The 41,089-nt window shown below is 38.0% G+C and carries 45 protein-coding genes (1 of these 45 running past the window's edge); 29 read left to right on the forward strand and 16 right to left on the reverse strand.

The window, feature by feature from the left end:
- From RM541_RS16485 to RM541_RS16505, 5 genes are all read left to right on the forward strand, one after another.
- Positions 1–490, forward strand: the 3' portion of a protein-coding gene (locus tag RM541_RS16485; protein WP_311501231.1) for an SET domain-containing protein. 98 nt of this gene lie to the left of the window's left edge; only the last 490 of its 588 coding nucleotides appear in the window; the start codon falls outside the window, past its left edge; the stop codon is at positions 488–490.
- Positions 491–567: 77 nt separating this feature from the next.
- On the forward strand, positions 568–1,728 hold the full coding sequence (locus tag RM541_RS16490; RefSeq protein WP_311501232.1) for a beta-ketoacyl synthase N-terminal-like domain-containing protein: 1,161 nt from the start codon (positions 568–570) through the stop codon (positions 1,726–1,728).
- Between the two features lie 156 nt (positions 1,729–1,884).
- Positions 1,885–2,976: a biotin synthase BioB gene (gene bioB / locus RM541_RS16495; RefSeq protein ID WP_311501233.1), complete on the forward strand. Its 1,092-nt coding sequence runs from the start codon at positions 1,885–1,887 to the stop codon at positions 2,974–2,976.
- A gap of 300 nt (positions 2,977–3,276) precedes the next feature.
- A complete protein-coding gene (locus RM541_RS16500; RefSeq protein WP_311501234.1) occupies positions 3,277–4,158 on the forward strand; it encodes a cupin-like domain-containing protein in 882 nt (293 codons plus the stop codon).
- Positions 4,159–4,326: 168 nt separating this feature from the next.
- The gene (locus RM541_RS16505; RefSeq protein ID WP_311501235.1) at positions 4,327–4,740 is read left to right on the forward strand and encodes an ester cyclase; all 414 of its coding nucleotides are present in this window, start codon (positions 4,327–4,329) and stop codon (positions 4,738–4,740) included.
- An 11-nt stretch (positions 4,741–4,751) separates the two neighbouring features.
- On the opposite strand, the gene RM541_RS16510 is transcribed toward RM541_RS16505, so the two are convergent.
- From RM541_RS16510 to RM541_RS16520, 3 genes are all read right to left on the reverse strand, one after another.
- Positions 4,752–5,231, reverse strand: a complete 480-nt coding sequence (locus RM541_RS16510) for a regulatory protein RecX (protein WP_432264687.1) — start codon at positions 5,229–5,231, stop codon at positions 4,752–4,754.
- A gap of 153 nt (positions 5,232–5,384) precedes the next feature.
- Positions 5,385–6,926: an Rne/Rng family ribonuclease gene (locus RM541_RS16515; protein ID WP_311501236.1), complete on the reverse strand. Its 1,542-nt coding sequence runs from the start codon at positions 6,924–6,926 to the stop codon at positions 5,385–5,387.
- A 302-nt stretch (positions 6,927–7,228) separates the two neighbouring features.
- Entirely contained in the window at positions 7,229–7,522 is a 294-nt protein-coding gene (locus tag RM541_RS16520) for an HU family DNA-binding protein (protein WP_311495053.1), read from the reverse strand.
- Positions 7,523–7,657: 135 nt separating this feature from the next.
- Between RM541_RS16520 and mutY the strand changes: the two genes are divergently transcribed.
- The 4 genes from mutY to gldD all read left to right on the forward strand — a co-directional run bounded on the left by mutY (position 7,658) and on the right by gldD (position 11,190).
- Complete coding sequence (gene mutY, locus RM541_RS16525; protein ID WP_311501273.1) at positions 7,658–8,704, forward strand: A/G-specific adenine glycosylase; 1,047 nt, start codon at positions 7,658–7,660, stop codon at positions 8,702–8,704.
- Positions 8,705–8,815: 111 nt separating this feature from the next.
- The gene (locus tag RM541_RS16530; RefSeq protein WP_311501237.1) at positions 8,816–9,286 is read left to right on the forward strand and encodes a single-stranded DNA-binding protein; all 471 of its coding nucleotides are present in this window, start codon (positions 8,816–8,818) and stop codon (positions 9,284–9,286) included.
- A gap of 21 nt (positions 9,287–9,307) precedes the next feature.
- Positions 9,308–10,630 carry a gliding motility-associated protein GldE gene (locus tag RM541_RS16535; protein ID WP_311501238.1) on the forward strand — a complete coding sequence of 441 codons (1,323 nt, stop codon included), beginning with the start codon at positions 9,308–9,310 and terminating at the stop codon, positions 10,628–10,630.
- The gene (gene gldD / locus RM541_RS16540; protein WP_311501239.1) at positions 10,627–11,190 is read left to right on the forward strand and encodes a gliding motility lipoprotein GldD; all 564 of its coding nucleotides are present in this window, start codon (positions 10,627–10,629) and stop codon (positions 11,188–11,190) included. Before RM541_RS16535 ends, gldD begins: the two co-directional genes overlap by 4 nt.
- A 113-nt stretch (positions 11,191–11,303) precedes the next feature.
- Here gldD and RM541_RS16545 read toward each other — a convergent pair whose 3' ends face one another.
- A complete protein-coding gene (locus tag RM541_RS16545; RefSeq protein ID WP_311501240.1) occupies positions 11,304–13,364 on the reverse strand; it encodes a M16 family metallopeptidase in 2,061 nt (686 codons plus the stop codon).
- Between the two features lie 17 nt (positions 13,365–13,381).
- Positions 13,382–14,707 carry a M16 family metallopeptidase gene (locus RM541_RS16550; protein ID WP_311501241.1) on the reverse strand — a complete coding sequence of 442 codons (1,326 nt, stop codon included), beginning with the start codon at positions 14,705–14,707 and terminating at the stop codon, positions 13,382–13,384.
- Between the two features lie 178 nt (positions 14,708–14,885).
- Here RM541_RS16550 and RM541_RS16555 point away from each other — a divergent pair, with 178 nt between their 5' ends.
- From RM541_RS16555 to rpmA, 3 genes are all read left to right on the forward strand, one after another.
- The gene (locus RM541_RS16555) at positions 14,886–15,353 is read left to right on the forward strand and encodes a DUF4199 domain-containing protein (protein WP_311501242.1); all 468 of its coding nucleotides are present in this window, start codon (positions 14,886–14,888) and stop codon (positions 15,351–15,353) included.
- A gap of 108 nt (positions 15,354–15,461) precedes the next feature.
- Complete coding sequence (rplU, locus tag RM541_RS16560) at positions 15,462–15,959, forward strand: 50S ribosomal protein L21 (RefSeq protein WP_311501243.1); 498 nt, start codon at positions 15,462–15,464, stop codon at positions 15,957–15,959.
- A gap of 30 nt (positions 15,960–15,989) precedes the next feature.
- On the forward strand, positions 15,990–16,250 hold the full coding sequence (gene rpmA / locus RM541_RS16565; protein WP_311501244.1) for a 50S ribosomal protein L27: 261 nt from the start codon (positions 15,990–15,992) through the stop codon (positions 16,248–16,250).
- A 568-nt stretch (positions 16,251–16,818) separates the two neighbouring features.
- Here rpmA and ahcY read toward each other — a convergent pair.
- Positions 16,819–18,135, reverse strand: a complete 1,317-nt coding sequence (gene ahcY / locus RM541_RS16570; RefSeq protein ID WP_311501245.1) for an adenosylhomocysteinase — start codon at positions 18,133–18,135, stop codon at positions 16,819–16,821.
- A 63-nt stretch (positions 18,136–18,198) separates the two neighbouring features.
- On the opposite strand from ahcY, the gene RM541_RS16575 reads away from it, so the two are divergent.
- The 10 genes from RM541_RS16575 (at position 18,199) to RM541_RS16620 (ending at position 26,250) form a co-directional block, all read left to right on the forward strand.
- Entirely contained in the window at positions 18,199–18,852 is a 654-nt protein-coding gene (locus tag RM541_RS16575; RefSeq protein ID WP_311501246.1) for a 4'-phosphopantetheinyl transferase family protein, read from the forward strand.
- Positions 18,852–19,562 carry a phosphoglycerol geranylgeranyltransferase gene (locus tag RM541_RS16580; protein WP_311501247.1) on the forward strand — a complete coding sequence of 237 codons (711 nt, stop codon included), beginning with the start codon at positions 18,852–18,854 and terminating at the stop codon, positions 19,560–19,562. The genes RM541_RS16575 and RM541_RS16580 overlap by 1 nt, the downstream gene beginning before the upstream one ends.
- 217 nt (positions 19,563–19,779) lie before the next feature.
- Positions 19,780–20,133: a hypothetical protein gene (locus RM541_RS16585; protein ID WP_311501248.1), complete on the forward strand. Its 354-nt coding sequence runs from the start codon at positions 19,780–19,782 to the stop codon at positions 20,131–20,133.
- Positions 20,134–20,348: 215 nt separating this feature from the next.
- Positions 20,349–20,609, forward strand: coding sequence for a thiamine-binding protein (locus RM541_RS16590; protein ID WP_311501249.1), 261 nt, complete (start codon positions 20,349–20,351; stop codon positions 20,607–20,609).
- Positions 20,593–21,225: a nicotinamide riboside transporter PnuC gene (gene pnuC, locus RM541_RS16595; protein WP_311501250.1), complete on the forward strand. Its 633-nt coding sequence runs from the start codon at positions 20,593–20,595 to the stop codon at positions 21,223–21,225. Before RM541_RS16590 ends, pnuC begins: the two co-directional genes overlap by 17 nt.
- On the forward strand, positions 21,186–21,755 hold the full coding sequence (locus tag RM541_RS16600) for an AAA family ATPase (protein WP_311501251.1): 570 nt from the start codon (positions 21,186–21,188) through the stop codon (positions 21,753–21,755). Before pnuC ends, RM541_RS16600 begins: the two co-directional genes overlap by 40 nt.
- Entirely contained in the window at positions 21,752–23,305 is a 1,554-nt protein-coding gene (locus RM541_RS16605; RefSeq protein ID WP_311501252.1) for a DUF4301 family protein, read from the forward strand. The genes RM541_RS16600 and RM541_RS16605 overlap by 4 nt, the downstream gene beginning before the upstream one ends.
- A gap of 5 nt (positions 23,306–23,310) precedes the next feature.
- Positions 23,311–23,712, forward strand: coding sequence for an alternative ribosome rescue aminoacyl-tRNA hydrolase ArfB (gene arfB, locus RM541_RS16610; protein WP_311501253.1), 402 nt, complete (start codon positions 23,311–23,313; stop codon positions 23,710–23,712).
- Between the two features lie 459 nt (positions 23,713–24,171).
- A complete protein-coding gene (locus RM541_RS16615) occupies positions 24,172–24,507 on the forward strand; it encodes a hypothetical protein (RefSeq protein ID WP_311501254.1) in 336 nt (111 codons plus the stop codon).
- 384 nt (positions 24,508–24,891) lie between these two features.
- Positions 24,892–26,250, forward strand: a complete 1,359-nt coding sequence (locus tag RM541_RS16620) for a sigma-54-dependent transcriptional regulator (protein WP_311501255.1) — start codon at positions 24,892–24,894, stop codon at positions 26,248–26,250.
- On the opposite strand, the gene RM541_RS16625 is transcribed toward RM541_RS16620, so the two are convergent.
- Positions 26,240–28,657 (reverse strand): hybrid sensor histidine kinase/response regulator, encoded by a 2,418-nt coding sequence (locus RM541_RS16625; protein ID WP_311501256.1) that lies wholly within the window; start codon positions 28,655–28,657, stop codon positions 26,240–26,242. The genes RM541_RS16620 and RM541_RS16625 overlap by 11 nt on opposite strands.
- A 295-nt stretch (positions 28,658–28,952) precedes the next feature.
- On the opposite strand from RM541_RS16625, the gene RM541_RS16630 reads away from it, so the two are divergent.
- A complete protein-coding gene (locus RM541_RS16630; RefSeq protein WP_311501257.1) occupies positions 28,953–31,334 on the forward strand; it encodes a TonB-dependent receptor in 2,382 nt (793 codons plus the stop codon).
- Positions 31,335–31,546: 212 nt separating this feature from the next.
- On the opposite strand, the gene RM541_RS16635 is transcribed toward RM541_RS16630, so the two are convergent.
- A complete protein-coding gene (locus RM541_RS16635) occupies positions 31,547–31,978 on the reverse strand; it encodes a hypothetical protein (RefSeq protein WP_311501258.1) in 432 nt (143 codons plus the stop codon).
- Between the two features lie 310 nt (positions 31,979–32,288).
- Here RM541_RS16635 and greA point away from each other — a divergent pair, with 310 nt between their 5' ends.
- The 3 genes from greA (at position 32,289) to RM541_RS16650 (ending at position 33,675) form a co-directional block, all read left to right on the forward strand.
- Positions 32,289–32,765 carry a transcription elongation factor GreA gene (greA, locus tag RM541_RS16640; protein ID WP_311501259.1) on the forward strand — a complete coding sequence of 159 codons (477 nt, stop codon included), beginning with the start codon at positions 32,289–32,291 and terminating at the stop codon, positions 32,763–32,765.
- A 104-nt stretch (positions 32,766–32,869) separates the two neighbouring features.
- Positions 32,870–33,265 (forward strand): HIT family protein, encoded by a 396-nt coding sequence (locus tag RM541_RS16645; RefSeq protein ID WP_311501260.1) that lies wholly within the window; start codon positions 32,870–32,872, stop codon positions 33,263–33,265.
- Positions 33,265–33,675, forward strand: a complete 411-nt coding sequence (locus RM541_RS16650; protein WP_311501261.1) for an acyl-CoA thioesterase — start codon at positions 33,265–33,267, stop codon at positions 33,673–33,675. Before RM541_RS16645 ends, RM541_RS16650 begins: the two co-directional genes overlap by 1 nt.
- Here RM541_RS16650 and RM541_RS16655 read toward each other — a convergent pair.
- Positions 33,672–34,820: a sensor histidine kinase gene (locus RM541_RS16655; protein WP_311501262.1), complete on the reverse strand. Its 1,149-nt coding sequence runs from the start codon at positions 34,818–34,820 to the stop codon at positions 33,672–33,674. The genes RM541_RS16650 and RM541_RS16655 overlap by 4 nt on opposite strands.
- Positions 34,821–34,934: 114 nt before the next feature.
- Here RM541_RS16655 and RM541_RS16660 point away from each other — a divergent pair, with 114 nt between their 5' ends.
- The 3 genes from RM541_RS16660 (at position 34,935) to aat (ending at position 36,964) form a co-directional block, all read left to right on the forward strand.
- The gene (locus tag RM541_RS16660; RefSeq protein ID WP_311501263.1) at positions 34,935–35,840 is read left to right on the forward strand and encodes a flavin reductase family protein; all 906 of its coding nucleotides are present in this window, start codon (positions 34,935–34,937) and stop codon (positions 35,838–35,840) included.
- Complete coding sequence (locus tag RM541_RS16665; RefSeq protein WP_311495081.1) at positions 35,813–36,187, forward strand: DUF3127 domain-containing protein; 375 nt, start codon at positions 35,813–35,815, stop codon at positions 36,185–36,187. Before RM541_RS16660 ends, RM541_RS16665 begins: the two co-directional genes overlap by 28 nt.
- A gap of 138 nt (positions 36,188–36,325) precedes the next feature.
- The gene (gene aat / locus RM541_RS16670) at positions 36,326–36,964 is read left to right on the forward strand and encodes a leucyl/phenylalanyl-tRNA--protein transferase (RefSeq protein ID WP_311501264.1); all 639 of its coding nucleotides are present in this window, start codon (positions 36,326–36,328) and stop codon (positions 36,962–36,964) included.
- A gap of 52 nt (positions 36,965–37,016) precedes the next feature.
- Here aat and RM541_RS16675 read toward each other — a convergent pair whose 3' ends face one another.
- The 7 genes from RM541_RS16675 to RM541_RS16705 form a co-directional block, all read right to left on the reverse strand.
- Positions 37,017–37,592 carry a DNA-3-methyladenine glycosylase I gene (locus RM541_RS16675; RefSeq protein ID WP_311501265.1) on the reverse strand — a complete coding sequence of 192 codons (576 nt, stop codon included), beginning with the start codon at positions 37,590–37,592 and terminating at the stop codon, positions 37,017–37,019.
- A 4-nt stretch (positions 37,593–37,596) separates the two neighbouring features.
- Positions 37,597–38,316: an energy transducer TonB family protein gene (locus RM541_RS16680; protein ID WP_311501266.1), complete on the reverse strand. Its 720-nt coding sequence runs from the start codon at positions 38,314–38,316 to the stop codon at positions 37,597–37,599.
- A gap of 18 nt (positions 38,317–38,334) precedes the next feature.
- Entirely contained in the window at positions 38,335–39,057 is a 723-nt protein-coding gene (truB, locus tag RM541_RS16685) for a tRNA pseudouridine(55) synthase TruB (protein ID WP_311501267.1), read from the reverse strand.
- Positions 39,047–39,385, reverse strand: a complete 339-nt coding sequence (locus tag RM541_RS16690) for a HepT-like ribonuclease domain-containing protein (RefSeq protein ID WP_311501268.1) — start codon at positions 39,383–39,385, stop codon at positions 39,047–39,049. The genes truB and RM541_RS16690 overlap by 11 nt, the downstream gene beginning before the upstream one ends.
- Positions 39,375–39,659 carry a nucleotidyltransferase family protein gene (locus RM541_RS16695; protein WP_311501269.1) on the reverse strand — a complete coding sequence of 95 codons (285 nt, stop codon included), beginning with the start codon at positions 39,657–39,659 and terminating at the stop codon, positions 39,375–39,377. Before RM541_RS16695 ends, RM541_RS16690 begins: the two co-directional genes overlap by 11 nt.
- A gap of 94 nt (positions 39,660–39,753) precedes the next feature.
- Positions 39,754–40,548: an undecaprenyl-diphosphate phosphatase gene (locus tag RM541_RS16700; RefSeq protein ID WP_311501270.1), complete on the reverse strand. Its 795-nt coding sequence runs from the start codon at positions 40,546–40,548 to the stop codon at positions 39,754–39,756.
- A 2-nt stretch (positions 40,549–40,550) separates the two neighbouring features.
- Positions 40,551–40,817: a DUF3098 domain-containing protein gene (locus RM541_RS16705; RefSeq protein ID WP_311501271.1), complete on the reverse strand. Its 267-nt coding sequence runs from the start codon at positions 40,815–40,817 to the stop codon at positions 40,551–40,553.
- Positions 40,818–41,089: the final 272 nt, after the last annotated feature.

Raw genomic sequence — 41,089 nt, forward strand, 5'->3', positions numbered from 1 at the left:
GCAGGATGAACTGGACCATATTTACAGCCCCGAAGACGTGGAGACTATGAGCTCTTTTGCGCGGGAAATGCTCGACAAATATACTTTTAGAAATAGTAAAGGAAATTTTGTTTTATGCTGGGATATTTCCAAATATGTAAACCATAGCTTTCGATCAAACTGTCTTTCTACGGCTTACGATTTTGAAATAGCCATTCGCGACATTCAGAAAGATGAAGAGCTTACTGATGATTATGGATATCTGAATGTAACGGAAGAATTCAAGGCTAAGGATGAAGGTACTTCCCGTACAACTGTGTACCCGGATGATCTTCTTAATTTTCATGAGGACTGGGACCGGCAATTGAAAGCAGCTTTTGCACAAGTGAATAATGTTTCACAGCCTCTTAAAGTACTTATTTCTGCGGAAGTTCAGCTGGAGTTAAAGGAGGTTTTAAATGGTAAGAGGGAGATGCAGTCTATACTTAACTGTTATTATTCAGAAAAGTAAAGTTGGACAGGGAAATTTTATGCTTTAAAAGTTAGCAGAAGAGCACTGAGGTGCTATTTTTGTGGAAAATTCAGGTTTTGAAAAACACAATTTCTATTACTTCAATGGCTTCAGTTTCTCCCCTTGGAAAAACTTCAGAAGAAATTTGGAAGAATTATTTAAATCCTGAGCATCGTCTTTCAAAAGGCAATTTTAATGAGAATGAAGCTTTTGCGGGTTTTCTTCCGAATGAATTAGCAGAAGAAGTTGAAAAGTTACGTGCTGAAAATGCCAATTATCGGCATGTAGATAAGTCGGTGTTGTTTGCAATTCTTTCAGCAAGGGAAGCAACAAGAAAAGCAGGTTGGGAGAATGAGAAGAACATAGGGATCAATATTGGAAGTTCCCGTGGCGCTACCGAACTTTTTGAAAAGTACCATAAATCATATTTAGAAAACGGAAAAGCAGAAACCCTTGCTTCTCCAACCACAACTTTGGGAAATATATCTTCCTGGGTGGGACAGGACCTGGAAACCACGGGCCCGGAATTTTCCCATAGCGTCACCTGTTCTACCGGTTTGCACGCTGTGTCAAACGGCGTTGCGTGGATGCAGGCAGGATTATCTGATAAATTCCTGGTGGGAGGTAGTGAAGCTGCTTTAACGCCTTTTACCATGGCACAAATGAAGGCGATGAAGATTTATGCTTCAGAAGATCTTGAATATCCATGCCAGGCGCTAAATATGAGTAAAATCCGAAATTCTATGGTGCTTGGCGAAGGTGCAGGGATACTTTGTTTGGAAGCCGGAAATGCTGAAAATGCCATTGCAAAAATCACCGGAATGGGATATGCAACCGAAAGGTTGAAACATAGTGTTTCTATTTCAGCAAACGGGGAGTGTATGCAGAAATCGATGAAAATGGCCATGGGAGATAAAGACCCTTCAGAAATTGATGTTGTGGTGACGCATACGCCGGGAACTATAAAAGGAGATTTGGCTGAAATTAATGCAATTAAAGCAGTATTTAAACACGACCTGCCGGCCATTACCTGTAACAAATGGAAAATAGGGCATACTTTTGCGGCATCTGGAAACCTTAGCCTGGAAATGGCAATTTTGATGCTTCAGCACCAACAATTTATAACTGTTCCTTTTTCAGAATTTGATACATTTCCGGAGAAACTGGAGAATATCATGATAAATGCCGTAGGCTTTGGAGGTAATGCCGTTTCAATACTGGTAAGTAAGGTGCCTTAAAACATGTCTACAGAACATTAAATAGTACATTTTAATATTTTAGGTTTCATTTTAGGAATCTGAAATCTCACTTAGTAAGCAAATCCTGAAAATCTTTAGCAGAGGACGGCTAATAAACTTCAGTTTTAGTTATTTTTGAATACAAATTACTTTTTCATGGCTACAAAACACGATTGGACGAAGGAGGAAATCCTGGAAATATATAATAAACCTTTGATGGAGCTCCTTTATGAAGCGGCTACCATACACAGGCAACATCACGACCCCAATACGGTGCAAGTTTCGACACTATTATCTATAAAAACAGGCGGCTGCCCCGAAGATTGCGGATATTGTCCCCAGGCAGCAAGATATCATACAGATTTGGAAGGAAACGACCTGATGAGTGTAAATCAGGTGAAAGCGCAGGCGCTGAGGGCTAAAGCAGCCGGTAGTTCCCGTGTTTGTATGGGTGCAGCCTGGAGAAACGTAAAAGACGGGGATGAGTTTGACGATGTGCTGGAAATGGTGCGAACGATTAATAAACTGGAAATGGAAGTTTGCTGTACCCTGGGAATGCTTACAGAGAACCAGGCGCAGCGCCTTGCAGAAGCCGGACTTTACGCTTATAACCACAATTTAGATACTTCAGAAGATTATTATAAAGAGGTGATTTCTACCAGGGGTTTTGATGACAGGTTAAAAACGATCGATAATGTAAGAAAAACGAATGTGACTGTTTGTAGCGGCGGAATAATTGGAATGGGAGAAAGTGCAGAAGATCGTGCCGGAATGCTGGTGGCGCTTTCAACTTTAAATCCTCAGCCGGAATCTGTACCAATAAATGCATTGGTACCCGTTGAAGGAACACCAATGGAGGAGCAGGAGCCGGTTTCGATATGGGAAATGGTGCGAATGGTGGCCACCGCAAGAATTGTAATGCCAGAAACTCAGGTAAGATTATCTGCCGGAAGAACCCAAATGAGCAGAGAAGGACAGGCTATGTGCTTTTTTGCCGGGGCAAATTCAATTTTTGCAGGAGATAAGCTGTTAACCACTCCAAATCCCGATATAAATGAAGATATGGAGATGTTCAAAGCATTAGGGTTAAATCCGCAGAAGGCTTTTGAGAAAAAGGAGCAACCAAAAAGTATTGATGCTGAACATTCGCAATTCCAGAACCTGGGAGAAAAGCCGAAGTGGTCACGTCCCGGGCATAAGATTGAAAGAAACCTTCAGGCACAGGAGAAGCGAAAGACTAAAGCGTGATAATTGCCATTTTTAGGTATGCACCACATTTTTTCTGTTGTTTGACGACTAATTGAAGATATAAGTAGAAAGGGGGATTTCTTGGATTTTCCCTCTTTTTTTCTTCAAATTTTTCGGAATTTCGGCTTCTTTTTCTAACAATTAACCTCCTTTTATAAAAAAGTACAAGTTTATCCTTAAATTTGTATGCACTTTCGGAGACATATAAAACACTTCTTTTTTTGTCGTAAGAGAGCATTTAGAAGAGAGAAAAATAAATGCAACAACTATAACAAAGACGCACAAGTATAGAAATTACTGATGATGAGCGATGGCCTACAACTTGCCGAAATCCCAAGGGAAAAGCGAATTACTAAAGCTGATTTCCTTAAAAAATATGTGCGCCCTCAAAAGCCGGTGGTTATAGAACAGCTTATTGAAGACTGGCCGGCTTATGAAAAATGGAACCTGGAATACATAGATGAGGTTGCGGGAGATAAAATTGTTCCGCTCTACGATGACAGGCCAATTTCTTCAGAATACAAGTTTAATGAGCCGCACACCAGGATGAAGATGTCGGAGTACATCGAACTGTTGAAATCGGGACCTACAAATTACCGGATTTTCTTATATCATCTGCTTAAAGAAGTGCCGTCACTTCAGAAGGATTTTTCCTTTCCTGATCTTGGTCTTCGGTTTTTAAAGCAGCTTCCCACGTTATTCTTTGGCGGGGAAAATTCGAAGGTTTTTATGCATTACGACATAGATTTTGCAAATATTCTTCATTTTCATTTCCATGGTAAGAAACAATGTATTTTATTTCCTCCTTCAGAAAGTCAATACCTTTATAAAGTGCCGCATGCACTCATTTCCCGGCAGGATATAGATTTTGTAAACCCTAATTTTGAAAAGTTTCCGGCTCTTAAAAAAGCAAAAGGTTATATAACCGAATTAAATCACGGGGAAGCATTATATATGCCCGAGGGTTACTGGCACCAGATGACTTATCTTACCGCCGGATTTTCAATGAGTTTACGCGCGACACCACGGACAGTGACAAATTTCTCCAAGGCAGTCTACAATGTCTTTTTTATGCGCCATTTTGATAACTACATGCGCAAATGGAAAGGGCAAAAATGGATAGATTATAAAAACGAACAGGCTGTTAAAAAGACGCACCAGAAGAACAAAATTGAACAGTAGTACATCTTTTCTGTGGAATAAAAACCTATTCCGCTTTTCTCTGGATTATAGTAAAGATTTCGATATAAGTTAATCCTTGCTTAAGCAATGCTTAAAATAATCAAAAGTTATTTTATTATACTCTCTGTTTTCCTGAACTTCAGGGAAATTCTGAAAATTTAAAAAGTTATGAGTAAAGAGCAAAATAAACAAATTCAACAGAAATTTGGAGAAGCAATAAATTCAGGAAAACTGGAAAATCTAAGAGATCTTGTAGCAGATGATGTTAAGGAGCATGATGCGGCGCCCAATCAGGGTCCTGGAGCACAGGGTTATATAGATTTTTTTACAATGATGAGGAATGCCTTTCCCGATATGAAAGTTGAGGTGGAGCAGTTAGTGGCAGATGAAGATAATGTCGCTTTTGCCTATACCCTCACAGGAACCCATAAGGGTGATTTTATGGGAGTTGCCGGTACCGGAAAGTCTATAAAAGCGCGCGGAATGCAGATTAGCAGGTTTAAAGACGGAAAAATGGTAGAACGATGGGGAAGTAGCGATGAGCTGGGAATACTAAAACAAATAGGAGTAAATCCAGTTTAAAGCTTTTAAAGTTAACTGAAGTAGTTATCAGTAATTTCATATACAAGACTCGCCTCATAGCCTCTGCGGAGTAAATGATCGGCGAGTTTTTTCTTTTTTTTGAAGGGGTTAGATTCCTTAATGAGTTTGGATTTCTTTTCAGCTACTTCATGTAAAGTAGAGCGATAGTCATCTTCATCAATTTCAGTAAGGGCTATTTTAATTATTGGATTAGAGATATCCTTCAGCTTAAGTTCCTGCTTGATTTTTATCCTGCCCCATTTTTTTATTCTGAATTTCCCACGTACGAAGCTTCTGGCGAAGCGTTCTTCATTTAAAAAGTTCTCCTGCATTAACTGGATGATAATCTGTTCCTGGGCTGCAGGAATCATCTTCATCTCCTTCAGTTTTTCTTCTACTTCTTTGTGCGAACGATCACGATAGGCACAAAACTGCATCAGCTTAACAGTAGCTTCTTTAACGGTATAGGATTTATGCGTTGTTTTATTCAAAATTGAAATATTTGTGAAAGTTCAAAAGTAGAAAGAATAAAATCTTTTCACCACATAGAAATCGACTGTGGGGAAGAATTCTGCTAAAAAATGGGAGAGAAGAAGTTGAGAAACAAAAAAACGCCTCCCGAATTAACGAAAGGCGTTCTCTATTTATATGATTACTTTCCCGTCTTTATCGTGAAAGTGGTATTCTAAATACGTGTAAGCGTCTCTAGGTAAGATTTTCACCCAACGTTTATGGTCCATAAACCATTGCGATCGGGGAGATGGAAAGCCTTTCGTTAAAAAGGCTGCAATAAATGGATGCGCACTTAAGGTAATTTTTTTATGATTCTTCTTAAGTAACTTTTCAAAGTCGGCCTTTATCTTGTTTATTAAAATAATTGGTGCCTCAATTTCACCAGTTCCGCCATTAGGATTCACCTCACGGGTTTTAATATTCATTTCGGGCCTTACGCGTTGTCTTGTAATTTGAATCAATCCAAATTTACTTGGTGGCAAAATTTTATGTTTTGCCCTGTCATCACTCATTTCGTCGCGTAGGTGATCGAAGAGTTTCTTGCGATTTTCAGCTTTATTCATATCGATAAAGTCTACTACAATTATTCCACCCATGTCACGAAGTCGTAACTGGCGGGCTATTTCTGTAGCGCTTATCATATTCACCTCGAGTGCGGTATCTTCCTGGTTTCGGGATTTATTTGACCGGTTACCACTATTCACGTCTATAACGTGCATGGCCTCAGTATGTTCTATTACCAGATAGGCGCCTTTACTCATGGATACGGTGCGCCCAAAAGATGTTTTTATTTGTCTTTCGATACCGTGTTTTTCAAAGATTGGTACATTGGATTGGTACAATTTTACTATTGATTCTTTTTCTGGGACGATCTCGCCCACATAATCTTTAATTTGTGTATAAAGCGCTTCCTCATCTACTATAATGGAGGTGAAGCTATCGTTAAAGATATCTCTTAACAAGGAAGAAGCCCTGTTTAATTCTCCTAATACTTTTGAAGGATGATGCGGTTTATACAGCTTTTTACACATTGCTGTCCAGCGCCCCATTAAATTTTGGAGATCTCTGTCCAGTTCTGCTACTTTTTTGCCTTCGGCTACGGTTCTTACAATAACACCAAACCCTTTGGGCTTAATGCTTTTAACCAATCTTTTTAATCGTTCCTTTTCTTCTTTGCTTTCGATTTTTTGTGAAACCGAAACCCGGTTGGAAAAAGGAACCAGCACTATATAACGGCCTGGCAGGGAAAGTTCTGAGCTTAACCTTGGGCCTTTAGTGGAAATTGGTTCTTTTACTACCTGAACCAGTAGCGACTGATTTGATTTTAAGACATCGGTAATACTACCGTCTTTGTCTATGTCTTTTTCAAAAGAAAAATTCTGTAAAGAATAATCTTTCAGTTTACCTGTGCTTACACGTTTTATGAACTTAAGCAAAGAAGATACTTGAGGACCCAGATCGTGATAGTGTAAAAAACCATCTTTTTCATAACCCACATTTACAAATGCGGCATTTAGACCGGGGACAGCTTTTCTAATCTTGGCAATAAGAATATCACCAACATTAAATTTGTTGTCATCTTCTTCCTTGTTGAGTTCAATAAGTTTTCCATCTTTTGTTAAGGCAAAATCTACAGCAGAGGATTCGGACCGGATAATTAATTCTTTGTCCACTCTTTTAGATTTTAATCTATACCTGCCAAAGCAGACACAGATGGATTAAACATTATTTTCTCACAGGGTTTTCAATCCTGAAGAAACTAAAACCAAAAATGGTTTAAGTTTCGATTTCAATGAACGTTTTAAAATAAAAAAAGTAGTTTAGAACTACTTTTTCTTGTGACGGTTAGCTCTTCTTCTTTTTTTACGCTTGTGCGTGGCTACCTTATGTCTTTTTCTTTTTTTACCACTTGGCATAGTGTTGTCTTTTTAATTAATAATTCTTTGTTGGTTTCTGTTTTTTTAGGGGAAAACAGTTATTCTTTTACCTCTACATTACTCTTAACACCTTCAACAAAAATCTTTGCAGGCTTGAAAGCAGGAATGTTATGTGCGGGTATTTTAATTGTAGTGTTCTTAGAAATATTTCTTCCGGTTTTCTCTGCTCTTGTCTTAACAACAAAGCTTCCAAAGCCTCTCAAATATACATTATCTCCACTTTCCAGGGAAGTCTTAACTTCGTCCATAAAGGATTCAATAGTAGCCTGAACATCTCCTTTTTCCATTCCTAGTTTTTCTGAAATGTTTGCTACGATATCTGCTTTCGTCATTTTCGTGCTATTTTATAATTGGGGTTTGAATTTTCAAGGGGGCAAATATAAGAATTATATCTTCAATATTTCAAGCCTAATCCATTAAATAATAACAGAATAAAGATTTTATATTGCAGGCAGATGATTTTAAGTATGGTGTTTTCTAAGGTGTTGATTAACTGGTATTTGAATAACAAGCGTGAGTTGCCCTGGCGTAAAACCAGAGATCCGTATAAGATATGGCTCAGCGAAATTATGTTGCAACAGACTCGTGTGGAGCAGGGAATGCCCTATTATTTCCGGTTTAATGAAGCTTTTCCAACTGTTTTTGACCTGGCCATGGCTTCCCAGCAGGAGGTTTTAAAGCTTTGGCAGGGTTTGGGATATTATTCCCGGGCGAGAAACCTGCACGAGACAGCGAAGTATGTTTCGGATGAACTGGGAGGTGTTTTTCCGGAGAATTTTAGAGGGCTGCTTAAACTAAAAGGAGTTGGAGATTATACTGCGAGTGCAATTGCTTCGATTTGTTATAATGAGCCGGTGGCAGTGGTAGATGGAAACGTTTACCGGGTCCTGGCTAGATATTTTGGCAGTGCTACGCCAATAAATTCTTCTGAAGGCATTAAAGAATTTAAGGTCCTGGCAACAGAATTGCTGGATGAGGATAATCCTTCGGCTTTTAATCAGGCTTTAATGGAGTTTGGGGCGCTGCAGTGCAGACCTAAAAATCCTTTATGTGCCACCTGTCCATTTAACAGCAGTTGCCTTGCTTTAAAGGAAAACAGGATTTCCAAACTGCCTGTCAAATTGAAAAAGGGCAAAATTAGGCATCGGTATTTCAATTACCTTGTTTTTCATTCCGAAGAAAATACTACGCTCCTAAATCAAAGAAAGGGAAAGGGGATTTGGAATGGTTTATATGAATTCCCTTTAATAGAGACGGAGAAGCAACTTACGGCTGCAGAATTCCTTATGGAAGAGGAATTTAGGGAGAAAACAGGCAAAAATGCAATTATTAGGTTACATAATGAAAAACCTGTAGTGCATAAATTATCTCATCAGCATATCTATGCGCGTTTTTGGATAATTGAGCCGCAGAAATCACCTGAAAATGGTATTCCTGTATCGAAAATTGCCAAATATCCGGTTCCGGTTTTAATTCAGAATTTCCTTAATGAATATGAGCCTGCGGACTACTGAAAAAAATTTTCTTGAAATTTTATAACTTTCACCTTATTAAGCCGCTAAATTTTTCAGTATTTTACATTGTAATTGATGTAATTGAAGAGTTGATATCTAAAATAGAAAAAAATGACAGGAACACTTAACAAGGTAATGCTAATTGGGCACACGGGAGATGATGTAAAAATGCATTATTTTGAAGGTGGTGGTGTTATTGGACGTTTTCCCCTGGCTACAAATGAAAGTTATACTAACAGGACTACGGGAGAAAAAGTAAATAATACAGAATGGCACAACGTCGTGGTACGGAATAAGGCTGCTGAAATTTGCGAAAAATATCTCAAAAAAGGGGATAAAGTATACATTGAAGGGCGTATAAAAACCCGTAAATGGCAGGACGATCAGGGTAATGAGAGGTATTCTACTGAAGTTCAGTGTACAGAGTTTACTTTTCTTACTCCCAAAGGTGAAAGTAGTTCAGAAAACCAATCTCAAAATTCACCGATGTCTGGAACAAAAAGCCAGTCAAAAAATGATAACTTTGCAAATCAAAATCAACCGATTGGTCAAAACGAAGAGGAAGATGATTTGCCATTCTAAGTTTAACTAAAATATTTGCCTTTGGATCCGGAACCTCCCAGTTTGCTATTGCTTTGGGCCGCTTTCGACATAACCGATGTAATAAGTATCCTATTCTTATTACTGCTATTGCTATGCTCTGCACTAATCTCTGGTGCTGAAGTTGCTTTTTTTTCCCTTACACCGGCAAACTTTGTTACAGAAGACGGAAAGAGGACAAAGACGCAGGAAATTGTAATAAAACTTCTGGATAAACCCAAGAAATTATTGGCTACCATCCTGGTCGCGAATAATTTTATTAACATTGCTATAGTGCTTCTTTTTGATTCTCTTGTAACAGAGATGTTTGGAGAAACAAATATGGAAATAATGGGCATCGATTTCAGGTTAATAGTAGAAGTAGGTCTGGTCACATTTCTTATTTTGTTGTTTGGTGAAATACTTCCCAAAGTCTATGCAAGCAGGAACAATGTGAAGTTTTCTAATATCATGGCCTATCCAATAAATTTTTTGGATACTTTTTTCTCACCTCTCAATACTCCCATGCGTGCGGTTACTTTATATATTCAGGATAAGTTTGGTAGAAAAAGATCTTTTATAAGTATTGATCATCTTTCACAGGCGCTGGAGTTAACCAGTGAAGAAGATACTACAAGGGAAGAACAGAAGATTTTAAAAGGTATTGTTTCCTTTGGAAATACAGATACAAAACAGGTGATGCGTCCCAGAATGGACATTTTCGCTCTTAACGAAGCCGATGCTTACAGGGAAATTATACCTGCCATTATCGAGAATGGGTACTCCAGAATTCCGGTTTACAAGGAGAATATAGATAATGTTTCAGGGATTCTTTATGTAAAGGATTTGCTTCCGTATATAAACGAACGGGAGTATGAATGGACTAAACTTTTAAGAGAACCTTATTTTGTACCTGAAAACAAGAAGCTGGATGATTTATTAAACGATTTCCAGAGTAAAAGAAATCACCTTGCAATAGTCGTGGACGAATATGGAGGAACCAGTGGTTTAATATCTCTTGAAGATATAATAGAAGAAATTGTGGGTGATATAAGCGATGAATTTGATGATGAAGATCTGATTTTTTCTAAGCTCGACGAAAACAATTTCATTTTTGAAGGGAAAACTTCTTTAAAGGATTTTTACAAGATCATAAAACTTGAGGATCCTATTGCTTTTGAGGAACAACGGGGAGAAGCAGAGACATTAGCAGGATTTTTACTGGAAATCTCAGGCGGGTTTCCTAAGAAAAATGATGAAATTATCTTTCTTAATTATACTTTTAAAGTAGAAGTGATAGATGATAGGCGCATTAAACAAATAAAACTGAATATAGCACCGATATGAACCTAAGAAGAATGTTATTCTTAAGCCTGTCGATAGTTTTATTTGCATGTGCAGATGATCCCCAGCCCAAACCGAAAGGTTTTTTAGCGCTGGAATATCCTGAAGCTGAATATTCCCGAATGGATATTGGCTGTCCATATTCTTTTGAAAAGAACGAGCTGGCCACTATTTCTCCTGCTCTTACAAATACTCCCTGCTGGATAAATCTTGATTACGAGTTAATGAGCGGAGCTATTTATCTCACCTATCAAAAGATTAATAACAATCTTGACTCTCTACTTCGGGACGCTCAAAAATTACCGTTGCAGCATACCATTAAGGCCGATGCTATAGAAGGTGATATTTATACCAATGATATACGCAATACGTATGGTATGTTTTACGAAGTGTCGGGAAATGCAGCCTCACAGGCTCAGTTTTATTTAACAGATAGTACCAATCATTTTCTTACTGGCTCGGTTTATTTTGAAAGTCAGCCTAACTACGATTCGATTGTTCCGGCGGCAGATTATCTTAAAAAGGATATCAGGTACCTCATGGAAAGCCTGGAGTGGAAATAGGTTCTGAATTTTTCCAGATTTTTAAGGATTTTCTTTAGTAGGGCAGGTCCGTTCAAAACTAAAAGAGCCGATTTTCCTAAGAAAACCGACTCATCTAACATTAGCAAAAATTTTTATTCCTGAAAGTCAGCTTCGCTTACTCCTTCGTTTATCAGGATTTCAGTTACATCAAACTCAAAAGTCTGAGGACCTGCGGCCTGGGTTAGGTTAAAAGGAAATTTTACGCCTTCCACTTCCTGGTAGTCACTATATCCTGTTGGGATAGACATTGTTTGTCCTGCCTGGGAAACAGTTTGTACAGTTTGTATTTTTAATCCGCTGTCTACACTGTAGTATGCTTTGTTGTTTTCGGTCAGGGCAACTACATAAGCATCAACTCCTTCAACGGTTTCAATTCCTTCTAAAGTAGCATCTCCTGCTTCCAGTTCAGGAAAAGGATTGGCATCTACTTTAGCAGCTGTTATCTGCTCTTCGTTGTAAGGTATTTTTTGTCCCTGTGCCACAACAAATCCTGCTGCACCATCAAATACTTGTTTACTCATTACATTTCCACCAACAGATACTTCCTGATTTAATTTACCGTCCATAGTTCTTTTTAGAACCAGGTTTAAAGTCATTCCCTGTACAGAAGCTTCAGCCTTCATTACCACACTCTCTATTTCTTCAACAGCATCACGTCCGCCAATGGCTTCAATATAATCTTCATAAACCTTTTCTACAGTTACAGAAGCATCAACTTCTTTGGCCTGAGGTTTTTCGGTCGCTACACCAAGTTTGTTGTAATACTTTACAGGAATTGTTTTTCCTTCAAATTCAATTTTCTCAAGGTTTTCACCAATTTCTGAAGCTTTACCGGCCACTATGATTCTCATATTATCGGTTTGATAATACTTATTGGCTACACGTTGGATGTCTTCTGCAGTAACTGCATTGATGTTTTGAAGGAAATTTTCGTAAAAATCTTCTGAGAGATCATTAGTCTTTATGTCTAAGGCATAACTGGCAATGGTAGAAGGCTGCTCAAGATCCAGAACGAAGTCACCTGCAAACTTACTTTTTGCATTTTCCAGCATTTCAGCATCTACGGGCTCTGTTTTAATTCTTCTAATTTCTTTTAGAGACTCTACAATTGCGCTATCGGTTACTGCGTTCCTGACACTGGCCTGGGCAACAAATCTGGAGGCATATTTGTCGGCTCCTGTATTGGTTCTTGCTCCATAGGTGTAGCCTTTATCTTCTCTTAGGTTCATGTTGAGATAACTGCCAAAACTACCACCAAGGATTTGATTGGCAACCAGAACAGGAAAGTAATCTGCATCAGACATTTTAAGGTCTATTGTATTCTGAAGTCTTAGTTCGCTCTGTACCGCATTTGGCATATCAACCAGGTTGATCTGTGTTTCGTCAACGTTCGTAACAACAGGTAAATCATGCTCATTTGGAGCTCCGGCTTCCCAGTTGCCAAAGTTTTTTTCGGCCAGTTCTTTCACTTCAGCAGTTTCAATATCACCAACTACTACAAGGTAAGCATTGGCAGGTTTGAAGTAACTTTTATAAAAGCTTTCCACGTCTTCTAAAGAAACTTTTTCAGTATTTTCCACGGTGGCAAATTCACCATAAGGATGATTAACTCCATAGGCTAGAGCTGCACTTACACGGCTTGCAATTGAGCCTACGTCTTTATTAAAAGACTTTAAACTTTCGATTTGTTTATTTTTCTCAGCTTCAAATTCTTCCTGGGTAAATTTTGGCCTTAAAGCTCCTTCAGCCAATAGTTCCATTACCCGTGGGAAAAACTTGGAGAGAGACCGCGCATAAGCGCTTTCTGATCCAAAACCAATATCAGCTCCCAGGAAATCGATTTCTTCGTTAAAAGCGTCTTTAGACATGTTTTCTGTTCCTGTTCCCAATAGGGAAGAAACGAGGGCAGAAGTAGCCGGTTTTTCTTCTGCGTGAGGCTTATTGTCTATTATTAAAGAAGCAGAAACTCTTGGTAACTTGTGATTTTCTACAACCATAACTTTTAAACCGTTGTCTAATGTAAATTCATCAGGCTGTCCAAGATTGATCTTTGGTGCCGGTCCCGGTTCAGGTTGTTTAGACCGGTCTACCTGCGCAATTGTCGCTGTGGTCAAAAAGCAGGCTATAAATAATGTGAGTATATTAAATTTCATTCTATAAGTTTTTTAAGTTATTCCTTTTCGCTTTCCGGAAGGTAATCCAGTTCTAAGCGCTGATTCTCGTTAAGATAATCATTGGCAACCCTTTGAATATCTTCCCTGGTAATATCCCTGTAAATTTCAATTTCTTTATTAATAAGGTCCGTATCACCGTAAAGTACATTGTAAGTGGCGAGTGAAGAAGCAATACCTTGTATGCTGCTATTGGAATTTACAAAGCGATTTTCAAATTTATTCTGAAGTTTTTCATATTCCTTTTCTGAAATTAACTCGTTCTGAAGTTTTTCAATTTCTTCATCCATGGAAGTGGCAAGAGTATCTAAAGGGGTTTCCCCTAAAGCAAGAGCACCCATTACATAGGTTCCATAATCTTCCTGAGATCTGGGGAAAGCCAACACCTGAAGTGCAGTTTTTTCTTCGTCTACCATTTTTTTATACATCCTGGAGCTTCTGCCATCTGTAAGAATAGAAGAAATCATATCTAAAACATAAGCATCTTTTTCTACCATAGAAGGTGTACGGTAAACAAATAGTTTTGCAGGAATTTGAATGTTACTATCATATTCTGTCGCTGTAATAGTTTCTGTAATGGGTTCTTCCTCAATTGAAACTCGCTCGACTTCATTTCCTTCAGGGATTCCGGCGAAGTATTTATCGATCAGATCTTTAGTTTTTTCCATATCAATATCCCCGGCAACAACTAAAGTTGCGTTATTTGGTCCGTAATATTTATCAAAAAAAGCTTTGAATTCATCAAGCTCGGCTGCATCCAGATCTTCCATGGTGCCAATTACAGAGTTTTTGTAAGGATGCTTATCAAAAACGTATTTGTTGATACCGGTAGAGTAGATGATTTTACCATAAGGGGCGTTATCTATACGGGAACGTTTCTCCTCCTTTACAACTTCATTTTGAGTTTCTACACCAATTTCATTTATAACCGGGTGGAGCATTCGTTCAGATTCCATCCATAGACCAAGCTCCAGGTTGTTAGAAGGAAATGTTTCGTAATAATAAGTTCGGTCCTGCGTGGTATTCGCATTATTACTACCGCCATTGGCAGCGACAATGTCAAACCATTTTCCGCGTTCAATGTTTTCGGTGCCTTCGAATAAAAGATGCTCAAAGAAGTGAGCAAAGCCAGAACGACCTGCTTCTTCGTCTTTAGCGCCTACGTGATACATCACGCCAACCGTAGCTACAGGAGCTGTATTGTCCTGATGTAAAATTACATGTAATCCATTGTCCAGGTTATATTCGGTATACTCTACCTCCTGTCCAATTGCACAGAACCCTAATAAGAGGGCGATGGCGGTGGTTTTAATCTTGTGGATCATTTTTAAAGTGGTTTTTTTATTAATGTCTAAATATAAGTAATTGAAAAGCTTAATTTGTTACAGTAAAATTTTTTAATTGAATACCCCCTGCTTTTATTAGGCTCCAAAAGAAAATTAACAAGCCCTTAAGGCATAAAATGCCAGTTTTTCCCCAAATTTACTTGGCAAAAACTAAATAATGATGGATAAAATAAGTACACCAATAAAATTTGGACTCGGTATTGCAGCCGCTCTAATAGTTTACTTTTTGATATTGTCTATTTTTGGATTACATCAATATCCTGCCTTTAGTATACTTAACATGGTTATATTAGGAGGGGGCCTGTATTTGGCCATTTCAGGCTATAAAAAGGAAGTGGGGGCAAAATTTAAGTTTAGGAAAAGTTTTATGGTGGGTCTAACTGCCGGATTTCTTGCTACTGCTATATTTACGGCTTTTTTCCTGATCTATGCCACAGAAATAGATACTAATTTTATGGAGGAGTCTATGCCGGTGTGGGTGATCGATTGGTCTTCTACTGTAGGCTTTTTGTTAGTAGGAGTTGCGCTGGCCGGCTTTGCCAGTACCATTGTCCTTACCTTTGCGTGGACACAGTTGCACAAAGTTTCCAGAAATACAGAAGAAGGTAAAGAACATACACTTTAAATTAAATTTGTAAAAACAGGAAAGACTTTGTCAATTAATTATTTAAGAGTATATTTGCACCCGCTTGAAATAAGCACAATCTTATTTAAATAATTAATTTAATACGCTATGTACGCAATTGTAGAGATAGCAGGGCAGCAATTTAAAGTTGCAAAAGACCAAAAAGTATTTGTAAACCGTTTGGCGGGAAAAGAAGGAGACAGCATTTCTTTTGAAAATGTTCTTCTTACCGGCGATGGTGACGATGTTACTTTAGGCGCCCCGGCTATAGAAGGTGCTCTTGTTGGAGCAAAGATTACACGTCACCTTAAAGGGGACAAAGTAATCGTCTTCAAAAAGAAGAGACGTAAAGGTTACCGTGTAAAGAATGGACATCGTCAATCTTTAACAGAAATTCTGATTGAAGATATTACTTTAAAAGGTGGTAAGAAATCTTCTTCTTCTGAGAAAACCGAAAAGAAAGAAGAGACTAAAGCTAAGTCTAACGATCAATCTGGTGATTTAAACAGCAAAACTGTTGTTGAATTGAGAGAGATGGCAAAAGACAAAAACATTGAAGGATATTCTTCAATGAAGAAAGCAGAATTGGTTGCTGCATTAAGCTAATTTTAATAATATAACTAAAACTTATATAAGATGGCTCACAAAAAAGGAGTTGGTAGTTCCAAGAACGGTAGGGAATCAGAATCGAAACGCTTAGGTGTAAAGATCTTTGGAGGACAAGCTGCCGTAGCCGGAAATATCATTGTAAGACAAAGAGGTACTGCACACAATCCAGGTGAGAATGTGTACGCAGGAAAAGATCATACTTTACATGCCAGAGTAGATGGCCTTGTAAAATTTACTAAAAAGAGAGATAATAAATCTTACGTTTCTATCGAACCGTTTGAAGCATAATTAGATTTCTTTTTAAGAGATATAAAAAGCCTTCAGTGAAAACTGAAGGCTTTTTTATGCTTAAGTAACCCTTAACTAATAACTACAAGTCGATATTTGCCATTTTACAACCTTCATCCTAAACTGAAACATTAAACAGGATATAAGAATCAGGATCAACTTTTTGAAATATTTTTCTACGGAAAAATTTTAGAGAATAGTCGTGGATTTGTGGTGAAACTACAAGTCGATATTTGCTATTTTACAACCTTCATCCTAAACTGAAACATTAAACAGGATATAAGAATCAGGATCAACTTTCTGAAATATTTTTCTACGGAAAAATTTTAGAGAATAGTCGTGGATTCGTGGTGAAACTACAGGCTGATAATTGCCAATTTGGAAATGCCGCTTTGAAAATCCTACAATAAAAAAAATCCCGCTCAGAATATTCCGAACAGGATTTTTTATTTTTGTCTCACGTCTCACGTCTCACGTCTCACGTCTCACGTCTCACGTCTCACGTCTCACGTCTCACGTCTCACGTCTCACGTCTCACGTCTCACGTCTCACGTCTCACGTCTCACGTCTAGTATCTATAATATTCCGGCTTAAATGGTCCTTCTACTTCCACACCAATATAATCGGCTTGTTCTTTAGAAAGTTCAGTTAGCTCAACTCCGATTTTTTCAAGGTGAAGTGCAGCTACTTTTTCATCTAAATGCTTCGGAAGCATATAAACTTCATTTTCATACTTATCGGAATGATTCCAAAGTTCAATTTGAGCCAGAGTCTGGTTGGTGAAAGAGTTGCTCATTACAAAACTTGGATGTCCTGTGGCACAACCTAAATTTACCAGTCTACCTTCAGCAAGAAGAATAATATCTTTACCATTGATGGTATACTTATCTACCTGAGGCTTAATTTCATCCTTAGTATCGCCATAATTCTCGTTTAGCCAGGAAACCGCGATCTCATTGTCAAAATGGCCAATATTACAAACGATGGTTTTATCCTTCATCGCTTCAAAATGTTCACCTCGCACAATATCTTTATTTCCTGTAGTCGTAATTACAATATCTGCTTTTGGCAATACATTTTCGAGTTTTTTAACTTCAAAACCATCCATAGCAGCCTGTAAAGCACAAATAGGGTCAATTTCTGTAACAGTAACAATAGATCCGGCTCCTTTAAAAGACTGGGCGGTTCCTTTCCCAACATCTCCATATCCACAAACAACTACACGTTTTCCTGCAAGCATCACATCTGTAGCACGACGTATGGCATCTACCGCACTCTCTCGACAACCATATTTATTGTCGAATTTTGACTTGGTAACAGAATCGTTTACGTTAATAGCAGGCATAGGAAGTGTTCCTTTCTTCATCCGTTCGTACAAACGGTGAACACCAGTAGTGGTTTCCTCTGAAAGTCCACGAATTCCTTCAGCTAATTCAGGATATTTGTCGAATACCATATTGGTAAGATCTCCACCGTCATCCAAAATCATATTTAAAGGTTTGCGATCTTCACCAAAGAAAAGCGTTTGTTCGATACACCAGTTAAATTCTTCCTCTGTCATCCCTTTCCAAGCATAAACAGGAATACCAGCTTCAGCAATCGCAGCGGCAGCCTGATCTTGTGTAGAAAAAATGTTACAGGAACTCCAGGTAACTTCAGCTCCCAAAGAAACAAGAGTTTCAATAAGAACGGCCGTTTGAATTGTCATGTGTAAACATCCGGCAATTCTGGCCCCTTTTAATGGCTGCTCATTTTTAAATTCTTCCCTAAGTGACATCAGGCCTGGCATTTCGGCTTCAGCGAGCTCAATTTCTTTTCTTCCCCAGGCAGCCAGGGAAATATCTTTTACTTTATATGCCGTATAAGGCACCGTTTTAGTGGACATATTATTATATTTGATTATAGTAACTGTTAAGTTGCAAAAGTAAGTAATATATAAGAAAATTTCATGTCACTTTACAAAACAATAACAGTTGATGAGCGCACTAAAGTCCTCATTTGGAAGATTGAAGAATCACTGGAATGGCTTAGTAAAGGCATAGAACTTACCCCACATTGCCGGGAAAGGGTTAACGGTATGAAATCTGAAATTCACCGGCGAGGATTTATGAGCATCAGGCATCTATTGGCTGAAGCCGGGTATACAGACAATGATTTATATTACGATGACCTGGGCAAACCGCACCTCAAAGACGGAAAATATATTTCGATCACACATTCTTTTACTTTTACCGGAATTATTGTTAGCGATAAAGAAGTGGGAATCGATATTGAAAAGCAGCGCGATAAAATCCTGAAAATTGCCAATAAATTCACACCTTTAAAGGAGTATCATACATTGGCCAACGAAGATGCGCTTGTGCGAAAACTCACGATTGTTTGGGGAGCGAAGGAATCTATTTATAAGCTACAGGCAGAACCGGGATTGAGCTTTTTACACCATATAGATATTACAGATTTCGACTTTGAAGCCAACGCCACCACCGGAAAAAGCTTTTATAAAGGTTATACTGCACATTTTGATCTTGAATTTTTAGAATTTGAAGGTTTTACCTGCGTTTATGCCTCTCGTTCTACTGAAAATATGAAGTTTAACGATTAATGACTTCTATTTATTCTGAAATTTTAGCGTCAGCTTCACGAGGTGAGAAATTGCTATGCATTTTAATAGATCCTGAAAATTTTGATAATAACAAAGCTGAAGCCTTTTTAAAGCGGATGCCTCAAAATGCCAGTTATCTCCTTGTGGGAGGAAGCACCGCCACAGCACAGCAAACAGAGCAAACAGTTGAAGCTTTAAAACAGCATTCAGAGTTACCGGTAATATTATTTCCCGGGAGCCACGAACAAATTACTGAAGAAGCCGATGCTATTTTGTTTTTGAGCCTGCTGTCCGGAAGAAATCCGGAATATTTGATTGGGCAGCAAATAAAGTCGGTTCCCAGGTTGCAATTTTCGAGCCTTGAAATCCTTCCCACAGCCTATATTCTTATTGACGGCGGCAAAGAATCTGCGGTACAGCGGGTGAGCAAAACGCAGCCTATGTCCCGGTGCGAAGTAAATTTAATTTCTGAAACAGCTTTGGCAGGCGAATTTTCAGGAAAAAACCTGGTTTACCTGGAAGCCGGAAGTGGAGCAAAAATCCCTGTGGGAGCTGCAATTATTTCCGAAGTAAAAAAAACGGTTACGATTCCACTGATAGTAGGTGGTGGAATACGCAGCAAAGAACAACTTCAGGAAGCTTATGATGCGGGAGCTGATATTGTGGTAATTGGGACTGCGTTTGAGGGTAATAATTTCGTGCAGTTATAATCTTTTTTGACGCCTTAATGGTACATGGTACAGGCGCTTCACATCTGTAGATAATTTCAACACAAATGTGGGGAGAAATTACAGATTTCAACATTTTAAATATTCATAATTAAATGTGAAGCCCTCAAATTTAGAGGGTTAAGAGGTAATCTCTATAAATTGGAATAGTTGTTTCTAATATATCAATACGAAACAATCACTAACTTTAAATTTGAAAATGATGAAAAGATTTGTAATGACAGCAGTAATTGGAGGAGCTATGTTTTTTTCAGTAGAATCAGCAACAGCTCAGGTGACAAGTGAGAATCAGGAGCAGATGACTACTGAACAGAAAATGCATCAAAAAGAAGATTGGAAACAGGTTGAGGAGCAGGATTTACCGGGCGAAGTTAGTCAGGCTATTGAAACTGACTTTATGGGAGCTACCGTTTCTGAAGCTCATGTGATGGAAAAAGACGGAGAGAAAAAATATAAGCTTGTACTTTTTACAGAAGAAGGTGAAACTAAGGAAGTGTATGCAGATGCGCAGGGTAACTGGATAGACAAAGAGGATAAGAAAGATAAGAAATAAATCCGTTACGAATATGCTGAAAAGAGGCCGATAATTGGCAATTTTCAGCCTTTGTTTTGGAAATTAGAAAACCTTCTAAATACTATTTTAGAAGGTTTTTTGCGTTTTCAAGAGCTCAAAAACTAACCTTCAGCAGAAATTGACTATCCCCGGAAAATTAAGATTTTATATCAGATTTCTTTCCTATACTTTTACCTTTGAAGAAATTATAAGGTATGCAAATTTCAGTTGAACTTACTCTCACGCCACTTCAGGATAATTACGAACCTGCAATTATCGATTTCATTAAAAAATTAAGAGCTTCAGGATTAACAATCAAGGAGAATCCGTTAAGCACGCAGGTTTATGGAGACTATGATGAGGTAATGCAACTTTTAAATAGAGAAATAAAAGCTGCCTTTGAAGCTATAGAACGTGGACTGATACACATAAAAATTGTGAAATCAAACCTAAGCGATTATGCAGCCGATTTTTGATTTCTTCTTTGGTCAATATTACGGGATACCTACGCATCTTCTTGTTCTGGAACTTATTGGGGTGTTTTTTGGATTTTTAAGTGTTGTTTATTCCAAGAATAATAATATTTTGGTTTATCCTACCGGGATAATCAGTACCGCTCTATTTGTCTATATTCTTGCTGTGTATGGTCTTTTGGGAGACATGATGATTAATGCTTATTATTTTTCCATGAGTATTTATGGCTGGTACATTTGGACTAGAAAGGTAGATGCTACCCATTTTACCCCAATCACAAATACCACCAGAAGAGAAAACTGGCAGGCACTGTTCATTTTTTTGGGGACTTTGCTTTTCGTTTTCCTGGTTTACGAATATTTTGAGAAATGGACAGACTGGACCGCTTATGTAGACACTTTTACCACCGCAATATTTTTCGTGGGAATGTGGCAGATGGCCAAAAAGAAAATTGAAAACTGGATTTTCTGGATTATTGGAGATATCATTTCAGTGCCCTTGTACTTCTATAAAGGCCTCACTTTTACCGCAATTCAATACTTAATTTTCACAATAATTGCCATTTACGGTTATAGAGCATGGAAGAAAGACTTGCGCAACGATCTGCGTCCTGCATAAAAATAGTGTTATTTGGTCCTGAATCTACAGGAAAGACTACTCTTGCTTCCCAATTGGCTGCGCATTACAGCACCCCATGGGTAAAGGAATATATGAGGGAATATCTTCAGAAGAAATGGGACGAAAATAGAGAGATTTGTCAACCAGAAGATTTAATCCCGATTGCAGAAGGGCAGATGAAAAGAGAAAATGACCTGGCTGCCGTTACGGAAGATTTACTTATTTGTGATACCGATTTGCTGGAGCTAAAAGTTTATGCTGAAGCTTACTACGATGGGTTTTGTCCGCCGTTACTTCTTAAACATGCGTTAAACCACCACTACGATTTATATTTTTTAACGTATATTGATGTGGAATGGACGCCCGATGATCTTCGGGATAAACCAGATGATCGCATTGGGATGTTTCAACGGTTTAAAGCTGCACTTGAGCAGAATAATAAGCCGTTTGTGGTTTTAAAAGGTAATGAAGAAGAACGTTTTAAAACTGCTGTTTCAATTATTAATAACCAACTAAAAATTAAAAAGTGAAGCTCAGCGAAAAAGATACTGCGCAGATTAAAGAAAAAGGGATCAGCGAACAGGAAGTAGAAGACCAGGTAAAAATTTTTAAAAGAGGAAATATTAAGGTAGATATAAGCGAAGCAGCAACTGCCGGTAAGGGGATTTTTGCGTTTTCTGAAGACGAGAAGCAGGAATTTATTTCTCTGTACGATTCTAAAAAGGAAAAACTGGAGGTGATAAAATTCGTGCCTGCCTCTGGAGCTGCAACAAGAATGTTTAAAGCTTTACATAATTTTGTAGATGAGTTTGATCCTTCAAAAGAAGGTTTGCGCTCCTATCTGGATAAACAGGATGATGAAAAACTTCAGAAGTTTTTTGAAAAAATAGATCAGCTTCCTTTTTACAGCCTTGCGCTCGACTATGCCCGAAAGAATACAGAAAATTTTGATGAACTTTCTCATGATGAGCAACATCTGGCTATTGTAAAAAACATGCTGTTTGAAGACGGGTTGGATTTAAGTGATTACCCAAAGGGACTTGTTCCTTTTCATAAGTACAAGTCTGGTTTAAGAACAGCTTTTGAAGAGCACCTAATTGAAGCGGCGGAATATATTGCGGTTGACGGAGTTGCGAAAGTGCATTTTACCATTTCTGAAGAGCATCAGGATAAATTTAAGCTGGAGTTTAAAAATATTAAAGAAAGAGCTGAAGAAAAAGCAGGAGTAAAATTTGATGTATCCTATTCTTTTCAGGATCCTAAAACAGATACTATTGCAGTTGATGATAATAATGAGCCATTTCGAACAAAAGAAGGGGATTTGTTCTTCCGTCCCGGAGGTCACGGCGCCCTTATAGAGAATCTCAACAATCAAAAAGCAGATCTTGCTTTTCTAAAGAATATAGATAATGTAGTGACTGAAGATAATATTCCTGAGGTGGTTCACTATAAGAAAATGCTTGGAGGAAAATTATTGAAACTTCAGGAAAAATGCTTTAGTTATTTAAATAAACTGGACTCCGGAAATGTTTCTGAAGATGAAATTAAAAATATTTCAGAGTTTCTTCAAAATGAACTTTTCAGAAGTCTGGAAGGGAAATTTGACAGCCTTTCTTCCGAAGAAAAAATTGAGTATCTAAAGGACAGGATTAATCGTCCGCTAAGAGTAGGCGGCATGGTTAAAAATGAAGGTGAGCCTGGAGGAGGTCCTTTTCTGGTAAGGGACGAAAATGATGAAATTTCACTGCAGATTATAGAAGGTGCACAAATAGATCAGGATAATCCTGAACAATTAAAAACAGCTCGGGAAGCCACTCATTTCAATCCGGTGGATATCGTCTGCGGACTAAAAGATTACAATGGGAACTCTTTTGACCTTAATCATTATGTAGATCCAAAGACTAGTTTTATTGCAGATAAAACAAAAGACGGAAAGCCTTTAAAAGCTTTAGAACGCCCCGGCTTATGGAACGGTGCAATGGCAAAATGGAATACTGTTTTTGTTGAGGTGCCTGTTTCTACGTTTAATCCTGTAAAAAGCGTGGCAGATCTTCTTAAAAAGTCCCATCAGGTAAATTAGAAATATTGAACCGGGAGCAGTTACTCAGGGAATTAAACTATAAAGCCGTTAAAAGTTCTGGTCCGGGAGGGCAGCACGTAAATAAGACAGCATCTAAGGTGGAGCTCCATTTTGATGTAGAGGAATCTTCTGGAATTTCTGAAGAAGAAAAAACAAGAATTCTTAAGAAGTTGGAATCTCGTCTAACAAAAGAGAATATTCTTATTCTGCAGAGTGATGAATCCCGGAGTCAACATAAAAATAAAGAATATGTTTCGCAGCGGTTCTTTAATATTCTTGAGGATTCTTTGAAAAAGGCGAAAGTTAGGAAAAAAACAAGGCCTTCAAAAGCTTCCAAAATGAAAAGATTAAAGAAAAAGAAGATAAATTCTGAAAAAAAGGCAAATCGTAAAGATCCTCTAAAATAGAACGTGAAAAATTTCCACATAAGTGTAGAGTTAATCACACTTTTCCACAGGTTCTTTTTAGATATAAGGTTATTGTAAAATTGCTAAATCGCTGATAATCATTAAATTGATAGAATTAAAATGTAACTGTTATAGATGGTACAATCTTTTCATTCTGGTAATCAGGTTAGATAGATAAATTGATTTAATTAATTTGATCAAGAGAATTGTCGAATTATTTAGATTTTCGGATTAGAAAGAGGCTTCACAAGAGCCTCTTTTTATTTGCGGACCATTAAGAATGTGTGAGCCTTTTCTACATAAGATTTTCTTAATTCGCAGGATGTTCTACATAAAATTATATAATTTCTTTTATTGTAATAAGTTATTTTATTGGTAATCAGTGTTTTAAAATCCTGTATGTGATTTTGGTATAATTTTTCCACTTATGAAAATACATTAACTTAAACATAATGAATTATGAAAAAGCTAGGATTAAGTTTAATTGCAGCTGCCGCCTTTTTAATATCAACTAATGATATCCAGGCCCAGGCTACCGATATGGAAGAAGAAATAGTGGAAGTAGAGCAAGAGCAGCAAACTGATGATTTTCAAACAATTGAGATTATGGCTTTACCTCAAGCTGTAAAAGTAGCGGTTATTAAGGATTTTGAAGGAGCCACTACAGAAGAGGCTTGGGTAAAGACAGATGATGAAGGGAAAAAGGTTTACAAAATTGCTATTAACGTAGATGGAGAATCCAAAAATGTAGTAGCTGATGCTGATGGTAATTGGATCGAAGAAAAACAAGAGTAAACGTTTTTATTTTTCTTATAATTTTTTAAATGCTGGAATTTAAGAGAAGCCGACTCTTTCAGCAACGGATGGACAGAGAATAATAACAATTAAAAGTTGTTATCCCGACAGATGAAATGAAGAAATGTTCTTTTCGGATTTTTTCCGAAAACCAACAACTAAAAACTAACACCAGGAACATTTCTTTATTTTGCTAGGTGAATTATGAAAGGATTTTTTCTCATCCCTTCATCCGGCAAATGGATATTAACAATTCTAAGTTATAATATAATTTACAATTGTAGAAAAGAGGTCTTTTTACGAAGGACCTCTTTTTTTATGTCCGATTTTAAAATCGTATGATGCAAAGATTGTTAACTTTGTAAGTATACTTTCTCAATAACTATGGCAAAAATTCTCCTGGTAGAAGACGACGTTGCTTTTGGAACAATGTTAAAAACCTTTTTAGTAAAAAGGGATTATAATGTAGAACTGGTTTTTTCTGCTGCAGAGGCTTATAAAAAAATTTCTGCCATTAAATTTGATATGGTAATTACCGATGTGCGTCTTCCAGATGATAATGGGCTGGATATACTTCAAGAAGCAAAAGCTGCTAACAAAGAAACAGAAGTTATAGTAATGACAAGCTATGCAGAAATTAGTATGGCTGTGCAGGCAATGAAATATGGAGCTTTTGACTACGTATCCAAACCCTTTAGGCCGGAATCGATTTTACAGACAATTAAAAATGCACTGGACCACAACTCAGTGCGATCTTTTAAGCAGGAGGAGCCTTCGCGCCCGCCGGAAAAGAAAGCTGCTAAGAGTTCTTTTAAAGGTAGTAGTTTTGTAAAAGGGGTGAGCGATGCTTCCAATAAGCTCAATGATTATATCGAGCTGGTAGCACCAACAAACATGTCTGTTCTTATAATGGGAGAAAGCGGAACCGGAAAAGAGCAGGTAGCAAAAAGTATCCATAACCAGAGTAAAAGGAAAGCAGCGCCATTTATTGCTGTAGATTGTGGGGCTATTCCAAAAGAAATAGCTTCCAGTGAATTCTTTGGTCACTTAAAAGGTTCCTTTACCGGTGCTATTAATGATAAAACAGGTCATTTTCAGGCTGCCAACGGCGGAACCTTGTTTCTTGACGAAATAGGTAATCTAAGTTACGAACTACAGGTACAGCTCTTAAGGGCGCTTCAGGAAAGAAGGATAAAGCCGGTAGGGAGTAATAATGAAATAGAAGTAGACATAAGGGTGGTAACGGCAACTAATGAAGATCTCGCTCAGGCAGTAAAAGAAGGAGAATTTAGGGAAGATTTGTATCACCGGTTAAATGAATTTTCCATACAGGTGCCGTCTTTAAAAGAGCGCACAGACGATTTGATGATCTTTGCAGAACACTTTTTGGATGAAGCTAATGCTGAACTGGAAAAGAATGTTTTGGGATTTAGTGATAAGGCAATAGAAGCTTTTAAAAATTATAGCTGGCCGGGGAACCTCAGGGAGCTAAAGAATATGGTAAAAAGGGCGGTGTTGCTAACGCAGGAGGATTTAATACCTTTAAAAGTTTTGCCTCACGAAATTTCTACTGCAGAGAAATCTGATGATGATTATAGTTTGTTCAGAAATAAGAACGAAGAGCAGCTTATTCTTGATGCCCTGGAGAAATCTGGTGGGAATAAAAGCAAAGCTGCAAGAATACTCTCTATAGACCGAAAAACGTTATACAACAAACTTAAGCAATACGGGATTAAATTGTAACCTCGGTTTCAAGGCTTTTCATTAACTGTTTTAACTCCCTGATAGTCAAATCAACTTCTGAGTCTGAAACTTCCTCCTGTCTTTCAAGTTTCTCCAGGACCGGAATCACATGAGCAGCTTTCATCTGCTTTAGCATAGGGAGCATTTTATGGGCAATTTTACCCAACGTTTCCGTATCTCCTTCCTTGTACGCTTTTTCCAGTCCTGCAACATTCTCTTTTGAGCTATCCAGAAAAGCCTTTATTATTATTTCCATAGCCTCATCATCACCACCGGAAAAAAGGTAAATTTCTTCGAGGTCATATGCAGTGGTAATGTTTTTTTGTTGTTGTTTCTTGTGCTTCTTAGACTGAATTTCCACCTTAAATATTTCAGCTATTGTGCTGAGTAATTCGGCAGGTTGGTATGGCTTTAGCAGATTCTTGTTAAATCCTGCATCAAGATAAGTTTCTGAAGAAATTTCTTTTCGCCCAGAGAGGGCAATCGCGGGAATATCTTTTAACTGCGGTGTGGCTCTTATTTCTTTGATAAGAGCGAAACCATCCATTATGGGCATCTGAATATCTGTTAATACAAGATCAAACTTTTCAAATTTCAATTTCTGCAGGGCCTGTTTTCCGTTTACACTGGTCTCACAACTAAAGCCAATTGATTTTACCAGTTCGCTCGTTAAAGCAAGCTGGGAATTTTCGTCATCCACGACCAAAGCCTTTTTGCCGCTCAGGTCCACTTTTTCAGGATTTACTTTGGGTTTTAATTCTTCTTTCTGATCTTTTACGGTAATTCGTTTTATTGGTATGGAGACAATAAACTCACTTCCCTCTCCGGGTTTACTCTTTAATTCAATGTCTCCTTTCAGCAGTCGGGAAAGGCTTTTTGTAATTGTTAGCCCCAGGCCTGTTCCTCCATATTGTTTTTCAATTTTACTGTTCTCCTGGGAAAACTCCTCAAAAATCTCTTCCTGCTTTTCTTCAGAAATACCTATCCCGGTATCCTTTATGGAAATTACCAGCCAATCTTGTTCTTTCTTGACAATCTTTGAAGTTATACGAATTTCTCCCTGTTCTGTAAATTTATAGGCATTGGTTACCAGGTTTGCGATAATTTGTTTGATACGAAAAGGATCACTAAGTACATCAGTATCGGTTTCTTCTGAAGCTTCTATAATTACCTTAACATCGTCCTTTGTTTCTGCCGGAATGTTATTGTTTACAGTATCTTCAATAAGATTCTTCGGATTAAATGGCAGGCTTTCTACCAGCATTTTACCTGCCTCAAGCTTGGAAAGGTCCAAAAGATCATTTACCAGGTGCAGGATAAAATCTGAAGATTTCCTTATCTGTTCCAGGTAACGACCCTGCTTGCTTTCCAGCCTCGTCTTCTTCATTAAATCTGAATAACCTATTACAGTCGTAAGCGGCGAACGTAGATCGTGGGTGATGGCGGCCATAAATTGCTCTCTCCTTTTTAAGAGCGTTTCGGCAAAATTCTTGGCTTCTTCCAGTTGCAGCCGGTACTTCTGGCTTCGGGAAATATCTTTTAAAATAAGAATTAAAAAAATCAGAATAATAATAATACTTACAATGCCTGCAAAGAAAATAATCTGAGAAGTACTCTCCAGCATTGCCTGAGAATTTGCTGTGCGTACTAATGATGCTTCCCGCTCTTCCTGTTCAATTTTAGAAAGCAGGCTCCGTAGTTGCTGGTTAAGGATCAGGTCATTGTCCAGTAATTGATCTTCTTTCTCCAGTACTGTTTTCCGGAATTCCCGGTTCGCGTACTCCAATTCACTTAGTACCCGTTTTACAGAATTTACTAAAGAATCTGCCGTTTTGTTGGTAAGGGTTTCAGCATTGTCTTCCTTGGCATATTCCAGCCAGCTTATAAGCACTTTTCGCTGGTGCGGCTCAAGGTTTGTGAACCTGTTATCATAATCGTTTTCAGCAAAAGATTCGTCAACCCGTCTAAGCTCCTGAAGGACCTGTGAATAATAATTTGTGTTTCGATCCTGCTTCCTGAGTTCAAGTAATTCCTGAAGGTTTTCCGTCTTTTGCGTCAGTAATTTACCAATGCTGTCCAGCTCTGTTTGCATCAGGGAATCTGAATACCGACTTTTTAGTGAAATTATGTTCTGTCTTATGCTATCTATTTGTGCGCTGTAAATTTCCACATCTTCTTCCTTCCCTGTCTGGATCAACCGTCGGCTAATGTTTTCAGTTTCATAGAGGTCGGTGGTGATTTCACTCACCATAAAAAGTTGTTCGTTATTGCTATTGTTGTACTGGCTAAGGTTCGTGTAAGCAATTACCTGGGTGTAGACAAACCAGGTAGCAGCACCAACAAGCAGGGCTAAAATAAGGTATCCGGCAACTACCTTAAATGTTATGGATTGTCTTGTGTTGCGCATAATTATATCCCTGCTAAATTACATTATTAAAATCAAACGAAATAAATTATTGGTTATTGAAAAAACCTGTTTACATTTGCCGCAAATCTCAAAGGGGTGCCGCCGGGAGGGGGCTGAGATTATACCCAATGAACCTGGGCGGGTAATGCTGCCAAGGGAAAAGTGCAAGAAATTGCGCAGTGTATCGTACTCCTGAAAATGCCGGAAATCACAAGGCAATTTCAGGATTTATTTTTTTAATCAACTTTTAATCAAAGAATAATCGCCCCTTTTATTCGTAAAATTCTAGTTACGGATGAAAAATGTATTATTTTTCCTAAGCTTTCTTTTCTTCTCCCTGCAGGCTTTTTCACAAAATTACACGTTACAGGGAACGGTAACCGAAGGAGAAACACCTCTGGAAGGAGTGAGTGTCTTCGCAACCGGCACCGGTAATGGAACACAGACCGATGAATATGGAAATTATTACCTCACATTGCAGGAAGGGGATTATACTATTCTCTTTTCCTTTGGTAACAGGAAGCGCGTTCAGGTAAATTTAAACCAGGATAAAGTTCTGGATGTGGATATGAGCACTGCAGAAGAGGTCCTTGATGAGGTTTTCCTTTCTTCGGTAAGAGTATCTGCACAAGAGCCTATCACTTATAGCAATTTATCCAATGAAGAAATTGAAGACCGTAATTTGGGGCAGGATATTCCGGTGTTGATGAACTATATGCCAAACGTGGTTTCTACAAGTGATGCTGGTGCAGGAGTGGGATATACCGGAATAAGAGTACGGGGGAGCGATGCAACCCGTGTAAATGTAACTGTGAACGGTATCCCTCTTAACGATGCAGAAAGTCAGGGGGTGTTTTGGGTAAACATGGGAGATTTTGCTTCTTCTGTTCAAAACCTTCAATTACAACGTGGAGTAGGAACTTCAACAAGTGGGGCGGGTGCTTTTGGTGCCAGCCTGAACATTCTTACAGATCGTTATCAGGAAGAAGCTTCAGCTCAACTCGCGAACAGTATTGGTTCTTATAATACCTTCAAGCATACGCTGGAATTCAGCACAGGTCTTATGGATGATCACTGGGAATTTGCCGGAAGAGCTTCAAAAATCAGGAGTGACGGATATATAGATCGGGCAGAAAGTGAGTTAAAATCTTATTTTCTTCAGGGAACTTATGTAGATGATAATACCCTGGTAAAGGCGATCTCTTTTGGTGGAACCGAAACCACTTACCATGCCTGGTATGGGATAGATGGGGAAACTTTAAGGGAAAACCGTAGGTTTAATCCCGCCGGAATGTACACCGATGATGATGGCAATGTTCAATTTTATGAAGATCAAACCGATAATTACTGGCAGGATCATTATCAGTTACTATGGAATGAAGATTATAATGAAAACTGGTCTTCCAATATAGCCTTGCATTATACGAAAGGGAGAGGATATTATCAGGAATATGAAGAAGAAGCTGCACTAACTGAATTTGGTTTACAACCTTTCACGGCAGGTGGCGAAGAAGTAACTACTTCAGATCTTGTTTCGCGGGAATGGCTGGATAATGATTTCTACGGAACCGTTTTTAGCTTAACCTATGAAAACGAAAAAGTAGATGCCGTTCTTGGAGGTGGCTGGAACAGGTATGTAGGAGATCATTTTGGAGAGTTAATTTACACGCAGTTTGCAAAACAGAACGGTCCCTCTGATCTTTATTACGATAATACAGGAAAGAAAACCGACTTTAATATCTATGCGAAAGCCACTTTTTCTATTACTGAAGAACTTGCCGCTTATGGTGACCTACAGTTAAGAACGATCAATTATGAAACGCGCGGGCTGCTTGATGACGGTACTTCTTTTAATGTAGACGATTCTTTTGAATTTTTTAATCCCAAAGCAGGATTAACTTATCAAATGAATACTCAAAACCAATTTTATGCTTCTTATGCCCGTGCTCACAGGGAACCTACAAGGAGTGATTATGAAAACGGAGACCCTGAAGCCGAAGAGCTGAATGATTACGAATTAGGCTGGAGGTATAACAGCCCTTCTTTCCAGATCAATTCCAATCTTTATTTGATGGATTATCAAAATCAATTGGTCTTAACAGGGGGAATTGATGATGTTGGGGCGTTTGTACGTGAAAATAGCGGGAACAGTTATCGTCTTGGGTTGGAAATTGACGCAACCATCAGGCTTTCTGACCAATTTACAATTATGCCAAATATCGCCATTAGCCGAAACAAAAATGTAGATTTTGTTTCGACCCTTAACGGGGAGTTGAGAGAGTACGGGAAAACGGATATATCTTTTTCTCCGGAAATTGTTGCCGGCAACATCATAGGCTATTCTCCTGTAAATGGACTGGAGCTTAAGTTGCTTTCGAAATTTGTAGGTGAGCAGTACATGAGTAACATTGAAGCCGAAAATTCTAAGTTGGAGAGCTATTTTATCAACGATTTTAATGTTCAGTATACCTGGAGGGATGCACCTGTATTTGAAGAGATTGTTTTTACAGGGCTGGTAAACAATATCTTTGATGAAGAATATGTGTCTAACGGATATTACTACACATTTAATGTTGAAAATCCTGATTTTGCAAGTGGCGTACAAACTTTAGACGGTGCAGGATATTATCCACAGGCGACAACAAACTTTTTAGCCGGATTAACATTGAAGTTTTAATCTTTTTTCTTCTGAAAGCTGAATTTTTCAGCTTTCAGAATTTTATTAACGAAATGGCTGAAGGTCGAAAATTGCCATTTTCGACCTTTCTGTTTCTGGAACATTAGGATTTGTTTATCCTGTAAGGTTTCTAAAACCTTCTGCTATAAGAGAGATTGATAAATTTATGAGGTACGAAAATTGGCAAATTTCAGCCTTTACTTTTTTCAGTCTTAATTATAAATTTCAATAATGCTTCCCCGGCGCTCGATCCTGTAAGGTTTCATAGAATATTGTCCGGTTCCGCTGGTCAATTCTCCTGTTATAATATTGTATTCATTCCCGTCATCACAATTACACTTTGCTGTAATTCCCTCCACAACCATTGCCGAGCAGTCGGTTGGAGGGTGATTGGGATCACTAAGTTCAAAAGCGGTGTATTGGGTGTTATTAATATTGTAAACCACAACGCCTTTTATACCCTCTCTGTAAGTAGTAAAGCTATTTCCGGGAAATTGAAGATTATTATATTCCGGTAGATCCAGATTTAGCTGAATCCTAAAATTTAGGTCGACCAAATTGGGATTATTCCTGTACTCATCATCAGGCGTGCAGCTTAAAAACATCAAAATACTGAATATGCCGAAAATTGCCTTTTTTATCATGTGATTTAAATTTTAGTAAAGCTTTTTCTTTTGAAAATGATTTTTCTCCAGATAATATCTTTAGAATGCGAAAATAATATAATTGTTCCGAAGCTTTATATTCCTTACATTTGTTAATATAGAAATCCCGCCTAAAAATGGGATTTTTTCTATTCAATAATGAAGCTAAAGTTTATAATGGCATGAAAACTTTAAATGCCGTTAATTCCCGCCCTTCCGGGAAGTAGAGAAACCAAACATCATTATGATATTAAATTTGAAAAGTGAACGAGGGTCTAAAACCTCAATTGTAGATATAAACGTATAAGTTATGAGCAAAGTATCTTATTATACAGCAGAAGGGCTCAAAAAATTGAGAGATGAGCTAAATCAGTTAAGGGATGTGGAGCGTCCTAAAGCGTCAGAAGCCATAGCAGAGGCCCGGGATAAAGGGGATCTAAGTGAAAATGCCGAATATGATGCGGCTAAAGAAGCCCAGGGGCTGCTTGAGATGAAAATTTCTAAAATGGAAGAAATTGTAGCTAATGCCAGGGTAATAGATGAATCTCAGTTGGACACCTCGAAAGCTTTAGTACATTCTTATGTGAAAATCAAAAATCAGACGAATGGTGCTGAAATGAATTATAAGCTGGTCGCGCAAAGCGAAGCTGATTTAAAATCGGGAAAAATATCTGTAGATTCTCCTATTGGAAAAGGCCTGCTTGGTAAAAAAGTTGGTGACACAGCAGAAATTCAGGTGCCTAACGGCACAATGAAATTCGATATCCTGGAAATTTGGAGGGAATAGTTAAATTCTTACTAAAATAGAAAATCCTTTTCATGTTCTTTAACTAAGAATTACGGAAAGGATTTTTAATTTTATAGGAACTAACAAGTAAAAATAATATAGTTATGGCCAGTTTATTTTCTAAAATAGCAAAAGGTGAAGCTCCTGCTTATAAAGTAGCTGAAAATAGTCAGTTTTTAGCATTTCTGGATATTAGCCCCAATGCAAAAGGCCATACTCTCTGTATACCCAAGAAAGAAGTAGATAAAATTTTTGATCTAGAAGAAGAGATGTATCAGGAGTTAATGCGCTTTTCACGAAAAGTTGCGCTAGGATTGGAAAAAACAGTTCCCTGTAAAAGAGTGGGAATGGCAGTGGTTGGTCTGGAAGTACCTCATGTACACGTCCATTTGATCCCATTGAACAGTATGCAGGACATGGATTTTTCCAGGAAGCAGGAAATGACAGAAGAAGAATTTCAGGAAATGGCAGATGCCATTAAGGAAAATGTGGAGCTCTAGTGGATTTACCTGATTTTAAACTCAGCCTGGAAATTCGTATTGACTGGAGCGATTTAGATCTTTATCAGCATGTAAATAACGTTTCTTATATGCGTTATCTCCAATCTGGGCGTGTAAATTTTTGGGAAGCTACCGGTATTTATGAGAGTTACAATAACATAAATAGAGGAACCATGCTTGTTTCTACACATTGTAATTTTAAAAAATCACTTTATTACCCCGGCAAGGCTATCGTGAAAACAATGCTGGGTGAAATGAAGAATTCCAGTTTTAGTCTGAATCATGTCATCCTGAATGAAAATAATGAAATATGTGCTGAAGGTGAAGATGTAGTAGTTTGCTACGATTTCGACGAAAACAAAACCTTCAGGATTCCTGATGAGCTAAGGACAATCCTGAAAAAGTTCTAAATCTTCCGCAGGGAAATTTTAAAGGTAGTGCCTTTATTCAGTTCACTTTCTAGAACTTTTATCTTCCCTTTGTGATATTCTTCAATAATTCTTTTTGCGAGCGACAAACCCAATCCCCAACCACGTTTTTTGGAGGTCTGCCCGGGTTCGAATATGATTTTGAACTTACTTTTTTCTATTCCTTTACCGGTATCTTTTATTAAAATAAATACCCATTTAGGTTCTTCTTTAATTTCAATATTTAATTTTCCTTTGCCGCGCATCGCGTCTATAGCATTCTTTACAAGGTTCTCAATAGTCCAGCTATACAATTGCTGGTTTAACTCCACTTCAATTGCTTTTTTGGGTACATTTATAGAAAAATCAATAAGGTTGGAACTTCTAACCTGCAGATAATCGAAACTTTCCTGAGTGGCTTTAACCACATCTGTAATTTTCAGCAAAGGAGCAGATCCTATTTTAGAAAATCTTTCAGTTATTGTTTTAAGTCGGTCTACATCTTTTTCGATTTCTGTAATGTAATCTTTATTAACATTTTCATCCTTTAAAATTTCTGTCCAGCCAATAAGTGAAGAGAGGGGAGTGCCTATTTGGTGAGCTGTTTCTTTTGCCATTCCCGCCCACAGTTTATTTTGTTCACTAGATTTAGTGGTTGTATAGAAGAAATAAACCACCCCAATAAAAAGGAAACCGATAAGGGTAAGGCCAACCGGGTAATATTTCAGTTTATTTAAAGTTGGGGAGTTTCCGTAGTAAATATATTGTTCCTGTCCTTCTCCAAGATTAATGATTATCGGCTCATTTTCTTCCATCATTTGGAGAAGCAAATCATTTAAGCGTTCCTCATTATCCAGGATTTTAGGATCAATATTGGTTGTATAGTCTATTTCCCCTTTATCATTGGTGTGGATTATAGGAATCGTTGTATTGTTATTCAGAATTTCGAGAATAAGCGCTGCATCTTCATTTGGGCTCATTTCTTCAAAATCCTGAAGAGCGTGGGCCCAAATGCTCATTTTTGACCGCTCATCTTCCTTTAGGCGTTGGAAAAAAATCGTGGTATTCCAAAGAACGAGGCTTACAACAACGAGACAGGAAATGATGATAAACCAACGGCTAAAATTGCGCTCATCTGTAAAATTCATGAAGGACATCAACGTTTAATGCGTTTTAAAGATAATCGTTTTTAGAAGAATATTATTGTGTGCACGTTCTTTTCATTCCCTCGTTGTTTCGTTACCTTTGTGCAAAATCTAAAAATGTTAAGTATAGGGCCTAAGGAGGTTAGTAGAAGCGAACTGCACCAGTATTTGCAGGGTGCGGTGGGGCCAAGGCCTATTGCTTTTGCCAGTACGGTAGATGCGGAAGGAAGGCCTAATTTATCCCCTTTTAGCTATTTTAATATTTTTAGTACCAATCCTCCAATCCTGGTTTTTTCACCTTCAAGAAGAGGGAGGGATAACACGGTGAAGCATACTTTTACGAACGTAAAAGCGACAATGGAGGTCGTAATAAATATTGTAAATCATGATATTGTGCAGCAAATGTCCCTTTCCAGTACAGAATATAAAGAGGGAATAAACGAATTTGAAAAAGCCGGTCTCACAATGCTGAAGTCAGATTTGATTAAGCCTTTTCGCGTAGCGGAATCTCCGGTTCAAATGGAATGCAGGGTCAATGAAATTGTAGAATTGGGAAGTGAGGGAGGAGCCGGAAACTTAGTAATTTGTGAAGTGCTGAAGTTGCACATAAAAGAAGAAATTCTGGATGATAAGGGAGCTATAGATCCACATAAGATAGATCAGGTAGCTCGAATGGGAGGCAACTGGTATTCCCGTGCAAATGCAGGACTTTTTGAGGTAAAAAAACCCCTTAAAACTGTGGGAATTGGTGTTGACGCTTTTCCGGAAGAAATAAGGAACAGCAAAATTCTAACTGGAAATGACCTGGGGAAACTGGGAAATGTGGAAGCTTTACCTTCAGAAGAAGAAATAGAGCAATACCTGGAAAAAAATCCGGAAATTGCCGTAATTGTAGAAAAAGGAAATAAAAAAGAAATTCATAGACAGGCACAAATTTTAATTGATCAAGATCAACCTGAAGAAGCCTGGAAATTATTATTAGCAAAAAAGAAGAAATGGAAGTACAAGGAAAGATTAAACTGATTGGTGATACGAAAACCTTTGGTAACAACGGATTTAGAAAAAGAGAAGTGGTAGTTACTACAGAAGAGCAATATCCGCAGCATATTATGGTGGAATTTGTTCAGGATAAAACAGATTTACTCGATAGTTACAAAGTTGGCCAACCAGTAAAAATTGGAATAAACTTACGTGGACGTGAATGGGTGAGCCCGCAGGGAGAGACTAAATATTTTAACTCTATCCAGGGCTGGAGAATAGAAAATCTTGCAGCAGGTAATACTGCAGGAGGACAGAACGTGCCACCACCAGATAATTTTGAACCGGCAAACGATATGAACGACGAAGATTATGATGATTTGCCTTTCTAAGGTTTTTCAGTAAAAAGAACGGGAGGCTGGTTAAAAATGATAATTTTTATTTGCTGAGTATTCTTCAGTAGGTCGAAATTTGCCATTTTTAGACAGCCTCTTTTATTTCAAAGAACTCTCTAATTATTAAAAGGCTGAATGTATATTATCAGGCAAAATGATGATTTTCCTCCTATAGAATATGCCGGCGAAGATGGTTTACTGGCCATTGGCGGAGATTTGTCGCTCAAGCGGCTCACTACCGCTTACCAAAGAGGCATTTTTCCATGGTATGACGCTTCACAGCCTACACTTTGGTGGAGTCCTGATCCTCGAATGGTGTTGTTTCCGGAAAAGCTGAAGGTTTCTAAGAGTATGAAGCAGGTGCTCAAAAAAGGCAATTTTCGGGTTACTTATAATGAAGCTTTTGCAGAAGTACTTCAGAATTGTGCTTCAATAGATCGTAAAGGCCAATCGGGAACCTGGCTTGTTAGGGAAATGATTGATGCTTATATAGGACTGCATCAGTTGGGAATGGCAATTTCTATTGAGGTTTGGGAAGAAAATGAGTTAGTTGGAGGTTTATACGGAATCTATCTGAGGGAAAAACAGGTTTTTTGCGGGGAAAGCATGTTTGCCAAAAAAAGTAATGCCTCAAAATTCGGATTTATTCAAATGGTGAAAAATTTACAAGCTGAAGGAGTAAAACTTATCGATTGCCAGGTTTATACAAAGCATCTTGCGAGCCTGGGTGCAGAGGAAATTTCCAGGGGAAAATTTCTGAAATATTTAGAGTGAATTTCTCCTCCCAATTTACAGTAGGTAGATAAATGCTATTTTGGGAAGTGCTCTATAAATCTTTAACTTCTTCATATCTAAAACAGGAAACCTCGTGATCGTTCACCATTCCGGTGGCCTGCATATGGGCATAAATTACGGTAGATCCAACAAATTTGAATCCGCGTTTCTTTAGATCTTTGCTCAGTTTATCGCTAATTTCAGTAGTGGCAGGAGCTTTTTTATAATCTTCAACTTCATTTTGAATGGGTTTGCCATCTACAAAGCTCCAAATGTATTTACTAAAACTTCCGTATTCCTTCTGAATTTGAATAAACAGCTGAGCATTGGTTACTGCAGAACGCACTTTCAGTTTATTCCTGATGATTCCTTTATCCTGAAGTAAATCCTGGATTTTTTCTTCAGAATATGAAGCAATCTTGTGATAATCAAAATCATCAAAAGCATTGCGAAAATTTTCCCTTTTCCGAAGTATAGTAATCCAACTTAATCCGGCCTGAAAGGTCTCCAACAGCAAAAATTCAAAAATTGTTTTATCGTCATAAACAGGAAGCCCCCATTCCTGATCGTGGTAAGCTTCGTAAAGCGGATCGCCAACACACCAGCCGCATCGGGAAATTTCAGACATGATTTTAAGGTTTAAATTGATAACTAATCGTTCCCGGTTGTGAGTTTCTGCCCGCTAATTGGCTAAATCTTGCTCCGGCGGCATACCGTAGCGCATTTTCCTCAAGGCAGGCGTTGGATGAGGTAGAACTCGCTTTGTTAATACTGGTTTCCTGCACAACACCTTTAGCATTAACAGTAATATTTACTACGATTTTACCAGCAACATCACAGGTATATATGGGATTTGGGATTTCGTATGCAGTTCTTCCTTTTAGAGAATAAGTGATGGAGCTGTTATCGATACCTCCTGTTCGCGTGGAGGTATTATTGCTGCTGTTATTCCCATCTGATCTCTTTTGCGGCCGATTTCTCTCAGGCTTAGTGACATTAAAATCACCGTTTGATGCGTCGCTTTCTTCTTCAGAAGATTCCTCTCGGGCAGCACTGTTTCTTTCAAAAATTTCGTTAAGCTGGCTATCGAAATTCTGCTCCCGCGCTTCCTGGTTCTCGTTGTAAGCCCGGTGCGTTTGTACCTGCTTGCTTTGTTGCAGTTCTGTCTCCTCAGGTTCTTCTTCGGCCTCTTCTTCAGGCTCCGCTTTGGGCTGATACTCATTGATGTCCACAAGAAACTCCTGGGTTTTTTGATTGCTTCTGGATAAATTGAAGTTGTAAAGTGCCAGCAATAAAATGGCAAATAACAACGATGTTATTATCAGGGCTTTATGTTTATCGAAAAAATCCATAGGTAATTAAAACTGCACTCAGTCAGGTTTATTCTCCCGGGAAGGTAGTAATTTTTCAAAAAATTCGAGATCAAGTGAATTTTCTACGGAATATCCCCCAATTCTCGTTCTTCTTAATTCTGAAAGGTGTGCTCCGCTGTTTAATTCCTTTCCAAAATCGTGCGCCAGGGATCTTATATAAGTGCCTTTGCTGCAAACAACCCTGAAGTTTAGCAACGGAAATTTTTCAGCTTCCACTTCAAACTCAGTAATACTTACTTTTCTGGATGGTATTTCTACGTCTTCCCCTTTTCGGGCATATTCATAAAGTCGCTTTCCGTCCTTTTTTAATGCTGAAAAAACCGGCGGAATTTGTTCAATTTCACCTATAAATTTTTCTGTTGTTTTTTGCAGATCGTCTTCAGAAATATGGTCTGTGGAAAAAGTGTTGTCAATTTCAGTTTCGAGATCGTAAGAAGGTGTTGTGGAACCTAAAGTGAAGGTTCCGGTGTATTCCTTTTCCTGTCCCTGAAGTTCAGTAATCTTTTTGGTGAATTTCCCTGTGCAAATAACGAGCAATCCTGATGCAAGGGGGTCTAAAGTACCCGCATGTCCGACCTTAATTTTTTTTATTCCGCAGCTTTTTCTAATCAGCCATCGCACCTTGTTTACCAGTTGGAACGACGTCCATCCCAATGGCTTATCGAATAAGAGTATTTGTCCTTCTTTAAAATCTTCTGCGGTAAAAGTTTTATGATTCATCTTCAAGAATTTGAAGAAGTTGCGCCTTAAGCGGCGGTAGTTCTTTTGTTGCTGTAATCCAGAGGATTTCAGTTATTACTCTGTCATAGTCATGGATAAGAATGTCCCTAAAACCTGCCATTTTTCTCCATGGAATACCGGGATACTTTAGTTTCAGGCGTTTATCTACCTTTTTTCCGGCTTCTCCAATAACTTCAAAACTTCTAATAATAGCAAATTCTTTTTCTTTATTTCTACTTAACTCCTCTTCAGTAACCCCAAACAGGAAGTCTTCGATATAGGAAATATGTTCCAACATATCCTGAATATATCCTAAGCTATTTTTCATAAATAACTTTTAGATCCTTCATGACATATGGGATAATCCATTCTTTCAGGCCTTTTTTGGAGACAAAATCTACTTTTCTGTTTAATTTTTCTTCCAAATCCATCTTAATCTGAACAAGGTCAAACAGGGATATTTTTGTGTTGAGGGAATACAAAATATCAATATCGCTGGCGATATTCATTTCTCCGCGGGCATAAGATCCAAAAACAGCAATTTCTTTGGGATCATATGCCTTTAGGTAATCGATAATTATTTGATTCGTCTTTGCATCCATAATACAAAGATAGCTAATTCAGGTCTTAAACAATAACTGGTGCAAGTTCTAAAGTGAGCTGTAAAATAGGAGATTTATTTTCTTTATGAGTTAGTTATTGAACATATTCAAAGATAATAGCCACAAGTCCTACGACAAAACAATAGATAGCAAAATAGGATAATTTACTTTTCTTTACCAGCGAAATCATCCAGGTACAGGCTACAAGTCCGGCCAGGAAAGCCGTGATAAAACCTATTAAAAGAATGGAAGCTTCTGTAGTTGATGCTGCAATGTTGCCATCCAGTAAATCCTTGGCTATTTTTCCGAAGATCAAAGGAACCACCATCAGGAAAGAAAATCTTGCGGCTTTTGTTTTGTCATTTCCGAGTAAAACCGAGGTGGAAATAGTAGCTCCACTTCTGGAAATCCCCGGCAACATTGCAATGGCCTGGGAAACACCAATTACAAAGGAATTGCTGTAACTTACACTTTTTCCAGTGTTTTTAGCCTTGTCTGCGAGCCACAGCAGGAGGGCGGTGATGAGCAACATAAATCCGACAAACATGATGTTGCCGCCAAACAATACTTCCAGCTGCTCTTCAAAAAACAGCCCCACAAGTGCTGCGGGAATCATGGAAATGATTATTTTTAATGAAAATTTTGCTTCATCATTCCATTCAAATTTGAATAGGCCCTTAAAGATATCTATCACATCTTTTCTGAAAACTACTAACGTACTTAACGCAGTAGCAAAATGAAGTACGACTGTAAATAAGAGGGATTCTTCAGGAACACTGGTGTCTCCTAATATTGCTTTTCCCAATTCTAAATGTCCGCTGGAAGATACAGGTAAAAATTCGGTTAAGCCCTGAATGACTCCAAGAATGGCGGCGTCTAGTGCGTCCAAATCTAATTCGTTTTTTTAGGGTTTGGATTTAGCAATATGGCATAAACCTCTATGGCGAAGCCAATAAGAACGAGTGTTGGTGCGAGGCGGATTCTCTGAAAATTATAAATAGCAGGATTAAAAGTATTGGGGTCATCGCTTCCGCCACCGGCCATTAAAATAAAGCCAAGTGCTATCACTCCCAAGCCAATAAACATCATAGTATAATTTTTCTTTCCAAAGATAAAGGAGGTCTGTTGCTTTGGTGTAGGATTATTTTTTTTACTCATTTAATAATGTTTTTTGCACTTATACAACATTCTGTAATTAATACAAATGCTCTTAAAACTTAACGTCCAGTTCCGATAACTTTCGGGACTCGACGAGACATATTTTTAATTTTTTTGTTAGTTACTTAGCTGAAAAAACTGCCTTTTGTAACTTTTAATAATTTCTTCATCAAAATTTTTCATCCCAATTTCGAAAAAGATAATTTAAACTTCTCACTTCTCACTTCTCACTTCTCACTTCTCACTTCTCACTTCTCACTTCTCACTTCTCA

It is taken from the genome of Autumnicola psychrophila (assembly GCF_031846645.1).
In the GTDB taxonomy this organism is placed as follows: Bacteria; Bacteroidota; Bacteroidia; order Flavobacteriales; family Flavobacteriaceae; genus Autumnicola; species Autumnicola psychrophila.

What these genes read in the sequence shown, in the direction of transcription:
- RM541_RS16665 (WP_311495081.1), top strand. Translation starts at nt 35,813, where the DNA reads ATGGAAGTACAAGGAAAGATTAAACTGATTGGTGATACGAAAACCTTT.
- RM541_RS16555 (WP_311501242.1), top strand. Translation starts at nt 14,886, where the DNA reads ATGATGGATAAAATAAGTACACCAATAAAATTTGGACTCGGTATTGCA.
- RM541_RS16635 (WP_311501258.1), bottom strand. Translation starts at nt 31,978, where the DNA reads ATGATAAAAAAGGCAATTTTCGGCATATTCAGTATTTTGATGTTTTTA.
- pnuC (WP_311501250.1), top strand. Translation starts at nt 20,593, where the DNA reads ATGCAGCCGATTTTTGATTTCTTCTTTGGTCAATATTACGGGATACCT.
- RM541_RS16645 (WP_311501260.1), top strand. Translation starts at nt 32,870, where the DNA reads ATGGCCAGTTTATTTTCTAAAATAGCAAAAGGTGAAGCTCCTGCTTAT.
- mutY (WP_311501273.1), top strand. Translation starts at nt 7,658, where the DNA reads ATGGTGTTTTCTAAGGTGTTGATTAACTGGTATTTGAATAACAAGCGT.
- RM541_RS16580 (WP_311501247.1), top strand. Translation starts at nt 18,852, where the DNA reads ATGACTTCTATTTATTCTGAAATTTTAGCGTCAGCTTCACGAGGTGAG.
- truB (WP_311501267.1), bottom strand. Translation starts at nt 39,057, where the DNA reads ATGAATCATAAAACTTTTACCGCAGAAGATTTTAAAGAAGGACAAATA.
- RM541_RS16675 (WP_311501265.1), bottom strand. Translation starts at nt 37,592, where the DNA reads ATGTCTGAAATTTCCCGATGCGGCTGGTGTGTTGGCGATCCGCTTTAC.
- RM541_RS16660 (WP_311501263.1), top strand. Translation starts at nt 34,935, where the DNA reads ATGTTAAGTATAGGGCCTAAGGAGGTTAGTAGAAGCGAACTGCACCAG.
- bioB (WP_311501233.1), top strand. Translation starts at nt 1,885, where the DNA reads ATGGCTACAAAACACGATTGGACGAAGGAGGAAATCCTGGAAATATAT.
- RM541_RS16545 (WP_311501240.1), bottom strand. Translation starts at nt 13,364, where the DNA reads ATGAAATTTAATATACTCACATTATTTATAGCCTGCTTTTTGACCACA.
- RM541_RS16585 (WP_311501248.1), top strand. Translation starts at nt 19,780, where the DNA reads ATGATGAAAAGATTTGTAATGACAGCAGTAATTGGAGGAGCTATGTTT.
- greA (WP_311501259.1), top strand. Translation starts at nt 32,289, where the DNA reads ATGAGCAAAGTATCTTATTATACAGCAGAAGGGCTCAAAAAATTGAGA.
- RM541_RS16705 (WP_311501271.1), bottom strand. Translation starts at nt 40,817, where the DNA reads ATGAGTAAAAAAAATAATCCTACACCAAAGCAACAGACCTCCTTTATC.
- RM541_RS16575 (WP_311501246.1), top strand. Translation starts at nt 18,199, where the DNA reads ATGTCACTTTACAAAACAATAACAGTTGATGAGCGCACTAAAGTCCTC.
- RM541_RS16625 (WP_311501256.1), bottom strand. Translation starts at nt 28,657, where the DNA reads ATGCGCAACACAAGACAATCCATAACATTTAAGGTAGTTGCCGGATAC.
- RM541_RS16590 (WP_311501249.1), top strand. Translation starts at nt 20,349, where the DNA reads ATGCAAATTTCAGTTGAACTTACTCTCACGCCACTTCAGGATAATTAC.
- rpmA (WP_311501244.1), top strand. Translation starts at nt 15,990, where the DNA reads ATGGCTCACAAAAAAGGAGTTGGTAGTTCCAAGAACGGTAGGGAATCA.
- RM541_RS16530 (WP_311501237.1), top strand. Translation starts at nt 8,816, where the DNA reads ATGACAGGAACACTTAACAAGGTAATGCTAATTGGGCACACGGGAGAT.
- RM541_RS16615 (WP_311501254.1), top strand. Translation starts at nt 24,172, where the DNA reads ATGAAAAAGCTAGGATTAAGTTTAATTGCAGCTGCCGCCTTTTTAATA.
- RM541_RS16520 (WP_311495053.1), bottom strand. Translation starts at nt 7,522, where the DNA reads ATGACGAAAGCAGATATCGTAGCAAACATTTCAGAAAAACTAGGAATG.
- ahcY (WP_311501245.1), bottom strand. Translation starts at nt 18,135, where the DNA reads ATGTCCACTAAAACGGTGCCTTATACGGCATATAAAGTAAAAGATATT.
- RM541_RS16505 (WP_311501235.1), top strand. Translation starts at nt 4,327, where the DNA reads ATGAGTAAAGAGCAAAATAAACAAATTCAACAGAAATTTGGAGAAGCA.
- gldD (WP_311501239.1), top strand. Translation starts at nt 10,627, where the DNA reads ATGAACCTAAGAAGAATGTTATTCTTAAGCCTGTCGATAGTTTTATTT.
- RM541_RS16680 (WP_311501266.1), bottom strand. Translation starts at nt 38,316, where the DNA reads ATGGATTTTTTCGATAAACATAAAGCCCTGATAATAACATCGTTGTTA.
- RM541_RS16655 (WP_311501262.1), bottom strand. Translation starts at nt 34,820, where the DNA reads ATGAATTTTACAGATGAGCGCAATTTTAGCCGTTGGTTTATCATCATT.
- RM541_RS16620 (WP_311501255.1), top strand. Translation starts at nt 24,892, where the DNA reads ATGGCAAAAATTCTCCTGGTAGAAGACGACGTTGCTTTTGGAACAATG.
- RM541_RS16695 (WP_311501269.1), bottom strand. Translation starts at nt 39,659, where the DNA reads ATGGATGCAAAGACGAATCAAATAATTATCGATTACCTAAAGGCATAT.
- RM541_RS16550 (WP_311501241.1), bottom strand. Translation starts at nt 14,707, where the DNA reads ATGATCCACAAGATTAAAACCACCGCCATCGCCCTCTTATTAGGGTTC.
- RM541_RS16500 (WP_311501234.1), top strand. Translation starts at nt 3,277, where the DNA reads ATGATGAGCGATGGCCTACAACTTGCCGAAATCCCAAGGGAAAAGCGA.
- RM541_RS16690 (WP_311501268.1), bottom strand. Translation starts at nt 39,385, where the DNA reads ATGAAAAATAGCTTAGGATATATTCAGGATATGTTGGAACATATTTCC.
- aat (WP_311501264.1), top strand. Translation starts at nt 36,326, where the DNA reads ATGTATATTATCAGGCAAAATGATGATTTTCCTCCTATAGAATATGCC.
- rplU (WP_311501243.1), top strand. Translation starts at nt 15,462, where the DNA reads ATGTACGCAATTGTAGAGATAGCAGGGCAGCAATTTAAAGTTGCAAAA.
- RM541_RS16630 (WP_311501257.1), top strand. Translation starts at nt 28,953, where the DNA reads ATGAAAAATGTATTATTTTTCCTAAGCTTTCTTTTCTTCTCCCTGCAG.
- RM541_RS16600 (WP_311501251.1), top strand. Translation starts at nt 21,186, where the DNA reads ATGGAAGAAAGACTTGCGCAACGATCTGCGTCCTGCATAAAAATAGTG.